The sequence below is a fragment of the Pseudofrankia inefficax genome, assembly GCF_000166135.1.
Lineage (GTDB): Bacteria > Actinomycetota > Actinomycetes > Frankiales > Frankiaceae > Pseudofrankia > Pseudofrankia inefficax.
The window spans coordinates 6648394-6706064 of the sequence record NC_014666.1; the positions used below are offsets into that span (position 1 = coordinate 6648394).

Below are 57671 nucleotides of genomic sequence, written 5' to 3' on the forward strand. Positions count from 1 at the left end.
GCGGCCTGGTCGTCGACGCCCCCGAGGCCGCCCGCCTGGGGCTGGTCGACAAGGTGCTCCCCCGGGCCGAGTTCGACGCCGGGTGGCGGGCGATCGCGCGGTCGCTGGCGCATCAGCCGGCCGTCGAGATCAAGCGGATCATGTCGGGCGCGACCACCGCGCAGGAGGCCGCCGAGGCCTTCGGCCGGCTCTGGGTCGCGGACGAGCACTGGGCCGAGGTCGACAAGGTCTTCAGCCGCATGAAGAACAAGTAAGCCTTCCCGGAACCACAGCCGTTCCAGAATCACAGCCGTTCCAGAATCACAGCAAAGGGGGCCGCCCGGTGGGGCGGCCCCCTTTGTCGTGTCCGGCCGGCGCCAGATCAGGTGATGGCGCCGGCTTCCTTCAGTTCGATGATCTTCTCCCAGTCGTAGCCGAGCTCGAGGAGGACCTCCTCGGTCTGGGCCGCGAAGTCCGGCGCCGGGGCCGCCGCGGGGGCGGTGACGTCGAACTGGACCGGGTTGGCGACCAGCTCCATCTCGCCGGCGTCGATGATGTACTCGTTCGCCCTGACCTGCGGGTCGTAGCTGACCTGCAGGGAGTCCTGCACCGGGGCCCACGGCCCGGACAGGGTCGCGAGCCGCTCGGTCCACTCCGCCAGCGTGCGCTTGCCGAAGGCCTCACGCAGCAGCGCGACGCCTTCCTCGGTGTGCTGGCCGATCAGCTCCGCGGTCGCGAACCGGGGGTCGTCGATCAGGTCCGGGCGCTCCACGTGGCGGCACACGTCGGCCCAGAAGCGGGCCGGCTGGAGCATGACCAGCGAGATGTAGCGGCCGTCCGCGGTCCGGTAGAGCCCGGACAGCGGATTGGTCGGCGCGCCGTGCTGCCCCGGCATGACCGCCTCGATCGGCATGTCGACGAACTTCGACAGCGCGACGCCGTGGCCCATCGACCACACCCCGCTGCCCAGCAGCGAGACGTCGACGATCGACGGCTCGCCGGTGCGCTCGCGGCTGAACAGCGCCGCCGCGATGCCACCGGCGAGGTTCGTGCCGGAGATCGTGTCGCCGTAGGCCGGGCCGGGCGGGTTGATGATGCCCTCCAGGCCGGCGGGAGTCAGGCTCTGCGCCGTCGACCCGCGCGACCAGAAGGCGGTCATGTCGAACCCGCCCCGGTCCGACTCCAGCCCGCGCGGGCCCAGGGCGCTGCCCCGCGCGTAGATGATCTTCGGGTTGACGGCGCGGATGTCCTCGACGTCGACACGGAGCTTCTTGCGGACCTTCGGCAGGTGGTTCGTCAGGTAGACGTCGGCCTGCTTCGCCAGCTCCAGCAGGATCTCCCGGCCCAGCGGGTTGGCGATGTCCAGGCCGACGCTGCGCTTGCCCCGGTTGCTGTGCCAGATGTTGGGGTTCGGGCCGGCCGGGTCGACCTTCATCTTGCCGATCTGGGTGAGCCCACGCTGCGGGTCACCCGTCACGGCGTGCTCGATCTTGATGACCTGAGCGCCCCACTCCCCGAGGACCGCGCCACCCGACGGCACGAAGCCGTACATCGCGACCTCGAGGACGCGGACGCCCTCCAGCGGCCGAGCACTCACTTGACCGGCACCGCCAACGTCTTGCGCTCGAGGAACTCCTCCAGTCCGGCGACGCCCATCTCACGGCCGATACCGGACTGCTTGTACCCGCCGAACGGCGAGTCGGGAGCGAACCAGTTGCCGCCGTTGACGCTGACGGTTCCGGTCCGGATCCGCCGCGCGATCGCGATCGCCCGGTCGTCGTCGGCGCCGAAGACGGAACCGGAGAGACCGAAGATCGAGTTGTTGGCGATCGCGACGGCCTCGTCGTCACCGTCGTAGGCGATGATGGCCAGCACGGGGCCGAAGACCTCGTCCTGGGCGATCTCGCTTTCCGGGTCGACGTCGGCCAGCACCGTCGGGGCGTAGAAGTAGCCGGGGCCGTCGATCTTCTCGCCGCCGGCGACGAGGGTGGCGCCGGCCGCGACGGCCCGCTGCACCATCGCGTCGACCTTCTCGCGCTGGTCCGCGCTGATCAGCGGGCCGACGTAGGTCTCCTCCAGCGCCGGGTCGCCGATCTTGACGTTGCCGATCGCGTCCTTGACCTTCGCGACGAACTCGTCCTTGCGCGCGGCCGGGACGAGCAGGCGCGAGGTGACGGCGCAGCCCTGCCCCGCGTGCGAGCAGATCGTCATCGTCGCGATGAGCGCCAGGAAGTCGGCGTCCGCGTCGTCGACGGCGATGAGCGCCGACTTGCCGCCGAGCTCCAGGAAGACCTTCTTGACGGTCTTCGAGGCCACTTCCATGATCCGCCGACCGACCGGCGTCGAGCCGGTGAAGGTGATCATGTCCACGTCGGGGTCGCTGGTGAGCACCTCGGCGACCTCGACCGACGGCGAGGTGATCACGTTGACCACGCCGGCCGGGATGTCGGTCTCGTTGGCGATGATCTCACCGAGCGCCAGGGTGATCAGCGGGGTCTGCGGCGCGCCCTTGAGGATCACGGTGCAGCCGGCCGCGAGCGCGGGAGCGACCTTCGCGATCGCGATCTGGGTCGGGTAGTTGTAAGGAATGATCGCGGAGACGACGCCCGCGGCTTCCTTCTCCACCCAGCGCCGGTTCTTGATCCCGTAGGACTCGACCTCCGGCAGCTCCTCGGTGAACGAGTAGCCCTCCAGCAGGTCCGTGTAGTACTTGACGATGTCGATCGGGACGTCCAGCGCGGCGCCGTACGTCATCTGGCGCGGGTGGCCGACCTCGGCGATCGTCAGCTCGCGCAGCTCCTCGCGGTGCTTGACCAGGCCGTCGTAGAACTGCCGGAGACACCGGACCCGGAACTCGACGTTCGTGGACCAGTCCGTGGTGTCGAACGCGCGCCGGGCCGCCGCGACGGCGGCCTTCGCCTGCTCGACGCTGGCGTCGGGCGCCTCGCCCAGCACCTCACCGGTCGTGGGGTTGTACGACACGGTGGTCCGGGGCGCCTCGACCAGCTGCCCGTCGATCAGTAAGCCCTTCAAGGGAACCCCTCGCCCTCGTATGTGTTTCACCTGTGCTGGCGGGTGCGGGACCTGCGCCGCCGACGTGCGGCACGCCAGGTACTTCCCGTTCTGGAAGCTACATTCTCACCAGACGGGAATCAAAGTTTCGGAACTGTGGCACCTTGCTGGACGCTACCCCGCTACGGGCGGCGGTGCCCGGTTTGAGCGGGGCGGACGCCCGCGGCCGACAGGGGCCGGCCGCGGGCGTCGCGCGGGCCGGGCGTCAGACCGTCGCGGGCAGCGCGACCGGGACGTTCATCAGCTTGGCCAGGTTCTCGCCCATGACCTTGCGGATGAACGGCTCGGGCTGGCCCTTCAGGTCGTCGATGTAGCTGACCGGGTTGGCCAGGCCCTCCGGGTGCGGGTAGTCGGAGCCGAACAGGATGTGCTCCTCGCCGAGCAGCTCGGCCAGGTCGGCGAAGTTCTCCTCCCAGAAGGGGCTGATGTAGATGTTGCGGCGCAGCCCCTCCAGCGGGTTCTCGAGGAAGTCCTGCGGCATCTTCTTGTAGAGGTCCTTGAAGGTCTTGATCAGCGGCGCGAGCCACGAGGCGCCGTTCTCGACCACGGCGATCTTCAGGCGCGGGAAGCGCGTCACGGCGCCGTGGATGACCAGCGACGCCACCGCGTCCTCGATCGGCCGCCACGAGTGCAACATCCGGAACGCGTTCGGCTGGAACGGCAGGTGCTCGGTCGCCGAGCCCGACCACTCACCGGTGAAGCGGGAGTAGCCCGAGTCGGAGGAGTGCAGGGCGACGAGGATGTCGGCCTCCTGGACCCGAGCCCAGAACGGGTCGAACTCCGGCAGGGCGAAGGAGCGCGGGCCCTTGTAGCCGGGCACCGGCGCCGGGCGGACCAGGATCACCTTCGCGCCGCGCTCCAGCACCCAGTCCAGCTCCTTGATCGCCTCGTCGACGATCGGCAGAGTGATCACGGGCGTGGTGAAGATCCGGTCGAGACCGTTGTAGTTGAACTGCCAGGTCTCGTAGAGCCACTCGTTGAGCGCGTGGATGGCCGCGTGGGTCAGCTCCGGGTCGTCGCGCATCCGCTCCTCGAGCAGGCTGGCGAGCGTGGGGAACAGCAGCGTGCGGCCGAGGCCCTGCTCCTCGTCCATCAGCTTCAGCCGGGCCGCCGGCTCCCGCCAGGCCGGGATGCTGGGCACCGGCTTGCCGAAGATCTCCCGGCGGGACTTCCCGTCCGGGTTGCCCTTGCGGTAGTACTCCTCCTGCGCGCCCGGGCGAGCGACCACGTTGAAGGTCGGGTTCGGGATGTACTCGCTGATCGTCCCGCGCACCATGATCTTCGTGCGGCCGTGCACGTCGACGTAGTCGATCGCCTTCTTGTACCGCTCCGGCAGGTACTTCGTGAACGCGTCCGTGGTCTCGTAGAGATGGTTGTCCGCGTCGAACACCGGGATCGCGGTGTCACCTGGGCCAGTTGCGGTCATCGTCGCGCCTCCTGCTGCTCTGGCCGCCGGCTGTCTGCTCTGGCTGCCGCTCCAGTTAATTCATAATGCATCTTCGCTGGCCGGCGCTCGGGGGCCGGGCGAGTGGCGGCCGTCACTCGGGATTCGCGGAAGCCTCGGCCGGAGCCGGCAGCGCGGCGCTCCTGGCTGCTCAGCCTGCGCGGCGAGCGCGTGAACGCTTACTTATCAAAACTAACGACCAGAACGGCGCCTTGCCTCGTTCCGAGCCTGCGCCCATCCCCCGTTTGCGCAGGTCACGGCCGCTCCGGTGACCAGCGGCGCCTGACCGGCGTTGACGTTCCCAGGGCGAGCGTGTATTCACTAGCCACGGGCCGAGCCGCTGTGACGCTCGACACATGGTGTCACGAAACGCCCGAACGCGCGGCACCCCGCCCGCCCATTCCGTCATCCGGGCACCAGGTGGCCGTTGGACGACGTCGGGAGATCCGGATGAGTCATCTCGCCTCGCTTCTGCTCGGGCTCGGCAACGGCGCGGTGTTCGCCGCCCTCGCGCTCGCCCTCGTGCTGACCTACCGCAGCTCAGGAGTGATCAACTTTGCGACCGGCGCGATCGCGCTCTACGTCGCCTACACCTACGCAGACCTGCGCGACGGGCAGTTACTCGTCCCGATTCCCGGGTTACCGACCACCGTCGGGCTGGGAACCGACTCCCTCGGTTTCTTCCCGGCGGCGCTGGGAGCGCTCCTCATCGGCGCCTTGTTGGGCGCACTGCTCTACGCGGTGGTGTTCCGCAAACTCCTGGACGCGCCACCACTGGCGAAGGCCGTCGCCTCCCTCGGTGTCCTGGTGGTCATCCAGTCCGTCATGGTCATCCGCGTCGGCGTCGCCCCCGTCAGCGTTGAGGCGATCTTCCCGGCTGACCGGTGGAAACTCGGCTCGCTGCTGGTCCTGTCCGACCGCTTCTACCTCGCCGTCGCCGTCATCGTCCTGACGCTGGTCCTCACCGCGGTCTTCCGCTTCACCCGGTTCGGCCTGCTCACCAGGGCCACGGCCTCGTCGCAGACAGGCGCCTACGTCTCCGGCGTCTCGGCGAACCGCGTCGCGCTGACCAACTGGATGATCAGCTGTGCCGTCGCGGGTGCCGCCGGCATCCTGATCGCGCCGGTCAGCCCCCTGGCGCCGACGACCTACACCCTGTTCGTCGTCCCCGCCCTCGCCGCGGCGGTCGTCGGCGGGTTCCAGAACCTCGTCCCCGCCGTCATCGCCGGACTCGTGATCGGCATGGTCCAGGCCGAGGCGCTCTCGCTGGCGGCCCAGCACTCCTGGATGCCGAGGACCGGGTCCGCCGAGCTGGTGCCCCTGATCGTCATCGTGGTCGCGCTGCTGGCGACCGGGAGGGCGATGCCGGTCCGCGGTGGCCTCGTCCGCCAGTCCCTGGGCCTCGCGCCCCGGCCGCGCGCGCTCACCCTGCCGACCGTCACCGGCACCGTGATCGGCGTGCTGGCGCTGCTGCTCACCCACGGCTCGTGGCGGGCCGCCGTGATCGGCACGTTCATCGCCGCGATCATCGGGCTGTCGCTCGTCGTCGTGACCGGCTACGCCGGCCAGGTCTCGCTGGCCCAGCTCGCGCTCGCCGGCGCGGGCGCGTTCCTGCTCTCGGGCCTCACCCAGAGCTGGCACGTCCCGTTCCCGTTCGCGCCGCTGCTCGCCGCCCTCGGCGCGACCGTCCTCGGCGTGGTCATCGGCCTGCCCGCGCTACGGCTACGCGGACTCACGCTCGGCGTCGTCACGCTCGCCCTCGCCTACGCCATCGAGGCCGTCTGGTTCCGCAACACCCAGATCGTGTCCACCGAGGGCGGCAAGGTCACCCAGCCGAAGCTCTTCGGCCTCGACCTTCAGATCGGCTCCGGGCACGCGTTCCCCCGGCTCGCGTTCGGGCTGCTCGTGCTCGTCGTCCTGGTCGCGGTGGCGTTCGGCGTCGCCAGGCTGCGGATGAGCGCGCTCGGCTCCGCGATGCTGGCCGTCCGGGCGAACGAACGCTCCGCGGCCGGCATCGGCATCAACGTCGTGCGGATCAAGGTGATCAGCTTCGCCATCGGGTCGTTCATCGCGGGCCTCGGCGGCGCGCTGCTCGCCTACCGGTTCGGGGTCGTCACGTTCGACTCGTACTCCGCGGTCGGCGGCCTGTCCCTGCTGACCGTCGCCTACCTCGCGGGCGTCACCTCGGTCTGGGGCGGCGTCAACGCCGGCATCCTGTCCAGCAGCGGCATCATCTTCATCGCCATGGACCGCTGGGTCCACCTCGGCACCTGGTTCTCCGTCATCACCGGCATCGGCCTGCTGGCCGCCATCGTCGGGCACCCCGAGGGCATCGCCAGCGACGGCCACAAGCTCGCCGCGCGCCTCACCGGCTGGCTTGGGAAGCTGCGCCCCGCCTCGGCGGGACCGGCGGGCGTGCCGGCACTGGCCGGCGCCGCGGCGGGCGGGCCAGCACTGGCCCCCGGGCCGGCGTCGGACGTGGCCGCGTCGGAGGGGTCCGGGGTGGCCGTGCCGGCGCAGGGTGTCCCGACATCCGCGCCGGGGGCGGAGGCCGGCACCTCGCGCACGCCGCGTGCCGAGGTCCTGGAGGTCGAGGGACTCACCGTGCGCTACGGCGGCGTCGTCGCCGTCGACGACGTCCGGTTGCGGGTCGAGCCCGGCAAGATCGTCGGTCTGATCGGCCCGAACGGCGCGGGCAAGACCAGCGCCCTCGACGCGATCACCGGTTTCGCCCGCGCCACCGGAACGGTCACCCTCGGCGGGAAGCGGATCGACGGCCTGCCACCGCACGCCCGGGTGCACCGCGGTCTGGCCCGGACCTTCCAGTCCCTGGAGCTCTACGACGAGCTGACCGTCGAGGAGAACGTCTCCGCCGCGCTCACCGGCGTGCGGGGGGCCGAACGCCACCGCCGGCTGCACACCGCGCTGGAACTGACCGGCATCACCGACCGGGCCGGCCGCAACGCCGGCGAGCTCAGCCAGGGCGAACGCCAGCTCGTCTCCATCGCCCGCGCCTGCGCGAACAACCCCGGCGTGCTCCTGCTCGACGAACCGGCCGCCGGCCTCGACAGCACCGAGTCCGCCTGGCTCGGCGAACGCATCCGCGGGATCGCCGCGAACGGCACCGGCGTCCTGCTCGTCGACCACGACGTCGCCCTCGTCCTCGGCGTCTGCGACCACATCTACGTCCTGGAATTCGGCAAGCTCATCGCCGAAGGCGACCCCGCCGCGATCCGCGCCAACCGCGCCGTCGCCGACGCCTACCTCGGCAACACCCACACGGCCGAGCCCCCGGCGCCCACCACCACCGAACCGCCGCCAGGTCCCACGGCGGAGCGGCCGGCAGACCCGGCAGACCCGGCGGGCGCCGCGCCGGCCGACGAGCCAGCCCACGAGACTCCGGCGGTGACGGCATGACCACGGCCCTCGACCCGACCACGACCCAGACCGCCACCGCGCGGCTGGAATGCGTCGGCCTCACCGGCGGGCGCGGCACGGCGACGGCGTTCCGCGACGTCGACCTGTCCCTCGCGCCCGGCCGGGTGCTCGCCCTGCTGGGCCCGAACGGCGCAGGCAAGACCACGATGCTGCTCACGCTCGCCGGCCTGCTGCCACCGCGGGCCGGCGCGATCCTGGTCGACGGCACGAAGCTGCGGACCGGCCGGCCGGCGACGGCGAACCGGGCCGGGATCGTGCTCGTCCCGGACAACCGCTCGCTGTTCACCACCCTGTCCGTCGAGGAGAACCTGAAGGTCGCGGCCCGCCGCGGCGGGCCGAAGCCCCGGGACATGCTGGAGATCTTCCCCGCGCTCGCCGACCGGTGGAGGCTCGCGGCCGGGGCCCTGTCCGGCGGCGAGCAGCAGATGCTCGCGATGGCCCGGGCGCTCATCCAGCAGCCTCGGGTGCTGCTCATCGACGAGCTCAGCCTCGGCCTCGCCCCGCTCATCGTCGAAAGCCTGTTCCAGGCGGTCCGGCGGATCGCCGCCGACCACGGCTGCGCCGTCGTGCTCGTCGAGCAGTACGCGAAGCTCGCGATCGCGGCCGCCGATGACGTCGTCGTGCTCTCCCGCGGCCGCATCGTGCTGCGTGGACCGGCCAGCGAGCTCGGCGACCAGGTCGACCGCCTGGAGACGCTCTACTTCGACACGGCGGCGCCGACCGAGGCCTGACTGGGACTCCGAGACACCCGACTGGGGAGAGCGTGAAGCTGTCATTCCCGATGCCGCACCTGGTCCGGCTCAAGGCCAACCACCAGCCGTGGGAAGCCGCGGTGACGGGCGCGGACCAGACCCGCCTGGCGAAATGGGCCGACAAGCTCGGCTACGCGATGATCAGCGTTCCGGAACACCACATCATCCCGAGCGCGCACGTCGAGCTCTCCGGCGCGCACTACCTGAGCGCCTACCCGAGCATGGCCTACTTCGCCGGGGCCACCGAGACGATCCGGGTCAACTCCTGCATCGCCATCCTGCCCGTGCAGCACCCGATCGTGACCGCGAAGTCCCTGGCCTCGATCGACTGGCTGTCCGGCGGCCGGGTCACCGTCACCTTCGGCGTCGGCTGGCTGGAGGACGAGTTCAACCTGCTCGGCGTGCCCTTCCACGAACGCGGCGCCCGCAGCGAGGAGTACATCCAGGCGATTCTGGAGCTGTGGACGAAGGACTCCCCCGAGTTCACGGGCCGGTTCGTGTCCTTCAAGGACGTCGCGTTCGAGCCGAAGCCGGTCCAGAAGCCGCATCCACCCGTCTGGTTCGGCGGCGACGCGCCCGCCGTCCTGCGCCGCGTCGCGCGCTACGCCAGCGGCTGGTGGCCGTTCCTCACCAGGCCCGAGGACATCCCCTCGAAGATCGACTACATCAGGTCCCAGCCGGACTACAACGGGGCGCTCACCGACGTGTTCTACGGCCTCGGCACCGCCCGCGTCGGCGAGGGCCACACCGTCCAGAAGGACCCGCACGCCCGCCCCGGCATGACCAAGGACGAGCTCGTCGACCGCCTAGGCTGGTTCCAGGAGCTGGGCGTCACGATGAGCGCCGTTCCCCTGCCCAGCCTGGCGAGCATCGAGGAGTACTTCGACTATGCCCAGTGGGTAGCCGAGGAGATCATGCCCGCCGTCGCCTGACCGGCGCCGCGTTGGGATTTTCCCAACCGATCTAGTAGCATCGGGGCATGCAACGCATCGGCGCGCGGGCGCTGGAACAGATCCAGCGGGTCCACCCGGGTTCCCTGCAACGGGACCTCGCGGTGGCCATCGACATGACACCAGACGCGTTCTCCCGTGCCCTGAACGACAAGCGCGCCTTCTCCTCGCTCGAGCTGGCCCGGCTGGCCGACCTCCTGGGCGCCGACATCCACTGGCTGATCACCGGCGAGCCCGACCCCTACCGGATCGTGGTCGCGGCCCGTCATGAGTTCGACCACGCGACGAGGCGGCGGGATGTGCCCGGCCGCGAGACCGACGACCAGGCCCTGCGCGACATCGCCCTCGCCTACCGGCAGACCGATCCGAACCCGCGCGCGGCCGTTGCCCTTCCCGGCAGTCCTGACGCCGTCCGCGCCGCGCTGGGTGACGATTTCGTGCGCCCGTTCGCCGACCGGCTGGAACACCGGCTCGGGGTCGACGTCGTGCGGGTGGCCGACCTGTCCACCGCCTACTCGATCGTCGTCGGCGGGCGGCGGGTGATCGCGCTGCCCGCGACCGGCAACTGGTTCTGGGAGAACTGGTCGCTGGCCCACGAGCTGGGCCACCTCGTGCTGGGCCACCATGACGAGCCGATCACCGAGGCCGAACGGGATCCGCGCGAGGCCGCCGCGAACGGATTCGCCGCCGACCTGCTCCTGCCCAAGGACGCGATGGCCGCCGTCGACTGGGACCAGATCGACCTGGCCGGCCTGGCCGATCTCGTCTGGCGCTGGGGAGTCTCCACCGACGCACTCGCCCGCAGGATTGCCGCCGTGACCGGATACCTGCCCGAGCTGGTCAGGACGTGGGCCGCGCAGCCCACCCAACGCCTGCTGCGCCGACACCGGCCGGGCGACGGCGGCGTCGACGAGATCACCGCCAGGATGGACGCCGCGGCCCAGCGCCGGTTCCCCCGCGCCCTCCAGGAGGAGCATCTCGAACGGATCGCGGCCGGCGCGCTGGGTAAGGGGACACTGGCCTGGATGCTCGGCATCGACCCCGACTCGCTGGAGGTCGACACCCCCGCGGTCCCCGAGGTCCCCATCGACGATCTCGCCAGGGCTCTCGGCCTCTAGCCGGTGGCCGTCCTCCTGTTCCCGGACAACACCGTCCTGATCAACTTCGCGGTCATCGACCGTATGGACCTGCTCGGCCGGCTGGCGAACGACAATGGCCGGTGGTGTCCGACAGTCGCCGCCGAATGCGCGGCCTCCGGACGTCTGCCCGACCTCGGTGCGCTCGCCCACGCGAGAGAGATCTTCGGCGCTCCACTGGCTCCCACCCCCGCCGAGCTGCGGGATGCCCAGCTCCTGCGAGCCCAGCTGGCGAAACCGGGTGACCACCCGCACAAGCACCTGGGTGAGGCCGAGACCGTCGCCATCATGACCCGACGCGACGTCGACGGCTTCTTCGTCACCGATGACAACGAAGCCGCACGGCTGGCGACCCGGCACGGCATCCCGGTGATCCGCACCTGGCAGCTGCTCCGGCTCACGGTCAGGGCAGGCTGGGCCGAAGCGGACACCGTCTGGAGCTATGTCCAGCTCCTGCGGGCTCGCCAGCGCGGCGGACCGCCGGGCGTCACCGACCGGCCGTCGTTCGACAAGTGGCTGCAGTCCTGACCGGGTGTCGGCCGCGGTCCTGGGCGGGTGCGCGGCTAGAGGACGCCGCGGGCGGTGAGCTCGGAGATGACGCGCTCGCCGGCGACGCGGAAATCGGCGGTCCGCTGGCGGGCGGCGCCATCGCCGTCGCCCGCGATGATCAGGGCCAGCACCCGTTCCTGCTCAGCGATGATCTCTTCGCGGGTCAGCCCGCTCTCGACACGGAAGACCCACGGCAGGAAGCCCGCGAAGGCGCGCAGCTCGGCCCGTAGCCGCCTGGAGCCCCCGGCCCGGTGCTGCGTACGCAGGATCTCCGGGACGATCTCGCCGATTCGGTCGATCGAGCCGGCGGACCTCAGCTCCTCCACCAGCCGCTCCAGCTCCGCGACCACGGCGGGGTCCCGCCGCGCCGCGAGCCGCGCCACCGCGACGCCGCTGAGCAGGCCCATGACCTCGAAGTCGTCCATCACCGACTCGGCGTCGAACGGCTCGACGAACACCCCTCGGTGGTGGCGGATCGAGACGATCCCGTCCCGTTCCAGCATGACCAGGCCCTCCCGGACCGGGCTGCGGGACAGGCCGAGGGTCTCGCCGACCTCGACGAGGTCGACGCGCTGGCCGGAGCGCAGCCGTCCCTCGAAGATCTCCTCCATCAGGTAGTCGACGACGGCGTTGCTCGCCTTCGCGAGCTTGACGGTTCTACTGGGCGACACGGCGGCGGTCCTAGGGCGATCGGCCGGAACCGGCGCTGCGCGCCTTCGGCCACTCCGCCTGGTTCGGGCGCTGAGCGCCCTCTCCTGTGTGGTTCTCGGCTGGGGCGGCAGATGCGGGTGGGCGCTGGTCCAGGGTTCGGATCTTGGTTACGTCTCGTCTTCAACCCCTCAGTGGAACTGCGCTGTTGCGCCTGACGAGGTGGTGTGAGGTCTGAGGGCAACAAGTGTACGGGGCAGGATCTTGACGGGGTCGTGGCCGAGGCCGGGGAGCAACCTCACCCATGACCTGGGTCTGGATGCTTAGATGAGGTAAGTGAATTATGAATCAAAGTTGACGGGCAAGCGCCCCCGAGTCGGAGCGTCACGCACATGCTGATCGAGCTGAGCCCTGACCAGGAGATCCTCCGGGACACCACCGCGCGCTATCTGGACCGCGAGGTGCCACCGGAGGTGCTGCGCCAGCTGCGCGACGACGCCGACGGGTACCGCCCCGGCTACTGGAGCGCCGGCGCCGAGCTCGGCTGGGCCGCGCTGCTCGTCGACGACGAGCTCGGCGGCGGCAGCGTCAGTGGCGCGCCGCTCGTCGACCTCAGCCTGATCGCCTACGAGTTCGGCCTGCACGCGGCCCCCGGCCCGCTGATCGGCACGAACCTCGTCGCCGCCGCGCTCTCGGCGGCGATCAGCGCCGGCGGCGCGGACTCCAGCCTCACCGAGGCCCTCGACGCGCTGCTCGCCGGCGAGGCCACCGGCGCCTGGGCGCTCGCCGAGCCGCCGCCGCACGACGCCTACGGCACGGTGACGCTCACCGTCCGGGCCGATGGCGACGAGGTGGTTCTCGACGGGGTGAAGCGTCCGGTCGAGGGTGCCGCGCTGGCCGGCTACCTGCTGGTCACCGGGCGCACCGGCGACGGGCTCACCCAGGTGCTGGTCCCGGCCGACGCCGCCGGTCTGACCATCGCGCCCATGCAGACCGTCGAGCTGACCCGCCGGTACTCGGTGGTCACCTTCGACGGCGTCCGGCTGCCACGCACGGCGGTCGTCGGCGCGCTGGGCGGGGCCGACGAGGCCGTGCGCCGCCAGCTCCAGCTGGCGCTCGTCATCCTCGCCGCCGAGTCCGTGGGCACGATGCAGAAGGCCTTCGACATGACCGTCGCGTGGGCCTTCGACCGGTACTCGTTCGGCCGCCCGCTGGCGAGCTACCAGGAGATCAAGCACCGGTTCGCCGACATGAAGCTGTGGCTGGAGGCCTCGCACGCCGCGGCCGACGCGGCCGCGGCGGCCGTCGACGCCGGCCTGCCGGAGGCCGACGAGCTGGTCAGCGTCGCCAAGGCGCTGACCGGCAAGTACGGCTCCGAGCTGATCCAGGACTGCATCCAGATCCACGGCGGCATCGGGGTCACGTTCGAGCACGACCTGCACCTGTACCTGCGCCGGCACACGGTCAACCGGTCCCTGTTCGGCCTGCCCGAGGAGCACCAGCGCCGGATCACCGACTTCGTCGTCGCCCAGGCCAACGCACAGGCGGCGCAGACGCGGGCAGCCGAGCTGGAGCCGGCCGAGGTGTCGGCGCCGGCCGGCCCGGTGGCCGTCGAGCGCCCCGCCGGCGCCGAGCTGGAGGACGTCGAGAGCTTCCGCGAGCGGGCAAGGGCCTGGATCCGGTCGAACCTGAAGCCGGACCACCGGTTCCGGTCCCTGCGCATCCTGAAGAGCGACGAGGAGGAGTTGGCCGAGGTCACCCGCAGCCGCGAGGTGCAGCGGATGTTCTTCGACGCGGGTTTCGCCGGGATCACGTTCCCCAGGGAGTACGGCGGCGCGGGCCTCACCGACGCGCACCAGGAAGCCTGGAACATCGAGATCGCCGGCTTCGAGTACCCGCGTGTCCTCCAGGTGCCGACGCTGGTGCCGTGCGCCGCCACCATCCTCGAGTTCGGCACCCACGAGCAGAAGCTGCGCCACCTGCCGGCGATCCTGCGCGGCGACGAGATCTGGATCCAGTTCCTCTCCGAGCCGTCCGGTGGCTCCGACGTCGCCGGCGCGCTGATGTCCGCCGTCCGCGAGGGCGACGAGTGGCTGCTGAACGGTTCCAAGGTCTGGAGCACCGGAGCCTGGTGGTCGGACTGGGCGCTGTGCCTGGCCCGCACCAACTGGGACGTGCCGAAGCACCGCGGCCTGTCGGTCTTCATGCTGCCGGTGCACCAGGACGGCCTGGAGATCAACCGGATCGAGATGCTGAACGGGTCGCGGGAGTTCTGCCAGGAGTTCCTGACCGACGTCCGGGTGCCGGACAGCGAGCGCCTCGGCGAGGTCGACGGCGGCTGGACCGTCGGTACCCGCTGGATGATGCACGAGCGGATGGCCGGCAACTCGCCGCTGGCGACGCACCCCCGCCGGTCGCAGCGGTCGGGCGAGACCTTCGCCGTGCCGCTGGTCGCGATCGCCGAGGGGGTCGGCAAGCTGGACGACCCGCGGGTGCGTGAGCTGATCGGCGAGATGCGGATGCTCGCCGTCACCATGGAACGGCTCGGCCAGCGGCTCGGCGCCGGCATGGCGAGCGGCAAGATGCACCCGCAGTCGTCGGCCATCGGCCGGCTGATCTCCGGCATCGCCGGCGTCCGCCGCGACACGATCGCCTACGAGATCGCCGGCGCCACGGCCGCCGCGTGGACCGACGAGGACGGCGCCGCCGGCGGCAAGGGCCTGGACTTCCTGATCCGGCAGGTCTCCGAGCTCGGCGGCGGGACCACCGAGATCGCCCGCAACGTCATCAGCGAGCGGGTCCTCGGCATGCCCCGCGAGGCCGCCCCCGACCACGGCGTCGCCTTCCGCGACGTCCCCCGTGGCGCCCGCTCACGCTGAGGCCGAGCACCCGTCGCGGAGCACCCACCCGTGCTCCGCGACGGCTGGCCCGCCGTCAGCGCCAGTAGCGGGCGGTGGAGTCGTAGGCCCGGCGGGCGAACTCGGGCACCGGGAGCTGGCGTAGCTCGGCGTTGAGGACCTCCACGCTCACCAGGCCGTCGAAGCCCCGCTCCAGCAGCGTCGTCGCGAAGCGGTCCAGGTCGAGTTCGCCGTCGCCCGGCATGACGCGACGATGCAGCGTCTCCGAGGTCGGGCTGCCGACCGGCGGTGGGGCGTCGTCGAACTGCAGGTAGGCGATCTCCTCCAGCGGGATCGCCGCGAGCTCGTCCCAGGTGCTGGCGCCGCGGAAGAAGTGCCAGGTGTCGATCAGCACCCCCGCCCGGCCGGGGCCGGCCGCCGCCACGACGTCACGGGCTGCCGTGATCGTCGGCACGAAGCCCAGCGGGCTGAACTCGACCGCCAGCCCCGAGCCGGCCTCGGCGAGGATCTCGGCGCAGCGGCGGATCAGCGGCGCCGACCGCGCGTCCAGCTTCAGCCGGAAGGCGGTCAGCACCCAGCGGGCGCCGATGGCCGCGGCGGCCCGGGCCAGCTCGCCCGCCTGGCGGAGGGTGGTCTCCTCGTCCTCGCCGACAAGGAGCGCCAGCAGCTCGTGGCAGCGAAGGCCGGCGGTCGCGAGCGCCTGTGCGCAGTCGGCGTCGGCGTGCGCGGCGGCGATGCCGACGGAGGTGAACCCGGCGCCGCCGGCGGCGGCCACCAGCCCGGGAGCGTCGATGTCCCAGCGGGAGTCCGGAGTCAGCGCGATCTCGACCGTCATCCGCGCCCCGGCCTTCTCTCTCCGTGCGCGCTCACGGTCAGGCCCGCGGCATCACGGTCACCGACGGGACCGTCCCGCCGCACCGCAGCACGCTGTCCAGAACGCGTACCAGCTCCTCGACGTCGAGGAGGGCGCCGCTCTGGTAACCGCGGCTTACCCACACCGGCCGGACCTCGGCCAGGTAGGTCCAGTCCCAGTCGGTCGGGAACCCGCTGACCGCGTCGCCCTCGCCGCCGGCGCAGTCGCCGACGACGACCCGGGTGAAGCCGACGTCCGGGTGCTCGGCACGGTAGGCCTCGACCAGCTTGTCGAGCGCGGCCTTGCTCACGGCGTAGGCGCCGAACCCGGGCCAGACCGGGGTCAGCGAGGCGCTGATCGAGGACAGGTAGGCCGCCGTGCCGCCGGTGGCCTTCAGGTACGGGAGCGCGGCGGCGGTGACGAGCGCCGCCCCGGTGACGTTGGTGTCGAAGGCGCGCCGCCAGGTGGCCGCGTCGATCTTCTCGATCGGGGACAGCGGGCCGATGCCGGCGCTGTAGACGATGGCGTCGATGCCGCCCAGCCCCGTCGCGGCCTCCTCGACCGCCGCCTGGCAGCTCGCCTCGTCGGTGACGTCGCACGCGATCGCGAGTGTGCCGGGGCCGGCCTCCTTGGCCGCGTCGACTAACCGCTCGCGCCGGCGGGCCAGCAGCGCGACCTGGTCGCCGCGGCGGCCCAGGTCGACTCCGATGCATCGGCCGAGTCCGCTCGAGGCGCCGACCACCACGATCTTCATGGGTTTCCTTCCGACCGCGAGCCGCGCCTGCCCAGCGAGCCGGCGGGCACTTCCACCGCAAAATGGATTAATGATTCATACCGTCTGTGCACGGAAATGGCCACCGTCGTTCTGGCCGAAATGGATCATTGGCGGGCCCTGCGATCGCCTCAGACGCCGCCGACTCTGACTGCCGGCCCGGTGATCGCCGATTTGGCCCTCGCGTGGTCGTGGCCAGCGCGTTCCCACGACCACGCGAGGGCGCAAACAGCGATCACCGGCACCAAGGTGGCCGGAGGCCTCGCTAGAGAAGGAAGGGGAGCTTCTCGTAGCCGCGGACGGTGCTGGTGTGCAGCCGCACCGCGTTGTCGTGGTCGACCTGCCAGGCCGGGAAGCGGCGCAGCGTCTCCTCGATGGCGATCCGCCCCTCCAGCCGGGCCAGGCCCGCGCCGAGGCAGAAGTGGATGCCGTGGCCGAAGGTGACGTGACTGTCGAACTTGCGGTGGATGTCGAACTGGTCGGCGTTCGGGTACTTGCGCTCGTCGCGACCAGCGGAGCCGGTCAGCAGCAGCACCTTCGACCCGGCCGGGATCTCGACGTCGTGGATCACGACGTCGCGGGTGGTGGTGCGGCCCTGGACCGGCGACGGCGGCTCGTAGCGCAGCAGCTCCTCGACCGCGTTCGGGATCAGCGACGCGTCGGCGGCGAGCTCGGCGCGCTGGTCGGGGTTGGCAGCGAGCACCACGCCGAACCAGCCGAGCAGCCGGGCGACGGTCTCGGTGCCGGCGCTGACGATCTCGTTCGTCACGGCCGCGGCCTGCTCGGTGGACAGCCGGCGCGGCCCGTCCTCGGTCGCGACCTCGGCCTCGGCGAGGCCGGTGATCATGTCGTCGCGGGGCGTCTTGCGGCGGGCGTCGATCTGCTCGCGGAAGTAGCCGTTCAGCCGGCCGACGGCCTCCCGGGCGACGTCGTTGACCATGCCGGCGCTCTCGTCATGGTGGAACGTCAGGTCGATCAGCTGGCGAACGTGCTCGCGGTCGGCCGGGTCGACGCCGATCAGCTCGGAGATGACCTTCGACGGCAGCTGCGCGGCGAAGTCCTGCACGTAGTCGAACCCGGACCCGCCGACCTGGGGGTCGAGCATCTCGGCGCACAGGTCCCGGATGGCGCCCTCGAGCCGCGCGACCCTGCGCGGGGTGAACGCCCGCGAGACCAGCGTGCGCAGCGTGTTGTGCAGCGGCGGGTCGGTGAAGATCATGAACGCGGGCGGCATCGGCTCCGACGTCATGATCTCCAGCACGGTGCCGTAGGCGGAGCTGTAGGTCGCGGCGTCGCGGTGCGCCTCGTCGATGTCGGCGTGCCGGGAGTAGGCGTAGAAGCCGTGCCGCTCGTTGCGGTAGACCGGCGAGGAGTCCCGCAGCCGCCGCCAGATCGGGTACGGGTTGGTGTCGATCACCTTGTCGAACGGGTCCCAGTACAGGTCGGCCTCGGCCAGCTGGCTCATCTCAGTCCTCGCATCGGGGTCGCGCGGGAAGTCTGCGGGATCGTTCGCACCTCGTGGCCGTCGCTCCACCCGTCGAGAACGCGTGCCCTCCAGCGAGGGAATCACATTCCCGAACCAGAGACGACCAGTCCGCCAAATTTGATTCTTAATGAAAGCGAGTGACCGCCGAGAGTCAGCGGCCAACCCGGGCCGCGCCGATGACGCGACCCGGGTACCTCAGGAAGAGGCGCTTAGACGAGGTCCGTGCCGATGATGAACGGCAGGTCGAGGGTGGTGCGGATGCCGGGAGCCGCGGCGACGAGGGCCGCGACGGCGTTGACGGCACGGTTGGCGGTGAAGTTGGGGGACGTCTCCGCCATCTTCTCCAGCGGCACCGTGAAGGTCAGCGCGATGTCCATCGGGGAGTCGCCCTCCACGGTGATCCGCCAGCCACTGTCCAGGAGGTCATCCCAGGCGGGCTCCAGGTCCTTGGTGCAGTACCAGTTGGCGTGGAACTCGAGGAACGGCTTCCCGCCTCGCATGCCGACCACGCTGACGCGCTGCGCGGCGATCGAGCCCTTCGGCAGCAGACCGGCGGCGATCTCGATGTCGTCAGCGGCGGCCGCCAGCTCGCCGCCGCTGACGAACTCGTCGATCGGCATCCCGAGGGCGTCCGCGAGCAGCGACAGCGACGGGCCGAACGCCCCGGCCAGGTACTCGGCGCGGACGGCGTCGAACGGGCCGATCGGCTTCCCGTAGCCCATGACGTCGAACAACAGACCGGGCGAGTCCCGCTTCGACATGTCGGCGTACTCGTTGATGACGATCCGGTCGAGCCGGCGCTGGAGCGACGAGAGCACGAGCGGCACGGCCTCGGAGATGAACCCCGGGCTGCTGCCGGTCGAGTGGACCGAGGTGCCGCCCTCAGCGCAGGCCTTCTCGATCTGGGCCCGCAGCCCGGGCTCGATGCTGGCCGGGCGGTGGAACTCACCGCGGGTAGTGACGATGTTGGCGCCGGAGGCGAGAATCCGGGCGACCTCGTCGCCGTCGAAGTACCGCGGCATGTAGAGCACGCAGTCCGCGCCGAGGGCGAGGATCTCGGCCACGTCCCTGGTCGCCGCGACGCCGGTGGCCACGTCGAGCCCGGCGAGCTCGCCCGCGTCCTTGCCGGCCTTGGCCTCGTCATAGACGTACAGGCCGACCAGCTCAAGCCGTGGATGGTTGATCACGTGCATGAGCGACCGGGTACCGATGTTGCCGGTCGCCCACTGCACGACGCGTAACGGGGCGCCGGTCGGCCCGGATTCGGACAAGGTGGCCTCCGATGTCATGAGTCTGCCCTCCGTAGCAGGAACACGCCGCCGGGCGCGCCGCCCCCGGTGGAGACGACGGCGGTACGGGCATGGGCGACCTGGCGGTCGCCGGCCTCGTGGCGCAGTTGCTTGATCGCTTCATGGACGAAGCCGAAACCGTGCAGCCGGCCCTCGGAGAGCTGGCCGCCGTGCGGGTTGAGCGGCAGGTCGCCGTCGAGCGCGATCCGCCGGCCCTTGTCGAGCCAGTCCTGCGCCTCGCCGAAGCCGCAGAATCCGAGCGCCTCCAGCCAGGAGATCGCGTTGAACGTGAACCCGTCGTAGAGGCAGGCGAGGTCGACGTCGGCCGGGGTCAGGTCGGTCCGAGTCCACAGGTGCTTGGCCGGGCCCATGACCAGGGGCTCGTGGGTCATCGTGTCCTGGTCCCAGGAGACCCGTTCGAGGATCTGGGTGCCGACGGCCTCGACCTTGATCGCCGGGTGCGGCAGGTCGCCCGCGACGTCGACGGCCGAGACGATCACGGCGACGGCGCCGTCGCAGGGGACGTCGCAGTCGTAGAGGCCGAACGGCGTCGAGACGAGCCGGGCCGACATGTAGTCGTCCATCGTCATCGGCGCGCGGTAGATCGCGTCCGGGTTGCGCCCGGCGTTCGCCCGGCCGTTGAGGGCGATCGCGGCGAGCATCTCCCGGTCGGCGCCGTAACGGTGCATGTACTGGCTGGCCTGCATGGCGATCCAGCTGGCCGCCGAGATGGCGCCGAACGGGTGGCGCCACTCGCTGTTGAGGCCGGTGACCCGGCTGGGCATCCCGCCGAGGCGCAGCTCGCGGTGGGTCGACTCCCAGACCGTGCGGAAGCACAGCACGTGGCGGCACAGGCCGGCGGAGACGGCGAGCATGGCCTGGGCGATGGCACCGGCCTGGCCCGGGAGGTCGCCGCCGCCGTTGATCCAGGTCGGGTGGATGCGCAGCGCCTCCTCGACCGAGGCGACGCCACCCTCGCTCATGCCCATGGGCGCCATGCCCGGGTAGGTCGAGAGGCCGTCGATGTCCTCGACCGTCAGGCCCGCGTCCGCGATCGCGTTCAGGCAGGCCTCGGTCGTCAGCGACAGCGGGTCGACCATCAGGCGGCGGCCGATCTTCGAGCGGCCGATCCCGGACAGGACCACGTCGTGCTCGAAGCGGCGGGACGACAGCGGCGGCCGGGGAGCCGGCAGGTTCGGCTCGCCGACCAGGTCACGGGTCTCGTCCGGCTCGCCGGTAGGGCTGAACACCGGCAGCCAGACGTCCTCGTGGTGCTCGAAGCTCACCTGGACCCGCTGGCCGATGTGGACCTCGGCGGGCTCGACGCCGACGATGTTCGTCGTCAGCCGGACGTCGTCGCTCTCGTCGATCGTCACGACGGCGATCACGTACGGCGGGGTCATGTCCGGCAGCCACTGCTGGATGTTGACCGTGAAGCCGACGACGGTGGCCCGGCCGGAGACCTCGCGCGGTGCCGAGGCGGAGCTCCGGCACTTCGGACAGACCGGTACCGGCGGGTGCACCAGCGTGCCGCAGTCGTCGCAGCCCTGGATCCGCAGCTTCCCGTCGGCACCTGACGTCCAGAACCACTCGCTGGCCGGGGTCAGCGCGGGGAGAGGCCGCATCGCAGCTCCTTGTCGCTTCGTGGGTGACCGCGCGGTCGGTCGCCGGGCGACCAGGGCCTGGTCCGTCGCCGCGCTGGGACCTGGCAGGGCCCGCGGCCTGCGACGGAACGGGCTACTTGTCGCCCAGTGAGTCGTACCACGGTTTCTACGTCGACGTCGAAATACGCTGGCGGCCGAGATCGACCGTCACGGCCCAATCACATAGCACCGACGATGACTGCCAGTACACTCGGTGCGGGTGACCCTACTCACTGAACACCGACCCCCTGGGCCACACCACGCGGTCACGCAACGTAGGACTTTCGTGGCGCGAGGGCTGACATCGCGTGAGCCGTCGCCCAACGTCACCTCGACCTCCGGTGAACAGGAGCAGGCATTGGCGACGGTGGTGCCAGTCGACCGGGACAAGCCCAACGGGCCCCGCTCACGCAAGGGCGCGGCGACCAGGGCCCGGCTACTGGAGGCGGCGAAGGCGGTGTTCGAGGAGGACGGCTTCCTGGAGGCGCGGATCTCGGACATCGCCGAGCGCGCGGGCCTCTCCCACGGCTCCTTCTACCACTACTTCGACTCGAAGGAGCAGATCTTCCGCGAGGTCGCCATGGCCCTCTCGGACCTGCTGCACGCGCCGCTGAGCACGATCATCTTCGACCCGGCCTCGATCGCGTCCCCGCAGGAACGGATCCGCGCCGGCAACCGCCGCTTCCTGGAGAGCTACCGGCAGGAAGCCCGGATCATCGGCGTCATCGAGCAGGTCTCCCGCTATGACACGCTGCTGAACACCATCCGGTTCGAGCACCAGCAACGCGACCGCGACCGGATCTCGAACTCGATCGCCCAGCTCCAGCAGCGCGGCCGGATCGACCCCACCCTCAACCCGACGGTCGCCGCCTCGGCGCTCGGCGCGATGGTCACCCGGTTCGCCGAGATGTGGCTCGTCCAGGGCCTGTTCGACACGGACTTCGAGGAAGGCGTCGAGCAGCTCACCCGCCTGTTCCTGAACGCCCTGGGCCTGCGTCACAAGCCGGCCGGCCTCGACGGCGACTCCTAGGACCGCGGCCGTGCCGCACGCCGGACGACCGGCCGGTCCCAGCCGAGGCTGCCCTGCGGTTCCCGTCACCAGGCGTTCCGGGTAATTCCGACTCTGACGTCAACGTCGTACACTTCTCGTGCTCCGGACCTGGGCGCTTTCGACGCTCCGGTATCGACACGGAAAGTGAGCCCACGATGCGAACGGTTGTGGTCGGCGCCTCCAGCGGGTTAGGACGTGCCATCGGGATCGGCCTCGGCCAGCGGGGTGCCCAGGTGGCGCTGCTGGCCCGGCGCAAGGACCGGCTGGTCGACGCGGCGCGGGAGGCCGGCGACAGCGCGATCGCCGTCGCCTGCGACGTCACCGACGAGGCCTCGGTCCGGTCGGCCGTCGAGGAGGCGGCGACGACCCTCGGCGGGATCGACGCGCTCGTCTACGCCACCGGGATCGGGGTGCTGCGCCGTCTGGTCGACGTCGACGCGAGCACCTGGCGCACGGTCTTCGAGACCAACGTGATCGGCGCGTCGCTGGTCACCGCGGCTGCCATCCCCTACCTGCTCGAGTCCGGCGGGGTGGCCGCCTACCTGTCGTCGATCACCGGCTCGGTCACCGAGCCGTGGCCGGCGCTCGGTTCCTACGCGGTCAGCAAGGCCGCGCTCGACAAGCTGATCGAGGCCTACCGGGTCGAGTACCCGACGCTCGGCTTCACCCGGGTCACCGTCGGCAACTCGGCCGGTGGCGCGGGCGAGTCGGCGACCGAGTTCATCACGAGCTGGGACCCGGCGCTCGCCGGCGCGGTGCACCCGATCTGGATCGGCCGCGACTACGTGCACTCGGACTTCGTCGACGTCGAGGACCTGACGAACGTCGTGCACACCGTCATCACGAACGGCGCCGCGATCAAGTCCGTCGTCGTGGACGCCCGCCGCACCGTCCCGCTGCCGCTGAACATCCCCGCGCAGACCTCCTGAGCATCCCCTCCGCTCAGGACACGCCATACGAGAACGGCCGCCAGGTTGAACCTGGCGGCCGTTCTCGTGTTCTCGGCTGTCTACCCGCAGGTCAGGGAGCGGGGACCTCGATCACGGTGGCGCTGGCCATGCCGCCGCCGGCGCACATCGCGGACAGCGCGAGCCCGCCGCCACGACGGCGCAACTCGTGGGTCAGCGTGATGATCTGCCGGGCGCCCGTCATCGCGATCGGGTGGCCCAGGCTGCAGCCGCTGCCCAGGAAGTTGACGATCGAGTCGTCGATGCCGAGCAGCTTGCACGCGGCGGCCGGCACCGAGGCGAACGCCTCGTTGATCTCCCACAGCGCGATGTCGCCGACGCTGAGCCCCGCGCGCTCCAGGGCCTTCGGGATCGCCTTGACCGGCGCGAGGCCAGTCTCGGCCGGCGGGACACCGGCCGACGCCCAGGACCTGATCACCGCGAGCGGCTCGAGGCCGTTCGCCTCGGCGAACGCCCGGGAGGTCAGCACGACCGCGCCCGCGCCGTCGTTCACTCCGGAGGAGTTGCCCGCCGTGACGCTGAAGCCCTCGATCTCCGGGTGCAGCACCTTGAGCCCGGCCAGCCGCTCCAGGCTCGTGTCGCGGCGCGGGTGCTCGTCGGTGTCGAAGGTGAAGGTGGTGCCGTCCCGCCGGGTGACCTCGACCGGGACGATCTCCTCCTTGAAGGCGCCCGCGTCGATGCCGGCGACGGCGCGCTGGTGCGAGCGCAGCGCCCAGGCGTCCAGGTCCGCGCGCGACAGCCCGGCGGCCTTGGCCGCGTTCCAGCCGACCGTGATCGACATGTCGAAGTTCGGTGCCTCGGGGGTGTTGCGGTGCGACGGCGAGTACCAGTCGACGACGTCGTCGGTGCCGGGCTTGCGCCGCTGGGAGCGCGGCGAGGTGGACGAGGAGTTCGTGCCGCCGGCGACGACGACCTTGTCCATCCCCGCGATGATCGACGCGGCGGCCGACTGGATGGCGGCCATGCCGGAGGCGCAGTGCCGGTTCTGCGCCACGCCGGGCGCGTTGACCAGCCCGGCCTCGATCGCCGCGTACCGGGCGATGTCGCCACCGCCGTACAGCGCCTCGCCGAGCACTACGTCGTCGACCAGCTCCGGGTCGATCCCGGCCCGCCGGACGACCTCGCCGACCGCGAGCGTGGCCAGCTCGAAGGCGTCGACGTCGGCCAGGGATCCCTTGCGCGCGGTACCCACCGGCGTCCGGGCGGTAGCAACAATCACCGCTTCATTCACGTCAGCTGCGCTCCTTCATGGCCCAAAGGTAAATGTCGATCTCGCTCTGCTCGTCAGAGCCGGTGACTGCCCGCCGCCGCCGGAGCCATCGCGCGGATCATGCTGTCCTGGACGTACGACGCGACCAGCGCGCCGTCGGCCGCGAAGATGTCGCCCCGGCCGTAGCCCCGGCCGTGCCCGGTGTACGGGACCCGGGTCGAGAGCAGCAGCCAGTCCCCGGCGGCCACCGGCTCGTGGAACGTGATCGTGTGCGACAGCACGCTGGTGGAGATGGTCCGGTGCGACAGCGCCTGGCCGACGCCGGGGTGCGGCCGCATCGCCGTGCCGATCGAGAAGCCGTCGGTCACGAACGCGACCAGCGCCTGGCTGATTCCGCGGTCCTCGGGCGCGCCCGGCCAGCGCGTCCAGACGTCGAGCTCGGCCGGGCCGATCGCGTCCGGGTCGTTGAGGTCGACGGCGCCGACGATCGACGCCTCCCAGTCACCGGGAGAGTCGGGCCGCCCGTGGCCACCGTTGAGCTGCTCGCCCGGCTTCGGCGGCTCCAGGCCGACGCGGCTGTCCTCGTGCCGGATGAAGTCCGGCTCGTCCACCGACAGCAGCACGGTCGACTGGCTGACCACCTTGCCGTTCTGGCTGATGGTGACCGCGCTGCTCGCCATCGTGCGGCCCGAGCTGAGCCGCTGGACGGTGACATCGAGCGGCAGATCCGGCCGGCCGGCGCGGGCGAAGACGGTGTGCAGCGTCTTGACCGCCTTGCCGTCCTGGCCGGCGAGCCCCGCGGCGATCGACTGGGCGAGCAGCTGCCCGCCGTAGACGACCGGGCCCGGCGAGGGGACGTTGCTCGCCCGATAGCTGTCCTCGCCGACCGGCTCTAACGCGAGCGAGCCGACGACGGCGTCGACGTTGAACACGACCGGGCTACTTCGCCGGGAAGCGCAGCGCGCCGTCGAGCCGGATGTTCTCGCCGTTGAGGTACGGGTTGCGCGCGATCGACTCGACGAGCAGCGCGAACTCCTCCGGGCGCCCGAGCCGCTTCGGGAAGACGATGTCCTTGGTGAGCGCCGCCAGCATCTCCGGCCGGATGCTCTCCATCTTGGGGGTGCCCATGGTGCCGGGAGCGATCCCGCAGACCCGGACGCCGAGCACCGAGAGGTCGCGGGCCATCGGCAGCGTCATGCCGAGGACGGCGGCCTTGGCCGAGCCGTAGGCGATCTGCCCGGTCTGGCCCTCGAGGCCGGCGAGCGAGCCGACGTTGACGATCACGCCGCGCTGGCCGAACTCGTCCGGCTCGTTGTCGGCGAAGGCGCCCGCCGCGACGAGACGGCTGAAGTTGAAGGTGCCGGTCACGTTCATCGCGAGGGTCGTGACGAACACGTCCTTGTCGTGCGGGGTGTTGCCCTTGCCGACGGTGCGCCCGCCGCCCGTGGCGCCGCCCGCGACGTTGACCAGCAGCGACACCGTGCCGAGCGCCTTGCCCGCCGCGATCGCGGCGGCCACGTCGTCGTCGTCGGTGGTGTCACCGGCGACCGCGACCGCGACGCTCTCGTCGAACTCCTTGGCGACCGCCTCGGCGGCATCGCCGAACTTGTCGACGACCACGACCTTCATGCCGACACCGATCAGGTGGCGCACTGTCGCCGCACCAAGACCGCCGCCGCCGCCGGTCACGATCGCCACGCGTCCGTTCAGGTCCAACGTCCCCAACCCCTCTGTTCGCTTGCCAACGCGCTAACACACCGACATTACTGACACCGACGTCAATGTTGGTACACTCACACCCTGTGACGGTTGCCGGATGTGACGGCCGCCACGGAGGGAGCAGCCAGGTGGCGATCTTTTTAATGCGGTTCGACTTCCGCAATCCGCCTATAGCCCAGACGAGTATGTCCGAACGCTACGGTGCCGCGCTTGACATGGCCGAGTGGGCCGACCGGCTGGGCTTCTACGCCTTCGGCCTCTCCGAGCACCACGGCTCCGACGACGGGTACCTACCCAGTCCGCTCGCGATGGCCGCAGCCGTCGCCGCCCGGACCAAGAACGTCCGGATCATGATCGCCGCACTGATCACCCCGTTCCACGACCCGCTGCGCCTCGCCGAGGACACCGCGGTCATCGACCACATCTCCGCGGGCCGGCTCGATCTGGTGCTCGCCGCCGGCTACGTGCCCGCCGAGTTCGAGATGTTCGGCGTCCCCGTCAAGGAGCGCGCCAAGCGCGTCACCGAGACCGTGCACACGCTGCGCGCGGCGTGGACCGGCGAGCCGTTCGAGTACCGCGGCCGCACCGTCCGGGTCACGCCGGCCGCCTACTCCCCCAAGGGCCCCGGCATCACCCTGGGTGGCAGCTCCGAGGCCGCCGCCCGGCGCGCCGCCCGCCTGGACATCGGCTTCACCCCGACCGACGGGGACACCTGGGAGTTCTACCGCGACGAGACGATCAAGCTCGGACGGCCGGACCCGGGGCCGCACTTCGGCCGCACCGCGACCTTCATCCACGTGGCGCACGACGTCGACGCCGGCTGGGAGAAGATCGCGCCCTACGCGCTGCACGAGTCGAACGCCTACGGCGCCTGGCTCACCGCCGGGGGCAGCGGCACCGCGAGCGTCTACCAGGCAGCCGAGTCGGCCGAGGCGCTGCGCGAGACCGGCCAGTACCGGGTGCTGACCCCCGCCGAGCTCGTCAACGAGCTTCGCGAACAGGGCCCATTCGCACTGTGCAACCTCACGCCGATGATGGGCGGCATCCCGCCGGAGATCGCCTGGGAGAGCCTGCGCCTGATCGAGAGCGAGGTCATTCCCGCGCTCGCGGCGGAACAGACGGCGCAGCCGGCGGGCGGGTAACGTTTATCCATCACGGTCACTTGAGTCGCGTTCGAGAGGAATGTAGTTTCCGCTTCGTACCGGGCGTAGCGCGGCTTAGGCGGCGGGACGACGCGTCCACCCCGTCCGCTTCTCCGCCGGCCGCGACGTGCCGGTGCGTTCGTCCATGGCTCACGAGTCCGTGGCACAACTGAAGGTCCCGGACCCGGATCGACGCCGCTCCCGCCTGGTGAGACGCCCGGCCACGGCCGTCGCTCGGCCGGGCGCCGCCGTGGCGCCGGCAGGCACCTACCGCGGCCGGGGGCACCCGCCCACCGGCATCATTCGTTTCGACCCGAGGAATGAAGGTCACGGCCGTGACGGAACTGTACTGGGACCCGTTCGACAAGACGATCGACGTGGACCCGTACCCGGTGTGGCGCCAGATGCGCGACGAGACACCGGTCTACCGCAACGAGAAGTTCGACTTTTACGCGCTCTCGCGGCACAAGGACGTCGACGACGCCCACCTGGACCCGGACACGTTCAGCTCCGCACACGGAACAGTGCTGGAGATCATGGGTCCGGACGCCCTGGACACGGGCCTCATCATCTTCATGGACCCGCCCGCGCACACGATGATGCGCGTGCTCGTCTCGCGCGGCTTCACGCCGCGGCGGATCGCGGCGCTCGAAGAGCACATCCGCAAGCTGTCCGCCGAGATGCTCGACCCGCAGATCGGCGGGTCCGGTTTCGACTACGTCCAGGACTTCGCCGCGCAGCTGCCCTCGAAGGTCATCTCCGAGCTGATCGGCGTCGACCCGGCGGACCGCGAGGAGGTTCGCGAGGCGATCGACGCGTCCTTCCACCTGGACCCGGAGAAGGGGATGATCAACGACATCTCCTTCATGGCCCAGATCAAGCTGCACGAGTACTTCTCGGAGCAGATCGACGCGCGCCGGAAGAACCCGCGCGACGACGTGATGACCGCGCTCACCGAGGCCGAGATCGGCGTCGGCGCCGAGGCCCGCCGGCTCACCACCAAGGAGGCGGCGGACTTCACCAACCTGCTCGTCTCCGCCGGCACCGAGACCGTCGCCCGGCTGCTCGGCTGGGCCTGCTCGCTGTTCGCCCAGCACCCCGACACCCGCGCCGAGCTCGTCGCCGACCCGTCGCTGCTGCGCGGCGCCGTCGAGGAGACGCTGCGCTACGAGGCGCCGTCGCCCGTGCAGGGCCGCTGGACCACCCGCGACGTCGAGCTGTACGGCGAGACGATCCCGGCGAACTCGAAGGTGCTGCTGCTGACCGCGTCGGCGAACCGCGACGCGCGCAAGTACCCGGACGCCGACACCTACGACATCCGGCGCTCGTTCGACAGCCACGTGGCCTTCGGGCACGGCCCGCACTTCTGCCTCGGCGCGTCGCTCGCCCGGATGGAGGGCCGGGTCGCCCTGGAGGAGACGCTCAAGCGGTTCCCGACGTGGGAGATCGACACCCCGAACGTCGAGCGCCTGCACACCAGCACCGTCCGAGGCTTCGCGAAGCTCCCCATCCTGCTGTAGCTCGCCCTGGGCGCGCGGTGGCCGACCGGGCCGCCGCGCAGTGGCGACTTGATCGCCGTTTGAGCCCTCGGGTGGTCCTAATTCGGTCCCGGTGACAGCCACTGGAGGGCGTAAACGGCGATCACCACAGGGCTCGACGGCAGGATTCGAAGGCCGCGCGATCAATTCGATCGCGCGGCCTTCGTCATGCGGTGCCTAGTGGCGGATCTTCCCTAGACCGAGAGGATGGCGACGCCGGCGGTGCCGGGGGCGCCGTAGAGCTGGCCGTAGCCGACGCGGGGGCTGCCGGGGACCTGGCGGTCGCCGGCGGTGCCGCGCAGCTGCTGGGTCAGCTCGTAGACCTGACGCAGGCCCGAGGCGCCGATCGGCTCCCCGTTGGCGATCAGGCCGCCGTCGGTGTTGACCGGGAGGCTGCCGCCGATCTCGGTCGCGCCCTCGGCGTAGAGGCGTTCCTGCTCGCCGTCCTTGCACAGGCCGTTCTCGGCGAGGTGGATGACCTCGGCACCGGCGTCGGTGTCCTGGAGCTGGGCGACGTCGACGTCCTCGGGGCCGAGACCGGCCATCTCGTAGGCGGCCCGGGAGGCGTAGACCGTCGGGGCGTCGTCCTGCTCGATCGGCAGCCACGGGCTGTGGACCTCGAACGCCCCGAGCTTGCGGGTCCGCACCACCGAGGCCTTCAGGTAGATCGGCCGGCTGGTGTACTTGTGCGCCTCGCTGGCCTTGCACAGGATCACGGCCGCCGCGCCCTCGTCGGGCGAGCAGAACATGTACTGCGTCAGCGGGTCGTTGACCATCCGCGCGCCCAGGATCTGCTCCTCGGCCATCGGGGTGCGCCGGAACGCGTCCGGGTTGATCGAGCCGTTGCGGTAGTTCTTCGCCGCGACCTTGGCGAGGGTCTGCGGGGAGATCCCGTGGTCGTGCATGTACCGCTGGATCTTCATCGCGAAGAACTTCGGCGTCAGGAACAGGCCGGTCTCGCCGTACCAGGCCGGCAGGCCGTATTCCTCCGAGTAGGAGGCGAACGCCCCGGTCGGGTGCTTGTCCATGCCGATCGCGATGCCCAGGTCGTACTCACCGAGGCGGATCGTGTTCGCGGCCTGGGTCAGCGCGCTGGCTGCGGTGGCGCAGCCGTTGTAGACGTCGGTGATCGGGATCCCGGTCAGGCCCAGGAAGTTGATCACAGCGTCGGGGTTGTCGACCTCGAAGCTGCCGGCGAAGCCGAACTGGATCTGCTTCCACTCCAGGCCCGCGTCACCCAGCGCGTTACGCACCGCCTGGGCGCCGAGCTGGATCGCGGTCTGGCCGGGGAAACGACCGAACGGGGTCCTACCTACGCCGATGATGGCGACATCGTCCATGGCGGGCCCCTCAGTTCTTCTCGACGGGACGGAAGGCGAAGGTCAGCACCTCGGTACCGTCGGCGTCCGTAGCGAACGGGACGACGACCAGCTCCATCTCCTGGCCGATCTCCAGCGGCTCGTCGACGCCGACCGCGAGCCGGGCCTCGATCCGAGCCTCCGGAAGCTCCACGTAGCCGACGCCGTAGCCGACGAAATCCGCCGCCGGCTCGGTGCCGAGGTAGGGCGGGTTCTTCGGCTGGAACCGCTGGCGGGTCCACGTCCACAGGGTGCCCCGGGTGGACAGCCGCGTCTGCGCGGTGTCCAGGGAGCCGCACCGCGGACAGTTCGGGTATGCCGGGAACGCGACCAGGCCGCAGACCTGGCACTTCGATCCGATGAGCCGGGGCTCGTCCGACGGCCAGTCGAACAGGCCCTCCGCGACGACGCGCTGAGCGACCACCTGCTGGGCCACGGCTGCCCCCTCCTCCGAATTTGACATCAGCGTCAGCATAGAGGGGCCGGTCGGACGTCACCACCGTTCGGAATTGATCGCCGATTTCGCCCTCCGGTGGCTGCGATCAGGGCTCGCTCGCGACCACCAGAGGGCTGAAACGACGATCATGGCGCCCAGCGGCGGGAGCCGCGACGTGGGGCCGGCTAGCGGGTCAGAGCAGCTCGAGGATGGTGGCGTTGGCCTGGCCGCCGCCCTCGCACATGGTCTGCAGGCCGTAGCGGATGCCGTTGTCGCGCATGTGGTTGACGAGCGTCGTCATGATCCGGGCGCCGGAGCCGCCGAGCGGGTGGCCGAGCGCGATCGCGCCGCCGTTCGGGTTGAGGGCCTTCACGTCCGCGCCGATGTCGGCCAGCCAGGCCAGCGGCACCGGGGCGAACGCCTCGTTGACCTCGAACGCGCCGATGTCGTCGAGCTTGAGCCCGGACCTGGCGAGCACCTTCTGGGTCGCCGGGATCGGCGCGGTCAGCATCATGATCGGGTCGGCGCCGGCGAGGACGGCGGTGTGAATCCGGGCGAGGGGGGTGAGGCCCAGCTCGGCGGCCTTCTCGCTGGTCATGATCAGCAGGGCGGCCGAGCCGTCGGAGATCTGCGAGGAGTTGGCGGCCGTGATCACGCCACCCTCCTCGACCTTCTTGAACACCGTCTTCAGGTTGGCCAGGCCCTCGACCGTGCCGCCGCGGCGGATGCCCTCGTCCTTGCTGATGACCGTGCCGTCGGCGAGGGTGACGGGCGCGATCTGGGCGTCGAACCGGCCGTCGTCCTGGGCCGCGGCGGCCTTCTCGTGCGAACCGATCGAGAACTCGTCGCACTGCGTGCGGGAGAAGCCCCACTTCGCGGCGATCAGCTCGGCGCCGATGCCCTGGTCGGGGAAGACGTTGTTGTAGCGGGCGAGGTAGCGCTCGCCAAACGGGATCTGGCCCATCAGCGACGTGCCCATCGGCACCCGGGACATCGACTCGACGCCACCCGCGATGACGACGTCGTACTGCCCGGCGACCACGCCGGCGGCGGCGAAGTGCACCGCCTGCTGGGAGGACCCGCACTGCCGGTCGACGGTCACCCCCGTGACGGTCTCCGGAAAACCGGCGCCGAGCGCCGCGTTGCGGGCGATGTCGAAGGTCTGCTCGCCGACCTGGCCGACGCAGCCCCAGATGACGTCCTCCACCAGAGCCGGGTCGACGCCCGCCCGGGCCACCAGGGTGGCGAGCACATGCGCCGACAGGTCCGTCGGGTGTACCCCCGACAACCCGCCGTTCCGCTTGCCGACCGGCGTCCGAACCGCCTCGACGATCACCGCATCACGCATGTCGACGTCCCCTCAGAGAGCAGCGTTACTGAGTATGCATTCACTCGGGCCGCCGGCACCACCGACGACTAGTGTTGCAACGTGTCCGACTCTCTCGCAATGCCAGCCAAGGAGCCCGCCGGAGACGACCAGCGGCAGGCTCCGGCGCCCGCCGCCCCGCCCACCGCCGCGCCCGGGACGACCCGGGTCGGCTGGATCGGGACCGGCGTCATGGGCGCGGCGATGGCCGGCCACCTGCTGCGCCAGGGCTACGGGCTGACGGTCACCACCCGGACGAGAGACCGGGCCAAGGAGCTGCTCGACGCCGGCGCGGACTGGGCGGACACCCCGGCCGACGTCGCCGCGGCCAGCGACATCGTCTTCTCGATGGTCGGCTTCCCCGCGGACGTGCGCGAGGTCCTGCTCGGCCCGGCCGGCGCGCTCACGACGGCCCGGCCCGGCACCGTGCTGGTCGACCTGACGACGAGCGAGCCGGCGCTGGCCGTCGAGATCGCCGCGGCCGCCGCGGACCGTGGCGTGCTCGCGCTGGATGCCCCGGTCTCCGGCGGCGACGTCGGCGCCCGGGGCGGAACCCTCTCGATCATGGTCGGCGGCACTCCGGAGGCGCTGGAGGCCGTGCGCCCCTGTCTGGAGGCGATGGGCCGGACGATCGTCCGCCAGGGCGGGCCGGGCGCCGGCCAGCACACCAAGATGGTCAACCAGATCCTGATCGCCTCGACCATGGTCTCCATCAGCGAGGCGCTGCTCTACGCCTACCGCAACGGCCTCGACCTGGAGCAGGTGCTGGCCTCGGTCGGTGGCGGGGCGGCGGGCAGCTGGTCGCTGACGAACCTCGCGCCGCGGGTGATCGCCGGCAACTTCGCGCCCGGCTTCTACGTCGACCACATGGTCAAGGACCTGGGCATCGCGCTCGCGGAGGCGCGGCGGGCCCGGCTCGCGCTGCCCGGCCTGGCGCTCGCGGAGCAGCTCTACGTCGCGCTGCAGGCCCAGGGACGGGGCCGGGACGGCACGCAGGCCCTCGTCCACGCGTTGGCCTCGTTGTCCGGCCAGCCGTTCCCGCCGTCGCCGCACCAGGCCTAGCCGGCCGCTCCGGCCTGGCGCCGCCGTACTCGGCCTGGCCGCCGTCGCGGCGCGGCTGGCCAGGGCGGTCGTCTCTTGCACCGCGCGGGGCATCGCGGGGACTATGAGTTTTGACGTCGATGTTGAAACCCCGGCCCGGCGGGCTCCCCGGGCGAGGTGGGCTGGGAGGCTCTCGATGACCGCGGTGATGCAAGGTGTACGCGTCCTGGAGGTCGCCGAGCATACGTTCGTACCCGCCGCGTCGGCCCTGTTAGCCGACTGGGGCGCGGACGTCATCAAGATCGAACATGTCGAGCGCGGCGACGCGATGCGCGGCCTGGCCGCCTCCGGCACCGTGGACATCCCGTCGGACGTCCACGTGCTGTTCGAGCACTCGAACCGCGGCAAGCGCAGCCTCGCCCTCGACCTCACCTCGCCCGAGGGCCTCGACATCGTCTACAAGCTCGCGGCCACCGCGGACGTCTTCCTGACCAACAAGCTGCCCCTGGTGCGCACCAAGCTGAAGGTCACCCTTGACGACATCCGGGCGCAGAACCCGAACATCATCTACGTCCGCGGCACCGGCCAGGGCGAGCGTGGCCCCGAGGCCGACCGCGGTGCCTACGACTACCTGGCATTCTGGATGCGCAGCGGCGCCGCCCTGGGGGCCACCGCCGCCGACGCGGCCGTCGTCAACGGGCCGCCCGGGCCGGGCTTCGGCGACTCGATCGGGGCCCTGACGATCGCGGGCGGGATCATGGGCGCCCTGTTCCACCGGGAGCGCACCGGCGAGGCGACCACGGTCGACGTCTCGCTGCTCAGCGCCGGCCTCTACACGATGGGCCAGGCGGTGGCACTGTCGATGCTGACGAAGAAGCCCTGGCAGGGGCCGCCGTCCGGCCACCGCAGCAACCCGCTCGTCGGCAGCTACCAGACGAAGGACGGCCGGTCGCTGGCCTTCTCCTGCCTGCAGGCTGGCCTCTACTGGGGCCCGGCGTGCGCCGCGATCGGCCGCCCGGAGCTGGCCACCGACCCGCGCTTCGCCGACCACGGCGCGCTGATGGCCAACAAGATGGAAGCCTCCGAGATCCTGGCGGCCGAGTTCGCCTCCCGAGACCTGGACGAGTGGAAGGAACGGCTCGCCGACTTCCCGGGCCAGTGGACCGTCGTCCAGCACACCCTCGAGGCCGCCGCAGACGCGCAGAGCATCGCCAACGGCTACGTCCAGGAGCTGGAGAACGCCGCCGGGGTGCCGTTCCACCTCAGCGCCGCACCGGTGCAGTTCAACGAGGAGGCGCACCACCCGAGGCGGGCGCCGGACTTCAACGAGCACGCCGAGGAGATCCTCGGGGAGCTCGGCCTGGACTTCGACGCGGTCCTGGACCTCAAGGTCCGCGGCATCGTCGCCTGAGCAGGGGTTTCCGAAACGGTTCACCCTTCGAGACGCCCGGAGGCAGTGCGTCATGGATGCCGAGGTCACGCCGGTCAGCATCGGCGCCCGGATTCGCCAGCTCGGCGCCGAGCAGCCGGAGACCACCGCGTTGTGGTCCGTCGCGCTCGACGGCACCGAGTCGTCGTTCACCTGGGCCTGGCTGGACCGGCGGTCCAGCCAGCTCGCCGGCGCGCTGGCCGCCCGCGGGGTGCGGTTCGGGGATCGCGTCGGGCTCGGGCTGCGGAACTCGCCGCAGTTCGTGCTCGCCGCCTTCGCCGCCTGGAAGCTCGGCGCGATCCCGGTCCCGGTGCGCTGGGACGTACCGGAGTGGGAGCTCGCCCGCGTCCTGGAGGTCATCGCCCCCCGGGTCCACCTGGGCGCGGGCGACCTGGGCTGGATCGACGCCACCGACACGGGCGAGGCCCCGGACCTGCCCGACGTGACCGCGCCCCACCTGCAGGGCATCTGCTCGTCGGGCTCGACCGGCCTGCCGAAGGTGATCGTCGCCGAGCGGCCGGCCCTGTACGACTACCGGATGGCCACCCCGATGGTCGCCGCCTGGCGCGAGGTGGCCCGGCCCCAGAAGATCCTCGTGCTGGCCCCGATGTACCACGCCAACGGGTTCACCACCCTGTACAACCTGCTCGCCGGCGAGACCCTCGTCGTGCTGACCAAGTTCCAAGCGGCCCAGGCCGTCGACGCGATCGAACGCCACCGCGTCACCCACTTCACCGGCGCCCCGACGATGCTGCAACGGATCGCCGACCTTCCGGGGGTCGACGACCGTGACCTGAGCTCGGTCGAATGGATCATGCAGGGGGCCGCGCCGATGCCACCGTCGCTGGTCCACCGCTGGGCGAAGCTCATCGGCCCCGAGAAGATCTTCATGATCTACGGGATGACGGAGGGGCTCGGCTGGACCGCCCTGTTCGGGGACGAGTGGATGAGCCACGAAGGCAGCGTCGGACGCGGTATCCGGGGCACCGAGATCCGCATTCTCGACCCGGCCGGCGACGCGCTCCCGGTCGGGCAGATCGGCGACGTGTACCTGCGCAGCGCCCACATGGGCGGGTACCAGTACCTCGGCAACGCACCCCGGCTCCGCGCCACCGACGACGGCTTCATCACCGCGGGCGACATGGGCCACCTCGACGAGGACGGCTACCTCTACCTCGCCGACCGCCGCGTCGATCTGATCATCACTGGCGGGGCGAACGTGTTCCCGGCCGAGGTCGAGGCCGCGCTCATCGACCACCCCGCGATCGCCGACGTCGTCGTCATCGGACTGCGCGACGAGGAGTGGGGCCGGCGGGTGCACGCGCTGGTCGAGCCGGCCGATCCGGCCACCCCGCCGACAACGGCCGAGATCGTCGCCTATGCCAAGACCAAGCTCGCCGCCTACAAGGTCCCCAAGACCGTCGAGTTCCTCGACCGCATCCCCCGCAGCGAGGCCACCAAGATCAACCGAGGCGCCCTCATCGCCGCCCGCGAGAGCTGACCAGGCCGCCCCCTGCGGAATGATCGCCGTTTCGGCCCTTCAGCGGTCGCTATCCGGTGCGGATCGCGACCAGCTGAGGGCCAAAACGGTGATCATGCAGCGGCTAGTCGGGGATGGCGCGGAGGTACTTCGCCATGGCCAGGGGGGTGACGGTCAGCACGCCGGAGTCGACGGGCAGGGTGACGCCGGTGACCCAGCGGGCGGCATCGCTGGCCAGGAAGGCGACCGACTCGGCGACGTCCCAGCCGTCGCCGGGCGTGCCGAGCAGGCCGGCCTCGTTGCGCAGCGTCGTGACGTACTGGCTGTCCTGCCCGGGGATCGACCGGACCATAGGGGTGACGATGTGCCCCGGGGCGATGGCGTTGACCCGGATGCCCTGGCGTCCGTGCGTGTACGCCATCTCGACGGTCATGGCCAGCATCGCGCCCTTGGCGGCCGAGTAGGCGATCGTGCCGTCGCCGCGCAGCGCCGAGATCGACGAGATGTTGACGATCGAGCCCGAGCCCTGCGCCGCCATCACAGGCACCGTGTACTTGCAGGCCAGGAACATCGTCCGCAGGTTGATGTCGAGGGCCCGGTCCCACTCCTGCTCGGTGATGTCGACGACGTCGCCGACCGAGGCCATGCCGATGTTGTTCACCAGGATGTCGACGGTCCCGAACGCCTCGACGGCGGCGGCGACCATCGCCTCGCAGGCCGCGGCCTTGGTGCAGTCGCCGGCGAACACCTCGGCCCGGCCGCCGTCGGCCTCGATCAGCTTGCGGGTCTCCTCGGCCCGCTCGGCGTGCAGGTCGACGAGCAGCACGCTCGCGCCCTCCCGCGCCAGCACGGCCGCGCTGGCCTTCCCGGTCCCGACGCCCTCCCCCGGTGTCGAACCAGCCCCCGTCACGATCGCGACCTTGTTAGCCAGTCGCCCGTCGGTCCGTCCGCCCATGGTCACCGCTTTCCTGTCGTCGTCGTTTCCGCGTCGTTCCGTCCGGTCAGCGCGGCCAGCTGGTCAGCGCGGCCAGCTGGTCAGCAGCGCCGCCCCGGCCTCGTAGCCGCCGACGCTGGTCACGGCCGCGACCCGCGCGCCCGCGACCTGCCGCTCGCCGGCCTCACCGCGCACCTGGCGGACCGCCTCGGCCGTGTGGCCGAAGGCGGCGTGCAGCCGCCCGCCGGACAGCTGCCCGCCCCACGTGTTCAGCGGCAGCTCGCCGCCGAGGCTGATCCGCTTGCCGCCCTCGACGAACGCCCCCGCCTCGCCAGGCCCGCAGAAGCCCATCGCCTCCAGCCACCAGACGGCCTCGATGGTGAAGCCGTCGTAGAGCTCGGCGACGTCGACGTCTCCCGGACGCAGGTCGGTGCGGGCCCACATCGCGGCGGCGGTGGCGTAGCCGACCCGGCCGAAGTCCTCCCACTGCTCCCAGCTCGGCCGGCCGTCCACCACGCCGGCCATCGTCTCGATGCCGACCGGCGCCCGCAGGTCGGCGGCGGCCTCGGCCGCCGAGACGACGATCGCGGTGGCGCCGTCGAGCGGGACGTCGCAGTCGTACAGGCAGATCGGCGACGAGATCATCCGGGAGGCGAGGTAGTCGTCCAGCGTGAGCGGCGAGCGGTAGACGGCGTCCGGGTTCAGCGCCGCGTGCGCCCGCTGCGTCACCGGGATCCAGCCGAGCTGCTCGCGGGTCACGCCGTACTCGTGCATGTACCGGGCGGCGTACGGCGCGAGCTGGCAGACCGGGGACAGCGCGCCGACCGGCAGCAGCCAGGCGAGCGGCCCCTCCGCGGTCGGGTTCGTCGAGCCGTACGCGGGCCGGCCGCCGGCGTTGCGCGCGGCGCTGCCCTCCTTGACGGTCCGCCAGATGACGACGTGCCGGGCCTGGCCGGTCGCGACCGCCATCGCCGGACCGTAGAACGGCAGGCACATCCCTTCGATGATCCCCTGCCGCCAGCTGGTCGTGATCCGCAGCGCGTCCTGGATCTCGTAGAGGTTGCCGTTCGCGTAGCCGGGCACGTTGGCCTTGCCCCCGCCGGGGAACATGGCCAGCCCGTCGATGTCGTCGACGGTCAGGCCCGCGTCGGCGATGGCGGCCAGGATCGCGTCGATCGTCAGCTGGAACCCGGAGCGGTCGAGCTGGCGCCCGATGGCCGACTGGCCGATCCCGGAGATCACCGCGCGCCGCTCGAACAGCTCGCTGCCCACGGCGCTCACGCCCCGGCCACGGCGACGAAGCTGGGGACCGAGTAGGCCCGCTCCTGGCCGTCGAGGAAGCAGGTGCCCGGTCCGGGCTCGAAGCCCACGTCGACGCTCATCCCGATCGTCGCCTCCTCTGGTGGGCAACCGCGCAGCCGCCCGAGGACCCGGACGCCCGGGTGGCCGTCGAACTCGACCAGGACCAGCGCGTAGGGCACCTCGAGCCCCGGCAGCCAGCGCTGGTAGTTGACCGTCAGGCTGTAGACCTGGCCGCGCCCGGTGATCTCGACCGGTTCGGTCGACCGGCTCCGGCAGGTCCTGCACACTCCGTACGGCGGGAACGACTCGGCGCCGCAGTCCTGGCAGCGCTCGACCAGCAGCCGCCCCTCGGCCGCCCCCGCCCAGAACACCGCGGTCTCCTCGGTGACGGACGGTGGGATGCCGGGAACCACCGCGGCCGAGTCCGGGCTGGTAGGGCCGTTGGCGGTCATGGGCACCCTTCGAGCCGGTGACAGCGAAGACTTACGGAGTGTACGCTCACTTAGCAATCTAGCGCCTCGACGCCCCGGGTACACCGTTCGTCGTGCAGTGCCTGTTTGACCTGCACAGCCCTGGTCGTCGTGCACAGTCTGTCCGTCCTGAGCGCGGCGCCCGTGCCGCGCTCGACGTGAAGGAGCTCCGGTTGCCTGATCGCATCGTCTTCGGCGCGGCCGCGCTCCCCGAGCCGGAGCGCCACTGGCTCGCCGCCGTCGAGCGCCTGCCCATCGAGTCGGTCTGGCAGGGCGGCCACGTGCTGCCGCCGACCGGCACCGGCGAGGCCATCACCCGGCTGGCCCTGATGACCGCGTGGACGGAACGGGTCCGGGTGGGCACCGCGATCCTGCTGCTGCCGCTGTACCAGCCGGTGATCGTCGCGAAGCAGCTCGCCGACCTGGACGCCCGCTCCGGCGGTCGGGTCTCGGTCGGGCTGGGCGTCGGCGGCGAGTTCAAGCACGAGTTCGACTCGGTCGGCGTCCCGATCACCGAGCGGGGCGCGCGCACCGACGAGGCGATGGTGCTGCTGCGCGAGCTGTGGCGCGGCGAGCCGGTCACCCACCACGGGAAGTACTTCGACGTCGAGGACGTGACGCTGCGCCCGGTCACTCCTCCGCCGCCACCGGGCTCGACCAGTGGTCCCGCAGGCGGCCAGCCCGGCGGCCCGCCGCTGCTGGTCTCCGGGCGCAAGGCCCCGGCGATGCGGCGCGCGGCGCGGCTGGGCGACGGCTGGATGCCCTACCTGATGTCGCCGAGCGCCTATGCCCGCTCGGTCGAGACGATCAGCGCCGAGGCCGCGGCCACCGGCCGGGACCTCGGCGGGTTCGAGTGGATGATGTACGTCTACTGCTCGGTCCGGGCCGACGGCGACCGGGCCCGCGCCGACGTGGCCAGCTTCCTCGGGGGTGCCTACGGCGACAAGCCCGCGTCGATGCTCGACAAGATCGCGCCGTCCGGGACGCCGGAACAGGTCGCGGCCCGCCTGCAGGAGTACGTCGACGCGGGCGTGCGGCACTTCGTCATCTCGCCGGCCGCGCACGAGGACACCCTCGAGGTCGTCCAGCTCGCCGCCGAGGAGGTCCTCCCCCGGCTGACCCTGCCGGCCGGGGGCGCCGCTGGACCGGTGATCACTACCGCCGGGGCCGCGTCATGACCCCGGCGGCACCCGGTCCGCTCGCGGGGCTGCGGGTCATCGAGATCGCCGTCGGTGCCAGCGACCTCGGGCTGGGCCTCGCGGGCGGGGTGCCCGGGATGCTGCTGGCCGGGCTCGGCGCGCAGGTCACCCGCGTCGTCGGGACCGCGCCCCTCGCCATCGACGCGGGGCTGCCGTGGGGCGAGGCCTGGCACCGGGACAAGCGGATCGTCACGACCGACGACGCCGAACCGGTCCGCACCCTGCTCGCGGACGCCGACGTCGCGCTCGCCTACGGGCCCGAGGACCTGGTCGAGGGCCGCGGCCTGGGCTTTCGGGACCTGACCGGCGTCAACCCGCGCCTGGTCTACGCCCGCTGCCGGCCGAGCCGGACGTCGCTCGGCGCCGTCGAGGACTACGGGCTGCTCGTCGAGGCGCGGTCCGGATTCTGCACGCAGCTCACCGGCCATCGACCGGGCCCGATCTTCGTCGACGTCCGGGCGCCCGGCACCGGCACGGCGGGCCTGCTGACCGCGTCGGTCCTCGCGCTGCTGCGCCGCCGGGTCCTGACCGGCGCGGGTGGCTGGGCCGAGACGTCGCTCTACGACGGCATGCTCGCCACCCTCGGCTGCATGATCGGACGCTCCGAGCGGGCCAGGCCCGAGGTCGAGGGGTACTGGGAGTTCGGCTCGACCTTCCCGAACTTCCTGTACCGCTGCGCCGACGGCGAGCTGCTCCAGGTCTGGTTCGGCGGCAAGGGCATGTACGCCAAGCTCATCGACGTCCTCGGCGACGAACCGTCGACCGAGGGCTACTACGCCGACCAGTCCTCCGGGAAGCTGCAGGATCGCGCCCTGCGGTGGCGGGCCCCGTTCGCCCTGCGTCCCCGCGACATCTGGCTGCGCCGGCTGCGCGACGCCGGAATCGCCTGCGAGCCCGTCCTCAACCCGGGCGACGCGTTGACCGACCCGCACCTGGCCGAGACCGGCCTCGCCGTCACCCGCGACCGCGACGGCCACCGCGAGACCTTCGTGGGCTCGCCCCTCTCCGTCGGCCCGCTGCCCTCGGCGACCCCCGCCGACCAGCCACCGGCTCCCGCCGGCCCGGCGCAGATTCCCGCCGACCCGGCGCCGGTGACCGAGGCGCCAGCGGGCGGCTCGGGCGGCACCGCGGTGGGTGGACTGCTCGCCGGGGTACGCGTGCTGGACTTCTCCGCGTTCGTGGCCGGTCCGCTGGCCGCGCAGGTGCTCGCCGATCTCGGCGCGGAGGTCGTGAAGGTCGAACCGCCGGAGGGTGAGGCGATGCGCGCCGCGGCCTACGCCGTCGCGGCCTGCCAGCGCGGCAAACGCAGCCTGGCGATCGACATCACCGCGCCCGAGGCCCGGCCCGTGGTGGAGAGCCTGGTTCGCTGGGCCGACGTCGTGCTCCACAACTTCCGGGTCGGCGTCGCCGAGCGCCTCGGCATCGGCGCGGCGGACGTCGCCGCGCTCAACCCGTCCGCCGTCTACTGCCACGCCAGCGCGTTCGGCGCGCACGGGCCGCGGGCGAAGCAGCCGGGCAACGACGCGCTGATGCAGGCGGTCACCGGGCTGGAACAGGCGATCGGCGGCGACGGCAACGAGCCGATCGCGGCGACCTGGATCCCGATCGACGTCGCCGGTGGCTGGCTCGCGGCCACCGGCATCCTCGCCGGCCTGTACGCCCGTGCGACGACGGGCACCGGCCAGCAGGTGGGCAGCAGCCTGCTCGGCGCCGGGATGCTCATGCAGTCCGGCTCGTTCCAGCGCGACGGCGAGCTTGTCCGAGGCCCAGCCCTGGACGCGGCCCAGACCGGCTACGGTCCCGGCTACCGCCTCTACCAGGCCGGCGACGGGGAATGGTTCGCGCTGGTCCTTCCGGACGAGCGCTCCTGGGCCACGCTGCGCGGGCTGCTCGCTGCCAGCGGGCCAAGCGCTGGCGAACCTGCTTCGCCGGCCGGTCCGGAATCCCGTGCCGACGACGTCCTGGCGACCTGCGCGCCACTGCGCGGGGGCATTCTCGACCAGGAGGCTCGCGAGGCGGAAAGCCTCCTGGAGAAGGCCTTCTCCACCGGTACCGCCGCCGAGTGGGTGGCACGGCTACGTGCCGCGGGCCTTCTGTCCGAGCTGATCGCGCCGGCGACCAGGGACGACTTCCGCCGTGGCATCCTGGACGATCCGCTGAACCGCCAGCTCGGCCGGGTCGCGGCGTACGACGTGGCCGACTGGGGTCATTTCGAACAGATCGGCCCGCTCCCCCGGCACGACCAGAGCCCTGCACGGCCTTCCCAAGCGGGTCGCGCCGAAGCGCGGGGCCCAGGGCTGGGGCTGCCCAGCATCGGCGAACACTCCGTCCAGGTCCTGGCCGAGCTCGGCCGTCCCGCCGACGAGATCGACGCCCTCCTCGCCAACAAGATCGCCCGCCAGCTCTAGGAAGCCGTGATCGCCAAGGTCCGTCCGTCGCCTTGATCGCCGTTCCGCCCGCCGATGGACTCTGCTGGCCGTGCGGCACGCCTCCAGTGGATCTTCAGGTCGGCTGCGGCGTCAATTTCCATACCCGATCGCGGATCTTCGACCGGCCTCCGGGCGGCGTAACCGGCAAGATCGCCAGCCTGGTATGGATAAAAGGCGCATATCTGGCGGGGAGCGACCGTTTCGATACCGGACTGGCGATCATCGCAGGTGAACGCGCCACTGACCGCCGATGATCGCCGCTCTGGTATGGAAATCGGCGTGGGGCCGAACGTCGAGAGGCGCCTGGCCAGTGACGACCGCCGGGCCAACGGTCGATAAGTAAGCGAGTGTTTGCTAATTTGTTGGAGGCTCGGTTCGCCGTCTGACCGTGGGAGCGTTGATGGACCTGTTGCTGCGCAACGCCACGCTGATCGACGGGACGGGAGCACCCGCCCGTCCAGCCGAGATCGCCGTCACCGGTGACCGGATCGCCGCCGTCGGTGAGCCGGGGTCGCTGACGCCCGACGCCGCCACCGTCGTCGTCGACCTCGGCGGGCTCACGCTCGCGCCCGGGTTCGTCGACGTGCACACCCACTACGACGCGCAGATCCTCTGGGACGGCGACCTCACGCCGTCGAGCTGGCACGGCGTGACCAGCGTCGTCATGGGCAACTGCGGGTTCGGCGTCGCGCCCACCCGGCCCGAGCACCGCGACCTGATCGTGCGGCTGCTCGAGAACGTCGAAGGCATGTCGATGGACGCGCTGAACGCGGGGATCGACTGGTGCTTCGAGACGTTCCCGGAGTACCTCGCGGCGCTGGACGCCCGGGCCAAGCGGCTGAACGTCGGCGCGTTCCTCGGCCACTCGCCGCTGCGGCTGTTCGTCACCGGCGGCGAGGAGCGGGCCGCCACCGACGAGGAGCTGGCCACGATGCGCCGGCTGCTGCGCGAGGCGCTGGACGCCGGCGCGATCGGTTTCTCCACCTCCCGCCAGCCCGCCCACCAGGGCGCCTACGGCCGGCCGGTGCCGAGCCGGTTCGCCGAGGTCTCCGAGGTCTACGAGCTGGCCGGGGTGATGGGCGAGGCGGGCAAGGGCGTGCTCGCCGTGTCGATCGGGCCCGGGCTCTTCCTCGACCAGTTCTCCGAGATCGCCACCCGCTACGACATCCCCGTCACGTGGACCGCGCTCGTCACCCGGGCCGAGAAGCCGGGCTCCGCCCTGCGGACGGTCGAGCGGGGCGCGGCGCTGTCGGGCGAGGTCTACCCGCAGATCGCCTGCCGGCCCATCGTCATGCAGGTCACCATGGACGACCCGTCGCCGCTCGGCCAGGTGGACGAGTGGAAAGAGGTCCTCGCCGTCCCGCGCGAGCAGCGCCCGGCCCTCTACCGGGATGACGCCTGGCGCGACCGGGCCAGGGAGACGACCCTCGCGGCCTGGAGCCACCGCTGGCACAAGGTCGACGTCGAGGAGACCGTCACCCACGGCGCGCTCACCGGCATCCCCCTCGACCAGCTGGCCCGCGACCGCGGCACCACCCCGTTCGACCTGATGCTCGACCTGGCCCTCTCCGACGCGGGAACGACGCGCTTCCGGGTCGTGCTGGAGAACGACGGCGACGCGGAACTCGCGGACCTGCTCGCGGACAAGCGCACCCTGCTGGGCCTCTCCGACGCCGGCGCGCACGCGACCCAGCTCTGCGACGCCTGCTACTCGACCCACCTGCTCGGCCACTGGGTCCGCGAACGCAAGGCGATCTCGCTGGAGGACGCCGTCTGGCGGCTGACCGGCCAGCCGGCCAAGGCGTTCCGCCTCGCCGAGCGCGGCCAGGTCAAGCCCGGCTTCTTCGCCGACCTTGTCGCCTTCGACCCGGACACCGTCGGCACGACCGCGGTCGAACGGGTCGACGACCAGCCCGGCGGCACGGAGCGTCTCGTCGTGCGCAGCACCGGCGTCGCCCACACCTGGGTCAACGGCGTCGCCACCCGCTTCGACGGCGAGGACCTCCCCGCCGCCACCCCGGGCCGCCTCCTGCGCGCCTGACCAACCAGCCCTGTCATACCTGGCGGTCGCAAAGGTCCAGAACCCGCGACCGCCAGGTATGAAGCCAGCCGTCCGGCCCGCGGCCGGTACGGCACAAGAGCCTGCCCTGACGACGAGATGCCCCCGCCGCCGGCAGAGGCCCATTGGTGCTGGTGATCGCGGTTTTGGCCCTCGGGTGGTCGCAGAAACGGCCTGGTCACGACCAGGGGAGGGCCAAAACGGCGATCAAGGACCGGCCGGCCGGCCGACCGACCGCCGCCTACAGGGCGATTGCCGGCCAGTCGGCGCCGTGTGGGAGGGGCTGGCGGAAGAGCCTGGCGGCGTTGCCGCCGGCGATCATGACGGCCTCGTGCTGGGGGAGGTCGGCGAAGCGCTTGCGCAGCAGGTCCTGGGAGCCCGGCCAGGTCGAGTCGGCGTGCGGGAAGTCGGTCTCGAACAGGATGTGGTCGATGCCGATCATGTGGCGCTGGTCGAGCGTGCCGGGGTCGTCGAGCATGCAGAAGTAGAAGTTCCGGCGCAGCGCCTCGCTCGGCGTCACGTCGTACGTCCACGGAGTGCCGCCGGTACCGGAATGCGCCAGCACATAGTCGAGGCGGTTGATCGCCATCGGCACCCAGCCGATCCCACCCTCGCTCAGCGCGATCTTCAGGTTCGGGTAGAGCGCCGGGATGCCCGCCCACACCCAGTCGACGGCGGCGCAGAACGCGGTGGCCGGGAAAAGCGACGTCTGCACGTTCAGGCCGGCGCCGGGCGAGCCCTGAAGGACGAAGCCGCTCGCGCCGCAGTGCAGCGAGATGACCGTGTCGGTTTCCTCGCACGCCTTGAAGAACGGCTCCCAGTGCTTGTGGTTCGTGATCGGCGGCAGCTTCAGCAGGTGCGGCGACTCAAGGAACGAGACCGACGTGAAACCCAGCTCGGCGTTGCGGCGCACCTCGTCGCCGGCGACCTTCGGGTCCTTGAACCACGGGAGCTGCATCGGGATGAAGCGCTCCGGGTAGGCGCCGTGCCATTCTTCGAGCATCCAGCTGTTCCACGCCCGGACCGCGGCGAGCCCGATCTCCTGGTCGTCGTTCATCGACAGCACCCGGCCGGTGAAGCCCCACGCTCCGGAGGGGAAGCACAACGACGCCCAGATGCCGTCGAGATCCATGTCCTTCACCCGGGCGTGCACGTCCCACGCGGACCGGCGCATCTCGCCGAAGTTCAGCGGGTCGAGCGTCCACTCGGACTTCGGGCGGCCGGCGACCACACTCATGCCGTTGTCCCGGTAAAGCCGGTCGCGGTAGACCCACGCCTCGGAACCATCCGGGGTCGTGATCACCTGCGGCGCCTTGTCCCGCAGCTTCGCCGGAAAACGCTTGACGAAGAGGTCGGCGGGCTCGGTGAGATGGTCGTCCACCGAGATGATGGAGTAGCTGCGCTCCTGGGGCTCGGGGTCCGCCAGCAGCTTCCAGTCAGGCCTCGGCATTACGCGCTCCTCGTTCCGGTCGAGCCGTTGGGCAGGACCTTCTGGTCGAGACGGCCCGGCAGACCGTAGCCACCGCGGAAGTACAGCAGCGGCCCGTGGTCGCGCAGCACCCGCATCTCGCGAACCGCGCCGACGACGATCTGGTGGTCGCCGCCGTCGTGCGCCGCGTCGATCTCGCAGTCGACCCAGGCGAGGACGTTGTCCAGGACCACAGCGCCACGGTCGGTGACATGCCAGGGAGCGGCGTCGAACTTCGCCCCGGTCCTGGCGCCGAAGGCCACCGACACGTCCTGCTGATCCTCGGCCAGCACGTTGACGGTAAACCGTCCGGCCCGCTCGATGCGTGGCCAGCTCGTCGAGTTCCGGCCAGGGCAGATGAGCACCAGGGGCGGGTCGAGGGAAAGCGAGGTGAACGACTGGCAGGCGAGCCCGGCCGGAGCGCCGGACTCGTCCATACCGGTCACGATCGTCACGCCGGTGCAGAAATGGCCCAGCACCTGGCGGAAGACGACCGGGTCGACGCCTTCGAGCTCCGTACCGCGCGCGGCGACGTCGGTCATCGCGTTCCCCGTCCAGGACCGGAACGCGCGACGGCGGCCTTCCTCAGGAAAGTGCGCTCGACCATCGTGGGATGTCTCCTTGGACGTCGGCGTTCGGTGCGGCGGCCGCCAGCAGCGGCCGGATGGCCGCCTCGACGGCGGCGGGGTCGTCGACCGCCGGCCCGGTGGGCCCACGGTGCCAGCCTTCGGCGATGGCCAGGCGCACGCCCGAGCTGACGATCACCCTGCCGGTGACGTCGGCCGAGAGCGGCGAGACGAGCCACGCCAGCGTGGCCGCGACCCACTTGGGGTCGTACTGGCCGGCGCGGGCCGCGTCGCTCTCGCCCAGCCCGACGGCCTCGGTCATCGGCGTCAGCGCCGTCGGGCACACCGCGTTGACGGTCGCCCCGTAGCGGGCGAGCTCCATCGCGGCGATCACCGTGAACGAGGCGATCGCGCCCTTGGCCGCGCCGTAGTTGGCCTGGCCGACGTGGCCGTACAGGCCCACCGACGACACCGTGTTCACGACGCGGGCGTCGACGCTGTCGCCCGCCTTCGACCGTGCACGCCAGTGGTTGGCGGCCCGCTGGGTGACGAGGAACGTGCTCTTGAGGTGCACGCGCAGCACGTCGTCCCAGTCCGACTCGGACATGTTCACCAGCATCTTGTCGCGCGCGATGCCGGCGTTGTTCACCACCGCGTCGAGGCGGCCCCAGGTGTCCGTGGCAGTGGCGATCAGGCTGTCGGCGCCCGCCGCCGTCGACACGTCGCCGGTGTGGCCGGTGGCCTCGCCGCCCAGGGCGCGCACCCCGGCGACCACGGACGCGACGGCGTCGGCGTTGACGTCGTTCACCACGACGCGCGCGCCCTGCGCCGCGAGCGCCTCGACGTAGGCGCGGCCGATTCCCTGGCCGGCACCGGTGACCAGGCAGACCCGTCCGTCACACAAGCCCATGAGAACGCGCTTTCAGGAGACGGCTGTCGGGGTGGCGGCATAGGTCACGCCGATGTCGCCACCGGCGTCGTAGCCCTTGAGCTTGGGAAGCACCTCGGCCGAGAACAGGTCGAAGCAGTCCTTGGCCTCCTCGGCGGGCATGCCGCCGAAGCAGAGCGGCAGGACGATGCCACCGGCGTCGGTCATCTCGGCGTACTCGAGCAGCTTCTCGGTGACCTCCGCGGGCTTGCCCCAGACCTGGAGGTCGGCGAGGAAGCCGTTGAACTTCTCGAGGCCGTGCTTCTGGATGTTCTTGGCCAGGCCGGCGTAGTACTCGTAGCCCTCGATCTCGGCGAAGCCGATGTTGTCGAACTCGTAGTGCTCGACGGTCGAGCGGGCCCAGCGCTGGAGGTAGACGTTGCGGATCTTGTCGATCTGGGCCTGGTTGTCGGCGACGCCGGCCACGATCACGAGGACCGGCTTCGGCGCCTCGGTGCCGTTCAGCTCGAAGTAGCGCTCGCGGTACTTCTTGAGCTCCTCGATGGCCGTCGGCCACGGCTTCTGGGCGATGACCATCAGCCCGACGCCCATGCCGGCCATGATCTCCATCGACTCGGGCGAGACCGCCGAGGCGAAGGTCCGGCCCTTGAAGCTGGCCACCGGACGAGGCCGGATCTCGACCCGCGGCTGCTTGTAGAGCTCGCCGTCGTACTCCAGCACCCCGGTCTCCAGGGCGTTCAGGAGGGCGGCGCTGTACTCCTTGAACCGGCGGCGGGACTCGCCCATCGGGACGCGGAAGCCGACGAACTCCTTCTGGCCGAGGCCACGGCCGAGGCCGAGGATCGCGCGGCCGTCGGAGAGGTGGTCGAGCACCGAGAAGCTCTCGGCCACCCGCGCCGGGTCGTTCCACGGCAGGACGGTGACCATCGTGCCGAGCTTCAGCTTCGTGGTCCTGCTCGCCAGCCAGGCCAGCACCATCGACTGCTGCGAGGTGAGCTGGTAGTCGGAGAAGTGGTGCTCCGAGAGCCAGACCGAATCGAAACCAACCTCTTCGGCCCGTGCTGCGAGGGCCATCTCCGACCGGTAGACGTCCGCGTCGGTGACGTTGGGATCAAGATTGGCGAGTTGGAGGCCGAATCCGATGTGCATGAGCGCTCACTTTATACGTTGAGGACGGTGGGAGCCAGCCCCGCTGCGGGCTACCGGACGGCGCCGGCAGCCCGCAGGCTGGTTACTTCTTCGGCCGAGAACCCCCAGTCGGACAGGGCCTCGTCGGTGTGCTGCCCGGGGGCGGGCGGCGGGCCGGCAACCGCCGGCGGGGTCCGGCTGAACCGCGGGGCCGGAGCCGGCTGGACCACTCCGGCGACCTCCGTGAAGGTGCCGCGGTGGCGGATGTGGGGATGGTCCGGAGCCTCGCCCGGGTCGAGAACCGGGGCGAAGCAGACGCTGGTGCCGTCGAACGTGGCGCACCACTCGTCGCGGGTCCTGGTCCGGATCACCGCGGCGAGGCGCTCCTTCGTGGCCGGCCAGGACGACCGGTCGTCGGCGCCGGGATCGACGTCGGTCAGCTCCGCGAGCTGCCGGCGGGCCTTGGGGTCGATCGCCCCGAGCGAGAGGTACCGGCCGTCGGCCGTCTCGTAGGCGTCGTAGAACCAGGCGCCGCCGTCGAGGAGGTTGGTGCCCCGCTCCCCCCAGTCGCCGGCCGCCCGCAGGCCGTGGATCATCCCGGACAGCAGCGCGGCACCGTCGACCATGGCGGCGTCGACGACCTGCCCCTGGCCGGAGCGGGCGGACTCGAGCAGGGCGCACACGATGCCGAAGGCGAGCAGCAGCCCGCCCCCACCGAAGTCGCCCACGATGTTGACCGGCGGCACCGGCGGGACGCCCGGCCGCCCGACCATGGCCAGGGTGCCGGCGAGAGCGACGTAGTTGATGTCGCGCCCCGGCGCCTGCGCGTACGGGCCGTCCTGGCCCCACCCGGTCATCCGCCCGTAGACGAGTCCCGGCCGGCGGGCCAGGCAGTCGTCGGGCCCGAGCCCGAGCCGCTCGGTGACACCCGGGCGGAACCCCTCGATGAGCACCTCGGCGTGCTCGACCAGCCTGAGCACGGCCTCCCGCCCGTCGGCGTGCTTGAGGTCGATGCCCACCGACCGACGGCCGCGGGCGTTCACGTCCCAGGAGGGCGCCTCGGCACCGACGCTGTCGGCCCGGTCGACGCGGAGCACCTCGGCGCCCATGTCGGACAGCATCATGGCGGCGAACGGCCCGGGGCCGATGCCAGCCAGCTCGACGACGCGGTAGCCGCGCAGCACGCTCATACCGCCGCCGCCTCTGATAAGCGTGCGTTCACTCTGCAAGCCCTTCGATGCTCCGCCTCACGGGTCCCGACCTGGTCCTCGCCGGTGGGCCGACGCCCGGCCTCAGCTGCCCGCGGGCGCGGGGACGTCGAGGACGACGGCGGTGGCCATGCCGCCACCGGCGCACATCGCGGCGATCCCGATGCCGCCGCCGCGCCGGCGCAGCTCGTGGGTCATCGTGATGATCATCCGGGAGCCGCTCATGGCGACCGGGTGGCCGAGGCTGCACCCGCTGCCGGAGACGTTCACGATCGTGTCGTCGAGGCCGAGGATGCGGGTCGTGCCCACGGCGACCGAGGCGAACGCCTCGTTGATCTCCCACAGCGCGACGTCGCCGATCGTCAGGCCGGCCCGGTCCAGCACCTTCGGGATCGCGAGCGTCGGGGCCAGGCCGGTCTCCTCCGGCAGGACGCCCACCGAGGCCCAGGCCCGGATGACGCCCAGCGGCTCAAGCCCCTGCCGCTCGGCGAACTGGCTGTCCGCGAGCACCATCGCCGCGGCGCCGTCGTTGACGCCGGACGCGTTGCCGGCCGTGATGCTGAAGCCGTCGATCTCCGGGTGGATGGGCTTCAGCGCGGCCAGCCGCTCCAGCGTGGTCGTCCGCCGCGGGTGCTCGTCGACGGCGAACGTCAGCGTGGTGCCGTCGCGCCGCGCCACCTCCAGCGGGAAGATCTCCTCGGCGAAGCTGCCCGCGTCGATCGCCGCGACCGCCCGCTGGTGCGACCGCAGCGCCCAGGCGTCCATCTCCTCGCGGGTGAGGCCCGCCTGCACCGCCGCGTTCCAGCCGACGGTGATCGACATGTCCCGGCACGGCGCCTGGGGCGTCTCGGGGTGGCTGTAGGCGAGCCAGTCCTCGTCCCAGTCGTCGGTACCGGGAAACCGCCAGCGGACACGCGGCTTCGTGGAGGCCGACTGCACACCCCCGGCGATGACGACGCGGTCCATCCCGGAGCGGATCGACGCGGCAGCACTCTGCACGGCGGCGAGGCCGGAGGCGCAGTGCCGGTTGTGGGCGACGCCCGGTACCTGCGGGATGCCGGCGTTCACCGCCGCGTACCGGGCGATGTCGCCACCGCCGTACAGCGACTCGCCGAGCACCACGTCGTCTACGAGCGACGGGTCGACCCCGGACCGGTCGAGCGCCTCGGCCACCGCCCGGGTGCCGAGCTCGAACGCGCTCACCTCCGTGAGTGAGCCCTTGTACGCCGTCCCGATCGCCGTCCGCGCCGTCGCCACAATCACCGCCTCAGACACCGCGGCTGCCCTCCTGGGTCTCGTGGCTCGGTCGCGTGACTGCCTACCGGCCGTTGGGTCGCTTCCCATCGATCTGGGTCGCGTCGAGCTGCGTTGCGGCCAACCGTGTTGCGCCAACCGTGTAGGCGGCGAACCGAGTTGCGAAGTATCTGCTCACTCACGATAGGGACGGAGCGACCGGCGGCGCAACCGGGTCGTGGCCGCGACCGCTGTGGCCCCCCTGACACACTGCGACCGCGAGCTTGACGGGACGCCACCCTCCGCCATACTAAATGAGTACTCGCTCATTAGCAGATCGAAGGTGACGGGCCGTGGACTACGCTCTGATCGACGCGGACGGGCACTACTACGAGCCGGACGACTGCTTCTCCCGGCACATCGAGGCCCGGTACAAGGACGCGACCATCCGGGTCGACCGGGCCGAGGACGGCCTGGGCCGGGTCTTCGTCGGCGACCGGCGCACCTTCATGAGCGTCATGCCGGGCGACTACGCCTCGGCCCCCGGCGCGTTGCAGGGACTGTTCGCCGGCGGGGTCGCGGACGGGTTCGCCCATCGCGAGGTGCTCAACGCCAGGGACTACCCGGCGTTCACCACGCGGGCCGAGCGGCTCACCCTGATGGACTCCCAGTCCGTCGAGGCCACGATCCTGCTGCCGACGCTCGGCATCTCCGTCGAGCGGGACCTGGAGCACGACGTCGAGCTCAGCTACGCGAGCCTGCGGGCCTTCAACCGTTGGCTGGAGGAGGACTGGGGCTACGCCGCGCAGGAGCGGATCTTCGCGGTGCCACTGCTGTCACTGCTCGACATCGACCACGCGGTCGCCGAGCTGCGCCGGGTGATCGACGCCGGCGCGCGGCTGGTCCATCTGCGGCCCGGGCCCGTCGGCCACCGGTCCCCCGCCGACCCGGTCAACGACCCGTTCTGGGCGCTGTGCGCCGAGGCCGGGGTGCCGGTCGTGTTCCACACCTCGAACTGCGGCTACGCCGACCTCTACGGGACGCACTGGTCGGAGGACCCGCGCAACCCGTCCCACCTGCAGTCGCCGTTGCAGTGGGCGCTGTGCAACACCGAGCGGCCGATCGTCGACACCATGATCGCGCTGACCCTGCACAACCTGTTCGGCCGCCACCCGGACCTGCGGATCCTCTCGATCGAGAACGGCAGCAGCTGGCTGCGCCCACTGCTCAAGACCGTCGACAAGGCCGCCTCCCTCGGCCGGCGCGGACCGATGATCGGTGGGAGGCTCCCGGCGAAGCCCAGCGAGGCGCTCACCGATCACCTGTGGGTCGTCCCGTTCCCGGAGGACGACGTCGACGACCTGCTCGACGTCCTCGGGCCGGACCACGTCCTGTTCGGCTCCGACTTCCCGCACCCCGAAGGCCTGCGGGAGCCGCTCGACTACGCGACGAGCCTGGGCCGCCAGGACCCCACCACCACCCGCAAGGTTCTGCGCGGCAACACCGCCCGGCTGCTCGGCATCCCGGACCGGGCGCCAGCGGCGGTCTGAGCTTCGACATCACGAAGGCGGCGGCCCACCCGGGCCGCCGCCTTCGTCGTCTGCCTGGCCCAGTCAGGCGGCCTCGTCGACCCCGCCCAGGTAGAGGCGCTCGATCTCGGACTCCCGGGCGGCCAGCTCGGCGGCGGGGATCTCGGCCCGCACGAGACCCTCGTTCATGATCAGGGCGCGGTCGACGAAGCTCGCCGCGAAGTGGATGTGCTGCTCGACGAGCACGACCCCGGCGGACAGTGCCGTGGCCACGGCGCGCAGCCGCTCCAGGATGCGCTCGCTGACGGCCGGGGCCAGTCCGAACGACAGCTCGTCGATGAGCAGCACCGTCGGGTGACGCCCCACGGTCCTGGCGAGCGCCAGCATCTGCTGCTCGCCGCCGGAGAGCACCCCGGCCTTCAGCGGCAGCTTGGTGCGCAGCTCGGGGAACAGCTCGACCGCCTCGTCGACGGGGGCGCCAGCCAGTTGGAGGTTCTGGCGGACGGTCAGCGACGGGAAGGTGCTGCGTCCCTCCAGCACGATGCCGACCTGGCCGCGGCTGCGCCGGTAGGCGGGGCCGACCAGCGGCGTCCCGTCGACGCGCACCTCGCCGCCGTACCTGCCCAGGAAGCCGGCGATCGCCATCAGCGTGGTGGTCTTGCCCGCGCCGTTGCGGCCGAGCAGACCGACGATCTCGCCCCGTCCTACCGAGAACGACACGTCGTGGATCACCGCGAGCGAGCCGTACCCGGCCGTCAGCCCGCGGACCTCTAACGCCGCCCCTGCCGCGTCCTCGGCCATCTGCGCTCCCTGCTCTCGTCGTGCTGTCGTGACGGTCTGCTAGTCGTGTTCAGCCCGCGTCGACGGTCGCGGCGGACGCCACGACCACCTCGCGGACCGCCAGGTACTCCGACCGGCCGAACAGGCCGCCCGTGGGCGGGTTCTGCTGGAACCAGCCGACCCGGCCGCGCAGGCCGGCGAGATCGGCGAAGTAGACCTCGTTGACGGCGTCGTAGACCGGCTCGTCGCCCGTCGGGTGCGGATGGTTCTGGACGTAGGCCTGGCCACGGGCGGCCTCGGGGATCACCGCGGCCGCGCCGGACGTCTGGACCACGCCGCCGTGCTCGGCCCACAGACGGGAGAACTCGGCCCGGGTGAGGCCATCGGCCCGCCGGGACAGGGCGATGTGCTTGAAGGCGCCACCACCCGACGCGGCGTGGGCCGCGAGCCAGTCGGCCCCGCGCGCCACCCGTTCCCGCGCGACGACGCTGCTCGTGACGAGGCCGGCCGCCGGGGCGTCGGTGGCCGCCTGCCAGGCCTCGAAGCGGGCGAGGCACTCGGCGTCGGGAAACCACAGAAAGCTGACGACGTCGTGGCTGGTGCCCGAGCCGGGGCGCTCGGCCGGACCGGACAGGCCGGCCAGCACGGTGGCCAGCGTGACCCGGGCCGGCCGCGCGTCCGGCGGCGCCTCGGCCGCGCGCCGCGCCTCCCGCCGCCAGGCGGCCTCGAACGCGTCCGCCGACCACGCCGGGCCGGCCGCCCCGAACCGGATCAGCTTGATCATGCGCCGGTCGATCCCGCTGGCAGCAGGCCCGCGACGTCGGCGCGCCACCGCTCGACGGCCGCTTCCTTGATCGGCCCGTAGCCCTTGATCGCCATCGCCGACTCGGCGGCCCGCACCTGGTCGGCGTAGGGCAGCTCGCCCGCCAGGACGGTGCGCAGCAGCCGCTCGTACTCGACGACGACCGCCCGCTCGGTGCGCCGGTCCGGGTCGAGGCCGAACAGGTCGAACGGGGTCCCGCGCAGCCGGCGAGCCGCCCGCAGGCCCCGGAACGCGACCGCGTAGGGCCGGCCGGCCGGCAGCTTGTGCTTGAGCCCGAAGCGCCGCAGCGTCGGCGGATGCAGGTGGTAGGTGACGCGGTACGGGCCGTCGATGCCGAGCTCGGCCGCCGTCTCGGCGTGGTCCGCCAGCAGGTGCAACCGGGCGACCTCGTACTCGTCCTTGTAGGTCAGCACCTTGAACCAGCTCTCGGCGACGGCCCTGGTCAGGGCCCAGCCGTGGCCGGCGTCGTCACGTCCGGCGGCCTCGGCCACCAGCGCGAGGAACCGGCCGGCCCGGCGGGCGTCCTGGTAGTCGACCGTCTGCGCGGCGCGCCGGCCGAGCAGCTCGCTCAGGTCGGCCGGCAGGTCCGCGGGCAGTGCGGCCCCGTCAAGAAGCCCGGCGGCGGCCGCGAGCGCGTCCGGCGACGGGTCGAAGATGCTCGGCTTCGTCACCGTGGGAGTGTCCCCGCCGACGGCCGCGAGCGCGGCCTCGACGGCCGCCGGGTCGTGGACGGCCCAGCGGCCCCAGACGAAGGCGGCCCGGTTGTCGGTCGCGGCCCGACCGGTGCGGCTCATCGCCTTCTCCAGGTCGGCCGGCCCGAGCGGCAGGCCACCAAGCTGGAACGCGGCCCCGAGCAGCACGATGTTGGCCAGCAGCTGGTTGGCGAAGACCTGCTCGGCGATCCGCTTCGCGTCCAGGAACGCCGCCTGTCCACCCCCGACCCGCTCGGAGATCGCGGCGCGCATCGCCGCGTCGTCGGGCGAGGCGATGTCACGTTGGAGCATCGCGGCCGTCGGAACCACGGTCACGTCGACGACCGCCACGGTCTCCCCCGGCCGCACGGTCGCCAGGTGCTTGGCCGACGCGGCCTGCAGGATGTCGCCCGACAGGTAGAGGTCGGCCCCGCCGGCGCCGACCGTCGGCGAGCCGAGCGCGCCGTCCTGGCCGGCCACGGACAGCTGCAGGTGCGAGACGACCGCGCCGGCCTTCTGCGAGAGCCCGGTCTGGTCGACACCCGCGACGGTCAGGCCGGCCGACTTCGCGGCGGTCGCGAGGATCCGGGCGGCGGTGATGACGCCGGTACCGCCGACGCCGGTGAAGTAGATGCCGAACCGGCCGTCCACGACGGGCCGCACCGGTTCCGGCAGCCCGCCCGACGGCAGCGCCGGGCGCGGGTGCGCCTTGGGCTTCGCCGCCTGCGTGCGCGGCGAGCGGCGCAACTTGCCGGGCTTGCGCGGGGTGATCGTCACGAACGACGGGCAGTCGCCCTCGAGGCAGGTGTAGTCGCGGTTGCAGGACAGGTCGTCCACCCGGCGCTTCTCGCCGAGCTCGGTCTGATGCGGCAGCACGGACAGGCAGTTGCTCTTCACCGAGCAGTCGCCGCAGCCCTCGCACACCGCCTCGTTGATGACCACGCGGCGCGGCGGCTCGGGCAGCAGGCCACGCTTGCGCAGCCGGCGTGACTCGGCGGCGCAGCGCTGGTCGTAGATGACCACCGTCACGCCGGGCACCCCGCGCAGCTCCTCCTGCACCTCGTCCAGCCGGTCGCGGCCGAGCACCTTCACGCCGGGGGCGAACCGGGCCCGGCGGCCGTAGTGCTTCGGCTCCTCGGCGCAGACGACGACCCGCTCGACGCCCTCGGCCTCCAACATCCGGGTCATCGCCGGGACGTCCATCAGGCCGACGACGTCCTGGCCGCCGGTCATCGCGACCGCCGCGTTGTAGAGGATCTTGAAGGTGACGTTGGCCCTGGCGGCGACGCTGGCGCGGATCGCCAGGATGCCGGAGTGGGAGAGCGTCCCGTCACCGAGGTTCTGGATCAGGTGTGGCTCGTCCACGAACGGCGCGAGGCCGATCCACGGCACGCCCTCGGCGCCCATCGGCGTCGGTGGGAGGCTCTTCATGCCCTGGTGCCGGGCCTCGAAGTACATGATCCCGTGACAGCCGACGCCACCGCCGACCAGCGCACCGTCGGGGAACACCGTCGAGCGGTTGTGCGGGCAGCCGCTGCAGAAGCCCGGCGGCCGGGCCGGCAGGTCGAGCACCGGCAGCGCCAGACCGGGCGACGCGAGCAGCGGCAGCGACCGCCGCCGGGGTGACCCGCCCACCGAGGCGCCGTTGGCGGAAGCGCCCACGGCCGCGCCGACCGTGGCCAGCTCGGGCAGGACCCGGCGCAGGACGGCCGCGACCTTCGTCGCGTCCAGCTCGCCGGCGGCCCCGACGAGGGCGCGCCCGGCGCTGTCCCGCTTGCCGGCGAGCCGAGTGGCGTCGCCGGCCTCGTGCAGCACTGCGCGCAGCTGCGTCTCGACGAACGGCCGCTTCTCCTCGATGACGACCAGCTCGTCGACGGAGCGGGCGAACTCCAACGCCGTCTCGGCGACCAGCGGATAGGTCATCCCGAGGCGCAGGATCCGGACGCCGAGCGTCTCCAGCTCGGCGGCGCCGAGCCCGAGGTCGCCCAGCGCCTGCATCACGTCGAAGTAGGTCTTGCCTGCGCAGACGATGCCGAGGCGTGCGCCGGGCGCGGCCCCGCTGACCCGGTCGAGGCCGTTGTGCCGGGCGTAGGCCGCCGCGGCGCGCAGCCGCAGGTCGAGGACCTGCTCCTCCTGCGCGGGCGCGGTGTGCGGCCCGACCGCGGTCCCGGGCAGGTGCCGCCACGGCCGCGGCACGCCGGCCGCGTCGTCGATCGTGAAGCCGTCCGGGTCGCTCGGGGTGTGCCGGTCGAGGCCGGTGTCCACGGTGCCGATGCCGTCGGCCACCGCCGTGACGACCTTGAGGCCGACCCAGGCGCCGCTGTACCGCGACAGCCGGAACGCGTGCACGCCGAGGTCGAGGATGTCCTGCTGGTCGCCGGGGACGAGCACCGGGACGCAGGCGTCCTCGAAGGTGTACTGGCTGTCGCAGGCGAGCGTCGAGGACTTGGCCGACGGGTCGTCGCCGCAGAACATCACGACGCCGCCGTTCGGGCCGGAGCCCATGGCGCCGGCGTGCTTCAGGACGTCGCCGCAGCGGTCCAGCCCGGGTGTCTTGCCGTACCAGGCGCCGACGACCCCGTCGAGGCTCTCGTCGGGCACCGCGTCGCTCGCCTGCTCGGGCGCGCCGGTCGATGGCGAGGACGCGGACCGCAGCTCGCGGCCGGTGCCCATCTGGCTGCCCCAGACCGTGGCCGCGGCCAGTTCCTCGTTCAGCCCGGGGCGGTGCAGGACGCGGTGCTCGGCCAAGGCCGACCCCGCGCCGTCGAGCGTCATGTCGAACGTGCCCAGCGGCGAGCCGGGGTAGCCGGAGACCATCGTCGCGGTCCGCAGGCCGTCCCGGCCGTCGACCTCGGTGCGCACGAGCAGCAGCCGGACCAGCGTCTCGACGCCCGACAGCAGCTCCCCCGCGGCCGGCGGCGCGACGCCGTTCGCGGAGCCCGTCACAGGTCCGGGGCCGGTCACGCGTACACCGACGGGTTGACGTAGGCGAGCTCGCCGTTCTTGAAGACCGCGCGGCGCCGGGCCGGGTCCTTGAGGATCGAGACGTCCTCGGTCGGGTCGCCGTCCACCACGAGAAGGTCGGCCAGGTAGCCGGCGCGGACCTGCCCGGTCTCCAGGCCGGCCAGCGGGCCCAGCTCCCTGGTCGCGGAGTGGATCGCCTCGGCTGGCGTCATGCCGACGAGGTCGACGTAGCGCTCCAGCTCGGCCGCGTACGTGCCGTGCCTCGTCCACTGGTGGCCGAAGTCGCCGCCGGCGGCGATCCGGATGCCGGCCTCGCGTAATCTCCGCAGCCCCTCAACCTGGGCCTTGAGCTCGTCCCGGTAGCCGGACAGCTCGATCTTCTCCGGCGTCA

47 protein-coding genes (2 of these 47 only partly in view) are annotated in these 57671 nt (G+C 71.7%); 19 read left to right on the forward strand and 28 right to left on the reverse strand.

The window, feature by feature from the left end:
* A protein-coding gene (locus tag FRAEUI1C_RS26915; protein WP_013426521.1) for an enoyl-CoA hydratase/isomerase family protein crosses the window boundary here: on the forward strand, positions 1–254 show its end. 478 nt of this gene lie to the left of the window's left edge; only the last 254 of its 732 coding nucleotides appear in the window; its start codon lies beyond the left edge, outside the window; the stop codon is at positions 252–254.
* Between the two features lie 107 nt (positions 255–361).
* Here the strand turns inward: FRAEUI1C_RS26915 and FRAEUI1C_RS26920 are convergent, their stop codons facing one another.
* The 3 genes from FRAEUI1C_RS26920 to FRAEUI1C_RS26930 form a co-directional block, all read right to left on the reverse strand.
* Positions 362–1576 (reverse strand): CaiB/BaiF CoA transferase family protein, encoded by a 1215-nt coding sequence (locus FRAEUI1C_RS26920; RefSeq protein ID WP_013426522.1) that lies wholly within the window; start codon positions 1574–1576, stop codon positions 362–364.
* A complete protein-coding gene (locus tag FRAEUI1C_RS26925; RefSeq protein ID WP_013426523.1) occupies positions 1573–3012 on the reverse strand; it encodes an aldehyde dehydrogenase family protein in 1440 nt (479 codons plus the stop codon). Before FRAEUI1C_RS26925 ends, FRAEUI1C_RS26920 begins: the two co-directional genes overlap by 4 nt.
* Positions 3013–3256: 244 nt before the next feature.
* Positions 3257–4477, reverse strand: coding sequence for an amidohydrolase family protein (locus FRAEUI1C_RS26930; protein ID WP_013426524.1), 1221 nt, complete (start codon positions 4475–4477; stop codon positions 3257–3259).
* Positions 4478–4945: 468 nt separating this feature from the next.
* Here FRAEUI1C_RS26930 and FRAEUI1C_RS26935 point away from each other — a divergent pair, with 468 nt between their 5' ends.
* The 5 genes from FRAEUI1C_RS26935 to FRAEUI1C_RS26955 are packed head-to-tail and all read left to right on the forward strand — an operon-like array spanning position 4946 to position 11299.
* Positions 4946–7912 carry a branched-chain amino acid ABC transporter permease/ATP-binding protein gene (locus tag FRAEUI1C_RS26935; RefSeq protein ID WP_013426525.1) on the forward strand — a complete coding sequence of 989 codons (2967 nt, stop codon included), beginning with the start codon at positions 4946–4948 and terminating at the stop codon, positions 7910–7912.
* The gene (locus FRAEUI1C_RS26940) at positions 7909–8664 is read left to right on the forward strand and encodes an ABC transporter ATP-binding protein (protein ID WP_013426526.1); all 756 of its coding nucleotides are present in this window, start codon (positions 7909–7911) and stop codon (positions 8662–8664) included. Before FRAEUI1C_RS26935 ends, FRAEUI1C_RS26940 begins: the two co-directional genes overlap by 4 nt.
* 32 nt (positions 8665–8696) lie before the next feature.
* On the forward strand, positions 8697–9617 hold the full coding sequence (locus FRAEUI1C_RS26945) for a TIGR03619 family F420-dependent LLM class oxidoreductase (RefSeq protein ID WP_013426527.1): 921 nt from the start codon (positions 8697–8699) through the stop codon (positions 9615–9617).
* A gap of 47 nt (positions 9618–9664) precedes the next feature.
* On the forward strand, positions 9665–10753 hold the full coding sequence (locus FRAEUI1C_RS26950; protein WP_013426528.1) for an ImmA/IrrE family metallo-endopeptidase: 1089 nt from the start codon (positions 9665–9667) through the stop codon (positions 10751–10753).
* Positions 10754–10756: 3 nt separating this feature from the next.
* Positions 10757–11299: a PIN domain-containing protein gene (locus tag FRAEUI1C_RS26955; protein ID WP_013426529.1), complete on the forward strand. Its 543-nt coding sequence runs from the start codon at positions 10757–10759 to the stop codon at positions 11297–11299.
* Between the two features lie 35 nt (positions 11300–11334).
* Here the strand turns inward: FRAEUI1C_RS26955 and FRAEUI1C_RS26960 are convergent, their stop codons facing one another.
* Positions 11335–11991 carry a GntR family transcriptional regulator gene (locus tag FRAEUI1C_RS26960; protein WP_013426530.1) on the reverse strand — a complete coding sequence of 219 codons (657 nt, stop codon included), beginning with the start codon at positions 11989–11991 and terminating at the stop codon, positions 11335–11337.
* A gap of 369 nt (positions 11992–12360) precedes the next feature.
* Between FRAEUI1C_RS26960 and FRAEUI1C_RS42235 the strand changes: the two genes are divergently transcribed.
* Positions 12361–14847 carry an acyl-CoA dehydrogenase family protein gene (locus FRAEUI1C_RS42235; protein ID WP_013426531.1) on the forward strand — a complete coding sequence of 829 codons (2487 nt, stop codon included), beginning with the start codon at positions 12361–12363 and terminating at the stop codon, positions 14845–14847.
* A 55-nt stretch (positions 14848–14902) separates the two neighbouring features.
* Here FRAEUI1C_RS42235 and FRAEUI1C_RS26970 read toward each other — a convergent pair whose 3' ends face one another.
* From FRAEUI1C_RS26970 to FRAEUI1C_RS26990, 5 genes are all read right to left on the reverse strand, one after another.
* Positions 14903–15661 (reverse strand): sugar phosphate isomerase/epimerase family protein, encoded by a 759-nt coding sequence (locus FRAEUI1C_RS26970; protein ID WP_013426532.1) that lies wholly within the window; start codon positions 15659–15661, stop codon positions 14903–14905.
* A 37-nt stretch (positions 15662–15698) separates the two neighbouring features.
* Positions 15699–16433, reverse strand: a complete 735-nt coding sequence (locus tag FRAEUI1C_RS26975) for an SDR family oxidoreductase (RefSeq protein WP_013426533.1) — start codon at positions 16431–16433, stop codon at positions 15699–15701.
* A gap of 283 nt (positions 16434–16716) precedes the next feature.
* Complete coding sequence (locus tag FRAEUI1C_RS26980; RefSeq protein ID WP_013426534.1) at positions 16717–17916, reverse strand: cytochrome P450; 1200 nt, start codon at positions 17914–17916, stop codon at positions 16717–16719.
* 230 nt (positions 17917–18146) lie between these two features.
* Positions 18147–19226 carry an NAD(P)H-dependent amine dehydrogenase family protein gene (locus tag FRAEUI1C_RS26985; RefSeq protein ID WP_013426535.1) on the reverse strand — a complete coding sequence of 360 codons (1080 nt, stop codon included), beginning with the start codon at positions 19224–19226 and terminating at the stop codon, positions 18147–18149.
* A complete protein-coding gene (locus FRAEUI1C_RS26990; protein ID WP_013426536.1) occupies positions 19223–20851 on the reverse strand; it encodes a thiolase C-terminal domain-containing protein in 1629 nt (542 codons plus the stop codon). The genes FRAEUI1C_RS26985 and FRAEUI1C_RS26990 overlap by 4 nt, the downstream gene beginning before the upstream one ends.
* Positions 20852–21227: 376 nt before the next feature.
* Between FRAEUI1C_RS26990 and FRAEUI1C_RS26995 the strand changes: the two genes are divergently transcribed.
* Positions 21228–21899, forward strand: a complete 672-nt coding sequence (locus FRAEUI1C_RS26995; protein ID WP_041259661.1) for a TetR/AcrR family transcriptional regulator — start codon at positions 21228–21230, stop codon at positions 21897–21899.
* Positions 21900–22075: 176 nt separating this feature from the next.
* A complete protein-coding gene (locus tag FRAEUI1C_RS27000; RefSeq protein WP_013426538.1) occupies positions 22076–22849 on the forward strand; it encodes an SDR family oxidoreductase in 774 nt (257 codons plus the stop codon).
* Between the two features lie 91 nt (positions 22850–22940).
* On the opposite strand, the gene FRAEUI1C_RS27005 is transcribed toward FRAEUI1C_RS27000, so the two are convergent.
* The 3 genes from FRAEUI1C_RS27005 to FRAEUI1C_RS27015 are packed head-to-tail and all read right to left on the reverse strand — an operon-like array spanning position 22941 to position 25814.
* Entirely contained in the window at positions 22941–24119 is a 1179-nt protein-coding gene (locus FRAEUI1C_RS27005) for a thiolase family protein (RefSeq protein ID WP_013426539.1), read from the reverse strand.
* 53 nt (positions 24120–24172) lie between these two features.
* Positions 24173–25030, reverse strand: coding sequence for an acyl-CoA thioesterase (locus FRAEUI1C_RS27010; RefSeq protein ID WP_013426540.1), 858 nt, complete (start codon positions 25028–25030; stop codon positions 24173–24175).
* A 7-nt stretch (positions 25031–25037) separates the two neighbouring features.
* A complete protein-coding gene (locus FRAEUI1C_RS27015) occupies positions 25038–25814 on the reverse strand; it encodes an SDR family NAD(P)-dependent oxidoreductase (RefSeq protein ID WP_013426541.1) in 777 nt (258 codons plus the stop codon).
* Between the two features lie 131 nt (positions 25815–25945).
* Between FRAEUI1C_RS27015 and FRAEUI1C_RS27020 the strand changes: the two genes are divergently transcribed.
* Positions 25946–26959 carry an LLM class flavin-dependent oxidoreductase gene (locus FRAEUI1C_RS27020; protein WP_013426542.1) on the forward strand — a complete coding sequence of 338 codons (1014 nt, stop codon included), beginning with the start codon at positions 25946–25948 and terminating at the stop codon, positions 26957–26959.
* 335 nt (positions 26960–27294) lie between these two features.
* Positions 27295–28479 (forward strand): cytochrome P450, encoded by a 1185-nt coding sequence (locus tag FRAEUI1C_RS27025; protein ID WP_013426543.1) that lies wholly within the window; start codon positions 27295–27297, stop codon positions 28477–28479.
* A gap of 212 nt (positions 28480–28691) precedes the next feature.
* Here FRAEUI1C_RS27025 and FRAEUI1C_RS27030 read toward each other — a convergent pair whose 3' ends face one another.
* From FRAEUI1C_RS27030 to FRAEUI1C_RS27040, 3 genes are all read right to left on the reverse strand, one after another.
* Positions 28692–29837 carry a thiolase family protein gene (locus FRAEUI1C_RS27030; protein ID WP_013426544.1) on the reverse strand — a complete coding sequence of 382 codons (1146 nt, stop codon included), beginning with the start codon at positions 29835–29837 and terminating at the stop codon, positions 28692–28694.
* A 10-nt stretch (positions 29838–29847) separates the two neighbouring features.
* Positions 29848–30318, reverse strand: a complete 471-nt coding sequence (locus tag FRAEUI1C_RS27035) for a Zn-ribbon domain-containing OB-fold protein (protein WP_049807265.1) — start codon at positions 30316–30318, stop codon at positions 29848–29850.
* A gap of 166 nt (positions 30319–30484) precedes the next feature.
* Positions 30485–31639, reverse strand: a complete 1155-nt coding sequence (locus FRAEUI1C_RS27040; protein WP_013426546.1) for a thiolase family protein — start codon at positions 31637–31639, stop codon at positions 30485–30487.
* Positions 31640–31738: 99 nt separating this feature from the next.
* Between FRAEUI1C_RS27040 and FRAEUI1C_RS27045 the strand changes: the two genes are divergently transcribed.
* The 3 genes from FRAEUI1C_RS27045 to FRAEUI1C_RS27055 all read left to right on the forward strand — a co-directional run bounded on the left by FRAEUI1C_RS27045 (position 31739) and on the right by FRAEUI1C_RS27055 (position 35628).
* Positions 31739–32719 (forward strand): NAD(P)-dependent oxidoreductase, encoded by a 981-nt coding sequence (locus FRAEUI1C_RS27045; protein ID WP_013426547.1) that lies wholly within the window; start codon positions 31739–31741, stop codon positions 32717–32719.
* A gap of 175 nt (positions 32720–32894) precedes the next feature.
* On the forward strand, positions 32895–34109 hold the full coding sequence (locus FRAEUI1C_RS27050) for a CaiB/BaiF CoA transferase family protein (RefSeq protein ID WP_013426548.1): 1215 nt from the start codon (positions 32895–32897) through the stop codon (positions 34107–34109).
* A 52-nt stretch (positions 34110–34161) separates the two neighbouring features.
* Complete coding sequence (locus FRAEUI1C_RS27055; protein WP_013426549.1) at positions 34162–35628, forward strand: class I adenylate-forming enzyme family protein; 1467 nt, start codon at positions 34162–34164, stop codon at positions 35626–35628.
* Positions 35629–35731: 103 nt separating this feature from the next.
* Here the strand turns inward: FRAEUI1C_RS27055 and FRAEUI1C_RS27060 are convergent, their stop codons facing one another.
* The 3 genes from FRAEUI1C_RS27060 to FRAEUI1C_RS40465 all read right to left on the reverse strand — a co-directional run bounded on the left by FRAEUI1C_RS27060 (position 35732) and on the right by FRAEUI1C_RS40465 (position 38295).
* Entirely contained in the window at positions 35732–36562 is an 831-nt protein-coding gene (locus FRAEUI1C_RS27060; protein ID WP_041259664.1) for an SDR family NAD(P)-dependent oxidoreductase, read from the reverse strand.
* Between the two features lie 63 nt (positions 36563–36625).
* Positions 36626–37813, reverse strand: coding sequence for a thiolase family protein (locus FRAEUI1C_RS27065; protein ID WP_041261533.1), 1188 nt, complete (start codon positions 37811–37813; stop codon positions 36626–36628).
* A gap of 5 nt (positions 37814–37818) precedes the next feature.
* Positions 37819–38295, reverse strand: a complete 477-nt coding sequence (locus FRAEUI1C_RS40465) for a Zn-ribbon domain-containing OB-fold protein (protein WP_013426552.1) — start codon at positions 38293–38295, stop codon at positions 37819–37821.
* Positions 38296–38486: 191 nt separating this feature from the next.
* Here FRAEUI1C_RS40465 and FRAEUI1C_RS27075 point away from each other — a divergent pair, with 191 nt between their 5' ends.
* From FRAEUI1C_RS27075 to FRAEUI1C_RS27085, 4 genes are all read left to right on the forward strand, one after another.
* Complete coding sequence (locus tag FRAEUI1C_RS27075) at positions 38487–39491, forward strand: LLM class flavin-dependent oxidoreductase (RefSeq protein WP_013426553.1); 1005 nt, start codon at positions 38487–38489, stop codon at positions 39489–39491.
* Complete coding sequence (locus tag FRAEUI1C_RS27080; protein WP_013426554.1) at positions 39488–41920, forward strand: CoA transferase; 2433 nt, start codon at positions 39488–39490, stop codon at positions 41918–41920. Before FRAEUI1C_RS27075 ends, FRAEUI1C_RS27080 begins: the two co-directional genes overlap by 4 nt.
* Before the next feature lie 32 nt (positions 41921–41952).
* Positions 41953–42195 (forward strand): hypothetical protein, encoded by a 243-nt coding sequence (locus tag FRAEUI1C_RS39795; RefSeq protein WP_157735052.1) that lies wholly within the window; start codon positions 41953–41955, stop codon positions 42193–42195.
* Between the two features lie 146 nt (positions 42196–42341).
* The gene (locus FRAEUI1C_RS27085) at positions 42342–43982 is read left to right on the forward strand and encodes an N-acyl-D-amino-acid deacylase family protein (protein WP_013426555.1); all 1641 of its coding nucleotides are present in this window, start codon (positions 42342–42344) and stop codon (positions 43980–43982) included.
* Positions 43983–44241: 259 nt separating this feature from the next.
* On the opposite strand, the gene FRAEUI1C_RS27090 is transcribed toward FRAEUI1C_RS27085, so the two are convergent.
* The 6 genes from FRAEUI1C_RS27090 to FRAEUI1C_RS27115 form a co-directional block, all read right to left on the reverse strand.
* Positions 44242–45450, reverse strand: a complete 1209-nt coding sequence (locus FRAEUI1C_RS27090) for an amidohydrolase family protein (RefSeq protein ID WP_013426556.1) — start codon at positions 45448–45450, stop codon at positions 44242–44244.
* A complete protein-coding gene (locus FRAEUI1C_RS27095; RefSeq protein WP_013426557.1) occupies positions 45450–46010 on the reverse strand; it encodes a flavin reductase family protein in 561 nt (186 codons plus the stop codon). The genes FRAEUI1C_RS27090 and FRAEUI1C_RS27095 overlap by 1 nt, the downstream gene beginning before the upstream one ends.
* A 43-nt stretch (positions 46011–46053) precedes the next feature.
* Positions 46054–46944 carry an SDR family NAD(P)-dependent oxidoreductase gene (locus FRAEUI1C_RS27100; RefSeq protein WP_013426558.1) on the reverse strand — a complete coding sequence of 297 codons (891 nt, stop codon included), beginning with the start codon at positions 46942–46944 and terminating at the stop codon, positions 46054–46056.
* A gap of 12 nt (positions 46945–46956) precedes the next feature.
* Positions 46957–48072 (reverse strand): LLM class flavin-dependent oxidoreductase, encoded by a 1116-nt coding sequence (locus FRAEUI1C_RS27105; protein ID WP_013426559.1) that lies wholly within the window; start codon positions 48070–48072, stop codon positions 46957–46959.
* Positions 48073–48122: 50 nt separating this feature from the next.
* The gene (locus FRAEUI1C_RS27110) at positions 48123–49241 is read right to left on the reverse strand and encodes a CaiB/BaiF CoA transferase family protein (RefSeq protein WP_013426560.1); all 1119 of its coding nucleotides are present in this window, start codon (positions 49239–49241) and stop codon (positions 48123–48125) included.
* Positions 49242–49343: 102 nt separating this feature from the next.
* Entirely contained in the window at positions 49344–50534 is a 1191-nt protein-coding gene (locus tag FRAEUI1C_RS27115) for a thiolase family protein (RefSeq protein WP_013426561.1), read from the reverse strand.
* Between the two features lie 311 nt (positions 50535–50845).
* Between FRAEUI1C_RS27115 and FRAEUI1C_RS27120 the strand changes: the two genes are divergently transcribed.
* The gene (locus tag FRAEUI1C_RS27120; protein ID WP_013426562.1) at positions 50846–52042 is read left to right on the forward strand and encodes an amidohydrolase family protein; all 1197 of its coding nucleotides are present in this window, start codon (positions 50846–50848) and stop codon (positions 52040–52042) included.
* A 63-nt stretch (positions 52043–52105) separates the two neighbouring features.
* Here FRAEUI1C_RS27120 and FRAEUI1C_RS27125 read toward each other — a convergent pair whose 3' ends face one another.
* The 4 genes in view from FRAEUI1C_RS27125 to FRAEUI1C_RS27140 are tightly spaced (at most 49 nt apart) and all read right to left on the reverse strand, a layout consistent with a single transcriptional unit that may run on beyond the window.
* Positions 52106–52822, reverse strand: a complete 717-nt coding sequence (locus FRAEUI1C_RS27125) for an ABC transporter ATP-binding protein (protein ID WP_013426563.1) — start codon at positions 52820–52822, stop codon at positions 52106–52108.
* A gap of 49 nt (positions 52823–52871) precedes the next feature.
* On the reverse strand, positions 52872–53585 hold the full coding sequence (locus FRAEUI1C_RS27130; protein ID WP_013426564.1) for an EthD domain-containing protein: 714 nt from the start codon (positions 53583–53585) through the stop codon (positions 52872–52874).
* On the reverse strand, positions 53582–57280 hold the full coding sequence (locus FRAEUI1C_RS27135; RefSeq protein ID WP_013426565.1) for an indolepyruvate ferredoxin oxidoreductase family protein: 3699 nt from the start codon (positions 57278–57280) through the stop codon (positions 53582–53584). Before FRAEUI1C_RS27135 ends, FRAEUI1C_RS27130 begins: the two co-directional genes overlap by 4 nt.
* Positions 57277–57671: the end of an amidohydrolase family protein gene (locus tag FRAEUI1C_RS27140; RefSeq protein ID WP_013426566.1), read on the reverse strand. The gene runs 871 nt beyond the window's last position; only the last 395 of its 1266 coding nucleotides appear in the window; the start codon falls outside the window, past its right edge — the gene reads right to left on this strand; its stop codon occupies positions 57277–57279. Before FRAEUI1C_RS27140 ends, FRAEUI1C_RS27135 begins: the two co-directional genes overlap by 4 nt.

Coding starts and splice junctions, on each gene's coding strand:
- FRAEUI1C_RS26930 (WP_013426524.1), bottom strand. CDS start 4,477: ATGACCGCAACTGGCCCAGGTGACACCGCGATCCCGGTGTTCGACGCG.
- FRAEUI1C_RS26935 (WP_013426525.1), top strand. CDS start 4,946: ATGAGTCATCTCGCCTCGCTTCTGCTCGGGCTCGGCAACGGCGCGGTG.
- FRAEUI1C_RS26940 (WP_013426526.1), top strand. CDS start 7,909: ATGACCACGGCCCTCGACCCGACCACGACCCAGACCGCCACCGCGCGG.
- FRAEUI1C_RS26950 (WP_013426528.1), top strand. CDS start 9,665: ATGCAACGCATCGGCGCGCGGGCGCTGGAACAGATCCAGCGGGTCCAC.
- FRAEUI1C_RS42235 (WP_013426531.1), top strand. CDS start 12,361: ATGCTGATCGAGCTGAGCCCTGACCAGGAGATCCTCCGGGACACCACC.
- FRAEUI1C_RS26970 (WP_013426532.1), bottom strand. CDS start 15,661: ATGACGGTCGAGATCGCGCTGACTCCGGACTCCCGCTGGGACATCGAC.
- FRAEUI1C_RS26975 (WP_013426533.1), bottom strand. CDS start 16,433: ATGAAGATCGTGGTGGTCGGCGCCTCGAGCGGACTCGGCCGATGCATC.
- FRAEUI1C_RS26980 (WP_013426534.1), bottom strand. CDS start 17,916: ATGAGCCAGCTGGCCGAGGCCGACCTGTACTGGGACCCGTTCGACAAG.
- FRAEUI1C_RS26985 (WP_013426535.1), bottom strand. CDS start 19,226: ATGACATCGGAGGCCACCTTGTCCGAATCCGGGCCGACCGGCGCCCCG.
- FRAEUI1C_RS26990 (WP_013426536.1), bottom strand. CDS start 20,851: ATGCGGCCTCTCCCCGCGCTGACCCCGGCCAGCGAGTGGTTCTGGACG.
- FRAEUI1C_RS27000 (WP_013426538.1), top strand. CDS start 22,076: ATGCGAACGGTTGTGGTCGGCGCCTCCAGCGGGTTAGGACGTGCCATC.
- FRAEUI1C_RS27030 (WP_013426544.1), bottom strand. CDS start 29,837: ATGGACGATGTCGCCATCATCGGCGTAGGTAGGACCCCGTTCGGTCGT.
- FRAEUI1C_RS27035 (WP_049807265.1), bottom strand. CDS start 30,318: ATGTCAAATTCGGAGGAGGGGGCAGCCGTGGCCCAGCAGGTGGTCGCT.
- FRAEUI1C_RS27040 (WP_013426546.1), bottom strand. CDS start 31,639: ATGCGTGATGCGGTGATCGTCGAGGCGGTTCGGACGCCGGTCGGCAAG.
- FRAEUI1C_RS27045 (WP_013426547.1), top strand. CDS start 31,739: ATGCCAGCCAAGGAGCCCGCCGGAGACGACCAGCGGCAGGCTCCGGCG.
- FRAEUI1C_RS27050 (WP_013426548.1), top strand. CDS start 32,895: ATGACCGCGGTGATGCAAGGTGTACGCGTCCTGGAGGTCGCCGAGCAT.
- FRAEUI1C_RS27055 (WP_013426549.1), top strand. CDS start 34,162: ATGGATGCCGAGGTCACGCCGGTCAGCATCGGCGCCCGGATTCGCCAG.
- FRAEUI1C_RS27060 (WP_041259664.1), bottom strand. CDS start 36,562: ATGGGCGGACGGACCGACGGGCGACTGGCTAACAAGGTCGCGATCGTG.
- FRAEUI1C_RS40465 (WP_013426552.1), bottom strand. CDS start 38,295: ATGACCGCCAACGGCCCTACCAGCCCGGACTCGGCCGCGGTGGTTCCC.
- FRAEUI1C_RS27080 (WP_013426554.1), top strand. CDS start 39,488: ATGACCCCGGCGGCACCCGGTCCGCTCGCGGGGCTGCGGGTCATCGAG.
- FRAEUI1C_RS27085 (WP_013426555.1), top strand. CDS start 42,342: ATGGACCTGTTGCTGCGCAACGCCACGCTGATCGACGGGACGGGAGCA.
- FRAEUI1C_RS27090 (WP_013426556.1), bottom strand. CDS start 45,450: ATGCCGAGGCCTGACTGGAAGCTGCTGGCGGACCCCGAGCCCCAGGAG.
- FRAEUI1C_RS27095 (WP_013426557.1), bottom strand. CDS start 46,010: ATGACCGACGTCGCCGCGCGCGGTACGGAGCTCGAAGGCGTCGACCCG.
- FRAEUI1C_RS27100 (WP_013426558.1), bottom strand. CDS start 46,944: ATGGGCTTGTGTGACGGACGGGTCTGCCTGGTCACCGGTGCCGGCCAG.
- FRAEUI1C_RS27105 (WP_013426559.1), bottom strand. CDS start 48,072: ATGCACATCGGATTCGGCCTCCAACTCGCCAATCTTGATCCCAACGTC.
- FRAEUI1C_RS27110 (WP_013426560.1), bottom strand. CDS start 49,241: ATGAGCGTGCTGCGCGGCTACCGCGTCGTCGAGCTGGCTGGCATCGGC.
- FRAEUI1C_RS27125 (WP_013426563.1), bottom strand. CDS start 52,822: ATGGCCGAGGACGCGGCAGGGGCGGCGTTAGAGGTCCGCGGGCTGACG.
- FRAEUI1C_RS27130 (WP_013426564.1), bottom strand. CDS start 53,585: ATGATCAAGCTGATCCGGTTCGGGGCGGCCGGCCCGGCGTGGTCGGCG.